This window comes from Exiguobacterium sp. s57 (assembly GCF_018617685.1).
In the GTDB taxonomy this organism is placed as follows: Bacteria; Bacillota; Bacilli; order Exiguobacteriales; family Exiguobacteriaceae; genus Exiguobacterium; species Exiguobacterium marinum.
The window spans coordinates 115,344-173,014 of sequence record NZ_JACSKR010000001.1 but is presented as its reverse complement, the minus strand read 5'-3'; the positions used below and the strand labels follow the sequence as shown (position 1 = coordinate 173,014).

Annotated in this window: 61 protein-coding genes (2 of these 61 cut by a window edge); all 61 read right to left on the bottom strand. The window is 46.6% G+C overall.

The window, feature by feature from the left end; genetic code table 11:
* Nucleotides 1-1,588 carry the 5' portion of a ribonuclease J gene (locus KNO98_RS00890; protein WP_026826200.1) on the bottom strand. The gene continues 80 nt to the left of window position 1, outside the view, so only the first 1,588 of its 1,668 coding nucleotides appear in the window; the start codon lies at nucleotides 1,586-1,588; the stop codon falls past the left edge of the window.
* 95 nt (nucleotides 1,589-1,683) lie between these two features.
* Nucleotides 1,684-2,337, bottom strand: a complete 654-nt coding sequence (locus KNO98_RS00885) for a M15 family metallopeptidase (protein ID WP_026826201.1) — start codon at nucleotides 2,335-2,337, stop codon at nucleotides 1,684-1,686.
* On the bottom strand, nucleotides 2,334-3,587 hold the full coding sequence (locus KNO98_RS00880; protein WP_214698245.1) for a lipid II:glycine glycyltransferase FemX: 1,254 nt from the start codon (nucleotides 3,585-3,587) through the stop codon (nucleotides 2,334-2,336). Before KNO98_RS00880 ends, KNO98_RS00885 begins: the two co-directional genes overlap by 4 nt.
* A gap of 3 nt (nucleotides 3,588-3,590) precedes the next feature.
* The gene (locus tag KNO98_RS00875; RefSeq protein ID WP_353047714.1) at nucleotides 3,591-5,084 is read right to left on the bottom strand and encodes a UDP-N-acetylmuramoyl-L-alanyl-D-glutamate--2,6-diaminopimelate ligase; all 1,494 of its coding nucleotides are present in this window, start codon (nucleotides 5,082-5,084) and stop codon (nucleotides 3,591-3,593) included.
* A 51-nt stretch (nucleotides 5,085-5,135) separates the two neighbouring features.
* Nucleotides 5,136-6,353 (bottom strand): M16 family metallopeptidase, encoded by a 1,218-nt coding sequence (locus KNO98_RS00870; protein WP_214698243.1) that lies wholly within the window; start codon nucleotides 6,351-6,353, stop codon nucleotides 5,136-5,138.
* A gap of 51 nt (nucleotides 6,354-6,404) precedes the next feature.
* On the bottom strand, nucleotides 6,405-8,621 hold the full coding sequence (gene pnp, locus KNO98_RS00865) for a polyribonucleotide nucleotidyltransferase (RefSeq protein WP_026826205.1): 2,217 nt from the start codon (nucleotides 8,619-8,621) through the stop codon (nucleotides 6,405-6,407).
* Between the two features lie 127 nt (nucleotides 8,622-8,748).
* On the bottom strand, nucleotides 8,749-9,018 hold the full coding sequence (rpsO, locus tag KNO98_RS00860; RefSeq protein ID WP_026826206.1) for a 30S ribosomal protein S15: 270 nt from the start codon (nucleotides 9,016-9,018) through the stop codon (nucleotides 8,749-8,751).
* 124 nt (nucleotides 9,019-9,142) lie between these two features.
* On the bottom strand, nucleotides 9,143-10,069 hold the full coding sequence (locus KNO98_RS00855; protein WP_214698241.1) for a bifunctional riboflavin kinase/FAD synthetase: 927 nt from the start codon (nucleotides 10,067-10,069) through the stop codon (nucleotides 9,143-9,145).
* A 17-nt stretch (nucleotides 10,070-10,086) separates the two neighbouring features.
* Nucleotides 10,087-11,001, bottom strand: coding sequence for a tRNA pseudouridine(55) synthase TruB (truB, locus tag KNO98_RS00850; RefSeq protein ID WP_251129442.1), 915 nt, complete (start codon nucleotides 10,999-11,001; stop codon nucleotides 10,087-10,089).
* Nucleotides 11,002-11,042: 41 nt separating this feature from the next.
* Nucleotides 11,043-11,390: a 30S ribosome-binding factor RbfA gene (gene rbfA, locus KNO98_RS00845; RefSeq protein WP_026826209.1), complete on the bottom strand. Its 348-nt coding sequence runs from the start codon at nucleotides 11,388-11,390 to the stop codon at nucleotides 11,043-11,045.
* An 18-nt stretch (nucleotides 11,391-11,408) separates the two neighbouring features.
* Complete coding sequence (infB, locus tag KNO98_RS00840; protein ID WP_026826210.1) at nucleotides 11,409-13,604, bottom strand: translation initiation factor IF-2; 2,196 nt, start codon at nucleotides 13,602-13,604, stop codon at nucleotides 11,409-11,411.
* A gap of 21 nt (nucleotides 13,605-13,625) precedes the next feature.
* Nucleotides 13,626-13,922: a YlxQ family RNA-binding protein gene (locus KNO98_RS00835; protein ID WP_026826211.1), complete on the bottom strand. Its 297-nt coding sequence runs from the start codon at nucleotides 13,920-13,922 to the stop codon at nucleotides 13,626-13,628.
* Nucleotides 13,919-14,194: an RNase P modulator RnpM gene (gene rnpM / locus KNO98_RS00830; RefSeq protein WP_200868282.1), complete on the bottom strand. Its 276-nt coding sequence runs from the start codon at nucleotides 14,192-14,194 to the stop codon at nucleotides 13,919-13,921. Before rnpM ends, KNO98_RS00835 begins: the two co-directional genes overlap by 4 nt.
* Nucleotides 14,191-15,354 carry a transcription termination factor NusA gene (gene nusA / locus KNO98_RS00825; RefSeq protein ID WP_214698237.1) on the bottom strand — a complete coding sequence of 388 codons (1,164 nt, stop codon included), beginning with the start codon at nucleotides 15,352-15,354 and terminating at the stop codon, nucleotides 14,191-14,193. The genes rnpM and nusA overlap by 4 nt, the downstream gene beginning before the upstream one ends.
* A gap of 14 nt (nucleotides 15,355-15,368) precedes the next feature.
* Nucleotides 15,369-15,845 (bottom strand): ribosome maturation factor RimP, encoded by a 477-nt coding sequence (rimP, locus tag KNO98_RS00820; protein ID WP_251125008.1) that lies wholly within the window; start codon nucleotides 15,843-15,845, stop codon nucleotides 15,369-15,371.
* Nucleotides 15,846-15,958: 113 nt separating this feature from the next.
* On the bottom strand, nucleotides 15,959-20,254 hold the full coding sequence (locus KNO98_RS00815; protein ID WP_214698235.1) for a PolC-type DNA polymerase III: 4,296 nt from the start codon (nucleotides 20,252-20,254) through the stop codon (nucleotides 15,959-15,961).
* Nucleotides 20,255-20,324: 70 nt separating this feature from the next.
* Entirely contained in the window at nucleotides 20,325-22,025 is a 1,701-nt protein-coding gene (locus KNO98_RS00810) for a proline--tRNA ligase (protein ID WP_026826216.1), read from the bottom strand.
* A gap of 32 nt (nucleotides 22,026-22,057) precedes the next feature.
* Nucleotides 22,058-23,308, bottom strand: coding sequence for an RIP metalloprotease RseP (rseP, locus tag KNO98_RS00805; protein WP_214698233.1), 1,251 nt, complete (start codon nucleotides 23,306-23,308; stop codon nucleotides 22,058-22,060).
* A gap of 3 nt (nucleotides 23,309-23,311) precedes the next feature.
* Nucleotides 23,312-24,469: a 1-deoxy-D-xylulose-5-phosphate reductoisomerase gene (dxr, locus tag KNO98_RS00800; RefSeq protein ID WP_026826218.1), complete on the bottom strand. Its 1,158-nt coding sequence runs from the start codon at nucleotides 24,467-24,469 to the stop codon at nucleotides 23,312-23,314.
* A 13-nt stretch (nucleotides 24,470-24,482) separates the two neighbouring features.
* A complete protein-coding gene (locus KNO98_RS00795; protein ID WP_026826219.1) occupies nucleotides 24,483-25,280 on the bottom strand; it encodes a phosphatidate cytidylyltransferase in 798 nt (265 codons plus the stop codon).
* 1 nt (nucleotide 25,281) lies between these two features.
* Nucleotides 25,282-26,019, bottom strand: a complete 738-nt coding sequence (locus KNO98_RS00790; RefSeq protein ID WP_026826220.1) for an undecaprenyl pyrophosphate synthase — start codon at nucleotides 26,017-26,019, stop codon at nucleotides 25,282-25,284.
* 84 nt (nucleotides 26,020-26,103) lie between these two features.
* A complete protein-coding gene (gene frr, locus KNO98_RS00785; protein ID WP_026826221.1) occupies nucleotides 26,104-26,664 on the bottom strand; it encodes a ribosome recycling factor in 561 nt (186 codons plus the stop codon).
* Nucleotides 26,661-27,386 (bottom strand): UMP kinase, encoded by a 726-nt coding sequence (gene pyrH, locus KNO98_RS00780; protein WP_026826222.1) that lies wholly within the window; start codon nucleotides 27,384-27,386, stop codon nucleotides 26,661-26,663. The genes frr and pyrH overlap by 4 nt, the downstream gene beginning before the upstream one ends.
* Before the next feature lie 110 nt (nucleotides 27,387-27,496).
* Nucleotides 27,497-28,378 (bottom strand): translation elongation factor Ts, encoded by an 882-nt coding sequence (tsf, locus tag KNO98_RS00775; protein ID WP_026826223.1) that lies wholly within the window; start codon nucleotides 28,376-28,378, stop codon nucleotides 27,497-27,499.
* 116 nt (nucleotides 28,379-28,494) lie between these two features.
* A complete protein-coding gene (gene rpsB, locus KNO98_RS00770) occupies nucleotides 28,495-29,235 on the bottom strand; it encodes a 30S ribosomal protein S2 (RefSeq protein ID WP_015881415.1) in 741 nt (246 codons plus the stop codon).
* A 152-nt stretch (nucleotides 29,236-29,387) separates the two neighbouring features.
* Entirely contained in the window at nucleotides 29,388-29,780 is a 393-nt protein-coding gene (locus KNO98_RS00765; protein ID WP_214698232.1) for a hypothetical protein, read from the bottom strand.
* A 12-nt stretch (nucleotides 29,781-29,792) separates the two neighbouring features.
* Nucleotides 29,793-30,563 (bottom strand): FliA/WhiG family RNA polymerase sigma factor, encoded by a 771-nt coding sequence (locus KNO98_RS00760; protein ID WP_026826225.1) that lies wholly within the window; start codon nucleotides 30,561-30,563, stop codon nucleotides 29,793-29,795.
* A 12-nt stretch (nucleotides 30,564-30,575) separates the two neighbouring features.
* A complete protein-coding gene (locus KNO98_RS00755; RefSeq protein WP_026826226.1) occupies nucleotides 30,576-31,061 on the bottom strand; it encodes a chemotaxis protein CheD in 486 nt (161 codons plus the stop codon).
* Entirely contained in the window at nucleotides 31,054-31,653 is a 600-nt protein-coding gene (locus KNO98_RS00750) for a chemotaxis protein CheC (RefSeq protein WP_026826227.1), read from the bottom strand. The genes KNO98_RS00755 and KNO98_RS00750 overlap by 8 nt, the downstream gene beginning before the upstream one ends.
* A complete protein-coding gene (locus KNO98_RS00745) occupies nucleotides 31,643-32,074 on the bottom strand; it encodes a chemotaxis protein CheW (RefSeq protein ID WP_026826228.1) in 432 nt (143 codons plus the stop codon). The genes KNO98_RS00750 and KNO98_RS00745 overlap by 11 nt, the downstream gene beginning before the upstream one ends.
* 12 nt (nucleotides 32,075-32,086) lie before the next feature.
* A complete protein-coding gene (locus KNO98_RS00740) occupies nucleotides 32,087-34,087 on the bottom strand; it encodes a chemotaxis protein CheA (protein WP_214698230.1) in 2,001 nt (666 codons plus the stop codon).
* A 19-nt stretch (nucleotides 34,088-34,106) separates the two neighbouring features.
* Entirely contained in the window at nucleotides 34,107-34,946 is an 840-nt protein-coding gene (locus KNO98_RS00735; protein WP_034771109.1) for a MinD/ParA family protein, read from the bottom strand.
* Nucleotides 34,925-35,983, bottom strand: a complete 1,059-nt coding sequence (locus KNO98_RS00730; protein WP_214698228.1) for a flagellar biosynthesis protein FlhF — start codon at nucleotides 35,981-35,983, stop codon at nucleotides 34,925-34,927. The genes KNO98_RS00735 and KNO98_RS00730 overlap by 22 nt, the downstream gene beginning before the upstream one ends.
* 1 nt (nucleotide 35,984) lies before the next feature.
* Nucleotides 35,985-38,006, bottom strand: a complete 2,022-nt coding sequence (gene flhA / locus KNO98_RS00725) for a flagellar biosynthesis protein FlhA (RefSeq protein ID WP_026826232.1) — start codon at nucleotides 38,004-38,006, stop codon at nucleotides 35,985-35,987.
* A gap of 13 nt (nucleotides 38,007-38,019) precedes the next feature.
* Entirely contained in the window at nucleotides 38,020-39,114 is a 1,095-nt protein-coding gene (gene flhB / locus KNO98_RS00720; protein ID WP_026826233.1) for a flagellar biosynthesis protein FlhB, read from the bottom strand.
* Nucleotides 39,111-39,881 (bottom strand): flagellar biosynthetic protein FliR, encoded by a 771-nt coding sequence (fliR, locus tag KNO98_RS00715; RefSeq protein WP_026826234.1) that lies wholly within the window; start codon nucleotides 39,879-39,881, stop codon nucleotides 39,111-39,113. Before fliR ends, flhB begins: the two co-directional genes overlap by 4 nt.
* Complete coding sequence (gene fliQ, locus KNO98_RS00710) at nucleotides 39,878-40,150, bottom strand: flagellar biosynthesis protein FliQ (RefSeq protein WP_026826235.1); 273 nt, start codon at nucleotides 40,148-40,150, stop codon at nucleotides 39,878-39,880. Before fliQ ends, fliR begins: the two co-directional genes overlap by 4 nt.
* 11 nt (nucleotides 40,151-40,161) lie before the next feature.
* The gene (fliP, locus tag KNO98_RS00705; RefSeq protein WP_026826236.1) at nucleotides 40,162-40,827 is read right to left on the bottom strand and encodes a flagellar type III secretion system pore protein FliP; all 666 of its coding nucleotides are present in this window, start codon (nucleotides 40,825-40,827) and stop codon (nucleotides 40,162-40,164) included.
* Nucleotides 40,824-41,318, bottom strand: a complete 495-nt coding sequence (locus tag KNO98_RS00700) for a flagellar biosynthetic protein FliO (protein ID WP_214698226.1) — start codon at nucleotides 41,316-41,318, stop codon at nucleotides 40,824-40,826. The genes fliP and KNO98_RS00700 overlap by 4 nt, the downstream gene beginning before the upstream one ends.
* On the bottom strand, nucleotides 41,315-41,680 hold the full coding sequence (locus KNO98_RS00695; RefSeq protein WP_214698225.1) for a response regulator: 366 nt from the start codon (nucleotides 41,678-41,680) through the stop codon (nucleotides 41,315-41,317). Before KNO98_RS00695 ends, KNO98_RS00700 begins: the two co-directional genes overlap by 4 nt.
* A 13-nt stretch (nucleotides 41,681-41,693) precedes the next feature.
* Entirely contained in the window at nucleotides 41,694-42,797 is a 1,104-nt protein-coding gene (fliY, locus tag KNO98_RS00690) for a flagellar motor switch phosphatase FliY (protein WP_214698223.1), read from the bottom strand.
* Complete coding sequence (gene fliM, locus KNO98_RS00685) at nucleotides 42,794-43,783, bottom strand: flagellar motor switch protein FliM (RefSeq protein ID WP_214698222.1); 990 nt, start codon at nucleotides 43,781-43,783, stop codon at nucleotides 42,794-42,796. The genes fliY and fliM overlap by 4 nt, the downstream gene beginning before the upstream one ends.
* A gap of 9 nt (nucleotides 43,784-43,792) precedes the next feature.
* Nucleotides 43,793-44,245: a flagellar basal body-associated FliL family protein gene (locus tag KNO98_RS00680; RefSeq protein ID WP_026826241.1), complete on the bottom strand. Its 453-nt coding sequence runs from the start codon at nucleotides 44,243-44,245 to the stop codon at nucleotides 43,793-43,795.
* Nucleotides 44,238-44,456, bottom strand: coding sequence for a flagellar FlbD family protein (locus tag KNO98_RS00675; protein WP_214698219.1), 219 nt, complete (start codon nucleotides 44,454-44,456; stop codon nucleotides 44,238-44,240). Before KNO98_RS00675 ends, KNO98_RS00680 begins: the two co-directional genes overlap by 8 nt.
* Nucleotides 44,456-45,346 (bottom strand): flagellar basal body rod protein FlgG, encoded by an 891-nt coding sequence (flgG, locus tag KNO98_RS00670; protein ID WP_026826243.1) that lies wholly within the window; start codon nucleotides 45,344-45,346, stop codon nucleotides 44,456-44,458. The genes KNO98_RS00675 and flgG overlap by 1 nt, the downstream gene beginning before the upstream one ends.
* A gap of 17 nt (nucleotides 45,347-45,363) precedes the next feature.
* Entirely contained in the window at nucleotides 45,364-45,792 is a 429-nt protein-coding gene (locus KNO98_RS00665; RefSeq protein ID WP_026826244.1) for a flagellar hook capping FlgD N-terminal domain-containing protein, read from the bottom strand.
* A complete protein-coding gene (locus KNO98_RS00660; protein WP_214698218.1) occupies nucleotides 45,764-46,849 on the bottom strand; it encodes a flagellar hook-length control protein FliK in 1,086 nt (361 codons plus the stop codon). Before KNO98_RS00660 ends, KNO98_RS00665 begins: the two co-directional genes overlap by 29 nt.
* A gap of 22 nt (nucleotides 46,850-46,871) precedes the next feature.
* The gene (locus tag KNO98_RS00655) at nucleotides 46,872-47,438 is read right to left on the bottom strand and encodes a MotE family protein (protein ID WP_214698217.1); all 567 of its coding nucleotides are present in this window, start codon (nucleotides 47,436-47,438) and stop codon (nucleotides 46,872-46,874) included.
* Between the two features lies 1 nt (nucleotide 47,439).
* Nucleotides 47,440-47,874: a flagellar FliJ family protein gene (locus tag KNO98_RS00650; protein WP_214698215.1), complete on the bottom strand. Its 435-nt coding sequence runs from the start codon at nucleotides 47,872-47,874 to the stop codon at nucleotides 47,440-47,442.
* The gene (fliI, locus tag KNO98_RS00645; protein ID WP_026826248.1) at nucleotides 47,871-49,190 is read right to left on the bottom strand and encodes a flagellar protein export ATPase FliI; all 1,320 of its coding nucleotides are present in this window, start codon (nucleotides 49,188-49,190) and stop codon (nucleotides 47,871-47,873) included. The genes KNO98_RS00650 and fliI overlap by 4 nt, the downstream gene beginning before the upstream one ends.
* Complete coding sequence (locus tag KNO98_RS00640) at nucleotides 49,177-49,902, bottom strand: FliH/SctL family protein (protein ID WP_214698213.1); 726 nt, start codon at nucleotides 49,900-49,902, stop codon at nucleotides 49,177-49,179. Before KNO98_RS00640 ends, fliI begins: the two co-directional genes overlap by 14 nt.
* Nucleotides 49,886-50,893, bottom strand: a complete 1,008-nt coding sequence (gene fliG, locus KNO98_RS00635) for a flagellar motor switch protein FliG (protein WP_026826250.1) — start codon at nucleotides 50,891-50,893, stop codon at nucleotides 49,886-49,888. The genes KNO98_RS00640 and fliG overlap by 17 nt, the downstream gene beginning before the upstream one ends.
* Before the next feature lie 5 nt (nucleotides 50,894-50,898).
* Nucleotides 50,899-52,470, bottom strand: a complete 1,572-nt coding sequence (fliF, locus tag KNO98_RS00630) for a flagellar basal-body MS-ring/collar protein FliF (RefSeq protein ID WP_214698211.1) — start codon at nucleotides 52,468-52,470, stop codon at nucleotides 50,899-50,901.
* Between the two features lie 22 nt (nucleotides 52,471-52,492).
* A complete protein-coding gene (gene fliE, locus KNO98_RS00625; RefSeq protein ID WP_214698209.1) occupies nucleotides 52,493-52,774 on the bottom strand; it encodes a flagellar hook-basal body complex protein FliE in 282 nt (93 codons plus the stop codon).
* A 13-nt stretch (nucleotides 52,775-52,787) separates the two neighbouring features.
* Entirely contained in the window at nucleotides 52,788-53,216 is a 429-nt protein-coding gene (gene flgC / locus KNO98_RS00620; RefSeq protein ID WP_026826253.1) for a flagellar basal body rod protein FlgC, read from the bottom strand.
* 3 nt (nucleotides 53,217-53,219) lie between these two features.
* Nucleotides 53,220-53,588, bottom strand: coding sequence for a flagellar basal body rod protein FlgB (gene flgB / locus KNO98_RS00615; protein WP_026826254.1), 369 nt, complete (start codon nucleotides 53,586-53,588; stop codon nucleotides 53,220-53,222).
* Nucleotides 53,589-53,861: 273 nt separating this feature from the next.
* The gene (codY, locus tag KNO98_RS00610) at nucleotides 53,862-54,641 is read right to left on the bottom strand and encodes a GTP-sensing pleiotropic transcriptional regulator CodY (protein WP_026826255.1); all 780 of its coding nucleotides are present in this window, start codon (nucleotides 54,639-54,641) and stop codon (nucleotides 53,862-53,864) included.
* Between the two features lie 36 nt (nucleotides 54,642-54,677).
* On the bottom strand, nucleotides 54,678-56,048 hold the full coding sequence (gene hslU / locus KNO98_RS00605) for an ATP-dependent protease ATPase subunit HslU (RefSeq protein ID WP_026826256.1): 1,371 nt from the start codon (nucleotides 56,046-56,048) through the stop codon (nucleotides 54,678-54,680).
* On the bottom strand, nucleotides 56,045-56,593 hold the full coding sequence (gene hslV / locus KNO98_RS00600) for an ATP-dependent protease subunit HslV (RefSeq protein ID WP_026826257.1): 549 nt from the start codon (nucleotides 56,591-56,593) through the stop codon (nucleotides 56,045-56,047). The genes hslU and hslV overlap by 4 nt, the downstream gene beginning before the upstream one ends.
* An 11-nt stretch (nucleotides 56,594-56,604) precedes the next feature.
* Nucleotides 56,605-57,486, bottom strand: a complete 882-nt coding sequence (locus KNO98_RS00595; RefSeq protein WP_026826258.1) for a tyrosine recombinase XerC — start codon at nucleotides 57,484-57,486, stop codon at nucleotides 56,605-56,607.
* A 184-nt stretch (nucleotides 57,487-57,670) separates the two neighbouring features.
* On the bottom strand, nucleotide 57,671 holds a 1-nt sliver of the coding sequence (trmFO, locus tag KNO98_RS00590; RefSeq protein ID WP_214698208.1) for an FADH(2)-oxidizing methylenetetrahydrofolate--tRNA-(uracil(54)-C(5))-methyltransferase TrmFO. Its footprint extends 1,310 nt past the window's final position; only 1 of the gene's 1,311 nt is visible here; its start codon lies beyond the right edge, outside the window; its stop codon straddles the right edge of the window (only 1 of its three bases is visible, at nucleotide 57,671).

Sequence of the window (57,671 nt, the reverse complement as noted above, 5' to 3'; positions counted from 1 at the left end):
TATTTGATTTCAATTCGGTCCAGTCACTGCCAGCTTGCAGACTCTTTTCAATCTGTTTCGTGACAATACGGTTTGCCTCTGAAATCATCTCTTCCGACTCTCGCATATACACGAATCCACGTGAGATGAGTTCAGGTCCTGAAATCAATTTCTTCTGTTTTCGATTCAATGTGACGACACAAAGGACAACTCCATCTTGTGACAATAATCGACGATCACGAAGAACGATGTTTCCGACATCGCCGACGCCGATTCCGTCAATCAAGACATTACCAGCAGGAACTTTTCGGCTCATCCGGGCTTTTCGACCTGTAAACTCAACGACATCACCTTTTTCAACGATGAAGATATTGTTTGATTTTACGCCTACTTGTTCAGCAAGTTTTGAGTGCGCCATTTGCATACGATATTCACCGTGAATCGGTAAGAAGTATTTCGGTTTGACGAGGTTGAGCATCAACTTCAACTCTTCTGCCGAACCGTGCCCTGATACGTGAACTTTACGTTGGTTATAAATGACGTTCGCACCAGAGCGGAATAATAAATCAATCGTCTTCGAAACTGACTTCTCATTCCCGGGAATCGGAGTAGCGGCAATGACAACCGTATCGTTCAAACGAATGTTGACTTGTTTGTGCGCATTACGTGCCATACGAGTCAATGCTGCCATTGGCTCTCCTTGAGATCCCGTTGTTAAAATGACGACTTTATTATCCGGCAGTCGATTCACTTGCGACAATTCGACGAGTGTCTTCGCCTTGAAACGAAGGTAGTTTAATTTTTGAGCAACTTCGACGATATTGACCATACTACGACCTACAACCGCCACTTTACGGTCATTTGCTTCCGCTGCCGCGAATACTTGTTGCAAGCGATGGACGTTCGATGCGAACGATGCCACGATGACACGCCCTTCGGCTTGATAGATGACGTCGTTCAATTCAGCACCGACGAGCGATTCAGAACCAGTTTGTCCCGGTCGCTCTGCATTTGTCGAATCTGAAAGTAGAGCGAGAACCCCACGTTGTCCAATCGCCGCTAACTTGTTAAAGTCGGATTGCTTACCGTCGACCGGTGTATAATCAAACTTAAAATCTCCGGTATGGACGATTGCACCTTGAGATGTTTGAATACAAACACCGACACAGTCGGGAATCGAGTGATTGACGCGGAAGAATGTGATGAAATGATCAGCGATAGTCAATTTCGTTTTGGCGTCAATCATGCGAAGGTCGACTTCTTTTAACAAACCAGCCTCTTTTAATTTCAATTCAATCAACCCAAGAGTTAACTTCGTTCCGTATACCGGAACGTGCTTCAAATCGCGTAGCACGTAGCTGAGTCCACCGATATGGTCTTCGTGACCGTGTGTGATGAAAATTGCTCGTACGCGATCTTTGTTTTCTTTTAAATAGGTGATGTCTGGGATGACAATGTCAATCCCAAGCATCTCATCGCCTGGAAACATGAGACCGGCATCGATGACGAAGATGTCGTCGTCTAGCTCCACGACGTACATGTTCTTCCCGATTTCGCCTACGCCTCCAAGCGCAAAGACGCTAATATTCTCTGTCTTCTTTTTAGACACTAACAAAAACCTCCTAATTGATTCATATTCTGTTTCGTCCCCTTATCGCTACTGAATATTGTAGCGGAAAACGGCTTCATTGCCAACATTTCCGTTCAATCTAATAGAGGCTTTAGTGCATCGGCAATCGGTACAACCGCTTCTTTGTCAGGTCGTTTCCCTGCGATAAGTTGTCGGATTGACAAGCCAAAGTCCATTTGGAGGTGAGGATAGTCCGGAAATGAGTTCCAGTCACCGCCCCATTCGAAGCCAAGCGCCTTCCCTAATTCCCCGAGTTCTTGCCAATCCGGTACATCATTTCGATTGCGGTCAGTGTTCAAATCATAGTCCACCTTGTTGTTATGGATAATGACGAAATCAATCGCAAGTCCATAGTTGTGATAACTTTGACCCGCTTTGGCATTCGTCACAACTTGTCCTGGTTCAGACCGACCTTGTGCATACAAAGCATTTTGTTCCTTCGCCGAGCGATATCCTGATGTGAGTCGTACTTCAAGGTCTAGACAAGATTGCGCTAATCGTATGAACGAGACTCCTCGATTCACGACTTGTGGATGTAAACGGTCAAATTCAATCTTTGTCCTCGCTAACACGGCGTCCTCCGCCTCTTTGTTCCGCACACACATATCCGCCTCAAACGTAGGTTCGTCCACCCATGGTACCGGTTCAGGTTGCATATAAAAATAAGCTAGCGTAATTCCAATCAAGAAGGCGACCATCGCAAGTGATAACACACCTGTCCATCTCATCTTCTTAACCGTTTACGTAATCCTTTAAGGATTGGCAAACCTTTTTCGAGTGCCATATAGAAAGGACGATTTAAGACGAGATCAAATTCCCCGACCTTCTCAATCATGTCACTTCCCCATCCAGACTTGAAGGCATATAGACCTGCATATTCATCATTTGGGTCAGTACTTCCCGATACTCCACCGAAGTCATATCGCTCTGCACCGCTCTCCTTAGCTGCCTTCATCATTGTCCACTGCATCAAGTGGTTTGGCATGAATTCACGGAATTCATTGGATGAGGCACCGTATAAGTAATACGAGCGACGTCCTGCAAGTGTCAATAACCCACCCGACAAGACGATTCCATTCGGATATGTCTGGTCTAGTTCAACGAGCTCAGGTAACGCTTGTTCGGCTTTTTGAATTTGCGCTTCTGTCTGCTCTTTGCGGTTAAGAAGGCTCGTTCGTTTCTTTTCGAGCGTCTCCTTCTCTAACCCCCGTTCGATTTTACTCAACTCTTTTTTCGCTTTTTCGAGTGTTGCTTGTTGCTGTTCAAGCGCAATTTTCGGCTCAAGTTTGGTCAAAAATAGACGAGCATCATTCGGTTGTAGACAATCGTATAGGTTTTCAAAATAATCGAGACCTCGAGTGGCGAAACCATCACGCTCTCCTGTCACTTTCATCAGATTAGCGAACGTCTTGAGTCCATCACGATCGACTTCTGTACAGACAATGCCTTTCTTTTCAGCTAACCGAACATTATATCTGAACTTGTGATGGAATTTCGCAAAAATATCTTTCTCGCTTGGACGTAAATCTGTTTCCATCGTGAAACGGGGCTGTGCATAGTCAAATCCGCCACCATAGCCTTTATGTTTAAATCCAATCGCATCCATTTCCGTCAATAGACCAGGCATCTCGTCACGATCAATATTTGGGTCAATTTTAATCACGATGGCTTTATGTGCCGTCGCAACACGTTTTGCTTCATTCACAAGTGCTTGAAGAGATGCCAAGTCGTCATAGTCCACGACAAAACCACGAGGTGCATAACATAAAGTAAATGGTAATTTTGGAACACGTTTAAATAAAAGCAGAGCGGCACCGGTCGTCGCTCCATCACGCGCTACAGCGATGCGCTCTGATGTCCATCCATTTTGGCGCTTCACATCTCCCCAACTCGACAGTTGCAATAAATCACCACGGTTATGCGTTTTGACGAAGTCGTCATGTTCTTTTTCTGTCAACGTAATTGATTGTACTGCCATAAATCACGATTCCTCCGTATTCAAAATGGTTGCTCGGACAATCGCCTCTTCATCGAGCGGCAACTTTTCATTTCCGATAATCTGATACTTTTCATGCCCTTTTCCTGCTAATACGATGATATTATCCGCTTTGGCTAAACTTGCCGCATAACGAACTGCCTCTTCACGATCACCAATCTCGACATAACTGTCATGAGTCATTCCAGCCGCGATGCCGTTCGTGATGGATTCGTACGCTTCGAAGCGTGGATCATCTGTCGTGATGATGACGGTTCCAGCGTAGGTCGATGCCATCTCACCCATCGCCGGGCGTTTCGTGACATCACGGTTTCCACCGGTCCCAATTAAAAAGACAATCTTCTCTTTTGGTACGCCAACGAGGGACTTCAAACACTGTTCGATTCCATCTGGTGTATGCGCATAGTCTGCGTATACATTATAACCCGGGACGTCTAGGCGTTGCATTCGTCCTTTGGCAGGATGAATCGTTTCAAGTGCTTCAGCGATTCTCTCAAGCGAATATCCGGCAGCGAGAAGACAACCTGTCGCAAGCAACAGATTGTATACGTTGAACCGACCGATAAACTGTACGGTCACCGGGAGACGTATGCCTTGGTAGTTCAACACAAAACTCGTCTGAGAGAGTGTCTGTTCAATGTCCGATGCCATCAAGTCCGCTAGTGTATCGATTCCATATGTCAATACTTTAGCACCGGTCATCGTTTCGTAGAGCGCACTTTGGGCATCGTCTGCGTTCAAGACGGCTACTTTTCCCCGTGAAGCCATTTGACCGAGTTGTGCAAAAAGCAATCCTTTCGCACGCGCGTAATTTTCGAACGTACCATGAAAATCCAAGTGGTCATGCGTCAAATTTGTGAATCCTACGATGTCAAAATCCGTTCCGATGACACGACCGAGCTCAAGACCGTGTGATGATACTTCCATCATGACATCAGTCACGCCTTCGTCACGCATTTGTGCAAGCAACTGTTGAAGCTCTGAGCTTTGAGGTGTTGTATTTTTACTTGGAACAATGTTGTCATTAATACGTACTTCGACAGTTCCAATCAATCCGGTCGAATGCCCAAGGACGTCAAGAACATCACGTAAGATCGTCGTCGTCGTTGTTTTCCCATTAGTTCCCGTAATCCCGAACAGTCGCATCTGTTCAGAGGGATACTGATAAAAAGCTGAAGCCAGTAGTCCGACTGAACGTGAGCTATCACGTACAATTAAGTTTGGAACCGTTAGCTCGAGTGGGCGTTCACTGACAACCGCTACCGCTCCTTGTTTCACCGCTTGCGCCGCGTATTCATGGCCATCAACCGTATAACCTTTGATGGCGACAAACAACGTTCCCGGAACCACTTCTCGCGAATCGGTCGTCACATGCGTCACTATGATGCCTTCAAGATTTGGTTGATTAATTAGTTGTATCGTCTTCACTAAATCCGTTAAGTTCAAGTCTTTCCCTTCTTTCACCTGTATCCTATCCACACTAAAGAATACCTCTTAATCAGTGTAGAGAACTTACAATTCGGTTTCAAGTCACCCTTCGTTCGGGAGGACATATGATTTCGCTGGTTGCTGTTGAAGCACTTCACGAATCAATGCATTGACCTCTTCGCCTTCGATGCGTTCCACTTTTTGAATCACGTGTTCAATCGGTTCAACTTCGTCAAGTAAGAGCAAGTTTCGTCCATTGCGATTCATACGTGCGCTCGAGCTTTCGTTTCCAAGCACGAGAGAACCTTTCAATTGCCGCTTGCCTTTATCCACCTCTTCATCCGTCAATCCTTCTTCGACGAGTCGGGTTAACTCTCTTTCGAGAATGACTTCGACTTGCTTTAACGTATCGGATGATGTTCCGACATAGATGGTAAAGGTGCCATGATCAGCGAATGTCGTGTAGTAAGAGTAGATTGAATAGGCCAAGCCTTCCTCTTCACGAATCGACTGAAACAGTCTCGAGGACATCGTCGCGCCGATTGCGTTATTCATCAGTGCCAAGTGTGGTAACCGTTCATCCGTCGCTGAAATTGCTCCATAGTTCCAACATAGGTGCGCCTGTTCTGTTTCCTTCTGTTTTGTCACGGTATCATGGAATAGCTCCGGTTGATTGAGTTGTTTCGAAGATTCCCTAGAAGGGATGTTGGCAAACCTACCCTTCACGGCATCAATCAACTCGTTGGATATATTCCCTGCAATCGAGACGACAATTTCTTCTGCTGTATAGCGTTCTTGCAAATAGTCAACGAGTTGGTCTCGTGTCAATCGATTGACACTCTCCTCCGTTCCAAGAATTGGTTGGGCGAGTAGGTCATCCCGATATGCCGCGATAGCCAGTAATTCGTGCACGAGATCTTCTGGCGTGTCTTCGTACATTTTAATTTCTTCCACGACGACACGTTTTTCTTTTTCGAGTTCGTTTTCGTCAAGCAGCGACTCGAACAACATATCCGTCAACACATCAAGCGCCATGACCGCATGTTCATCGAGCGTCTTCACATAGAAACACGTATGGTCTTTCGAGGTGAAGGCGTTGACACTTCCACCAAGTTCATCGAAAAAAGAAGCAATCTCTTTTGCGTTTTTCGTTTTCGTTCCTTTGAACAACATATGCTCAATCAAATGGCTGATGCCGATATTTTCAAACGATTCCGTGCGTGTCCCGGCTTTAATAAACACACCGGTTGAAGTGCTGTGCGAACCCTCGATTGGTTCGATGATGATGCGTACACCGTTCTCTAGTGTCATCCATTCCATGTTCTCACTCCTATGAAAAAGGCCATCGCACCAAGACGATGGCCAGAATAATTAATTTGTCGAGCGCGGTGGACGACGGTCCCCGTCACGACGTGGCGGACGGCCTTCGCGAGGTGGACGGCTTTCACGTGCAGCCTTCCGTTTCGCTTCGTAAGCCTCACGCTCTTCAGGAGACAATCCTTCTAAGATGAGCGCTTTATGTGATGCGTTGACACGACCTTTATCATCGATTTCTGTGACTTTGACTTGAATCGTATCACCGAGTTTCACCACATCCTCGACGTTCGCAACACGCTCAAGGCTGAACTCTGAAACGTGTACGAGTGCATCTTTTCCTTTGAAGAGCTCGACGAATGCGCCAAACTTCTCGATGCGGCGAACCGTTGCGTCGAATACTTCCCCAACGACGACTTCGCGAACGATATCCCCAATCAATGACATGGCAAGATCGATCCCTTCCTGGTCGGTCGAGGCGATGAATACTGTACCATCTTGTTCAATGTCAATTTTGACACCAGTTTGATCGATGATGCTGTTGATCATTTTACCACCCGGTCCAATGACATCGCGGATTTTATCCGGATTGATTGTCATCGTCACAATCTTCGGTGCATATTTCGATAGTTGCGTACGTGGTGCCTCTAACGTTTCAAGCATATGATCAAGAATGTGTAGACGACCAGCACGTGCCTGCTCAAGGGCTTCCTCTAAGATTTCGCGCGTGATTCCCGCAATCTTAATGTCCATTTGAAGAGCCGTGATTCCGTCTTTCGTTCCAGCAACTTTGAAGTCCATATCGCCGAGGTGATCTTCAAGTCCTTGAATATCTGTCAAGACCGTGTAGTGTTCACCTTCCATGATGAGACCCATGGCGATTCCAGCGACCGGCGCTTTGATCGGCACACCTGCATCCATCAAAGCGAGCGTCGATCCACAGATTGACGCCTGTGAACTCGAGCCATTTGATTCGAGTACTTCCGAAACGAGACGAATCGTGTACGGGAAGTCTGCTTCTTTCGGAATAATCGGCAGAAGTGCTCGTTCACCGAGTGCCCCGTGACCAATTTCACGACGACCTGGTGCGCGGACCGGACGTGCTTCTCCGACTGAGAACGGCGGGAAGTTATAGTGGTGCATAAAGCGCTTATTCTCTTCCAAACCGATTCCGTCGATGATTTGTGCGTCACCAATCACGCCAAGCGTTGCCACCGACATGACTTGCGTTTGACCGCGTGTGAAGAGACCAACACCATGTGCACGTGGCAATAAGCCAGTTTCTGATGCGAGCGGGCGGATGACTTCCGGGCGACGACCGTCCGGACGAACTTTGTCGACCGTAATCAAACGGCGGACTTCGTCTTTAACGAATTTGTTCAAAATGCCAGACACTTCTTTCAACTTGGCTGGTTCATCGGCGAGCGTCTCTTCATAGGCAGCTACGTATTTAGCGATCACTTCATTGATTGCTTCGTCACGTGCATGTTTTTCTTCGACTTGGACCGCGGCGTTGATTTCTGGACGAGCCGCCTCGAGTTCTTCTGTTAAGGCGTCATCAAATTTCGATACCGTGTATTCGAACTTCGGTTTCCCAACAGCCTCTACGATCTCTGATTGGAACGCAACTAGTTTCTTGATTTCTTCATGACCGAACAGAATTGACTCGAGCATGACGTCTTCTGGTACTTCGTTCGCGCCTGCTTCAACCATGTTGATCGCATCTGCCGTTCCGGCGACTTGGAGTTCGAGGTCCGTCTGTTCGAGCTGAGCTGTCGTCGGGTTAACGACGAACTCACCGTCAACACGTCCGACCGTCGCTCCAGCAATCGGGCCATCGAACGGGATGTCTGAAATCGAGAGTGCGATCGACGTACCGAGCATTCCCGCCATTTCAGCTGAACAATCCGGGTCGTTCGACATGACATAAATCATGACTTGAATATCATGACGGAATCCATCTGGGAAGAGTGGACGAATTGGACGATCGATGAGACGCGATGTCAAAATCGCGTTTTCACCTGGACGACCTTCACGGCGGAGGAATCCACCTGGAATTTTACCGACCGAGTAAAGTTTCTCCTCATAGTTGACCGTCAATGGGAAAAAGTCTAAATCTTTTGGTGCTTTTGAAGCTGTTACAGTCGCAAGGACGACCGTGTCACCATAGCGAACGAGCGCTGAGCCGTTTGCTTGCTTCGCAAGTTGACCGACCTCTACAGACAATGGGCGTCCGCCCCATTCTGTAGAGAATACTTGTTTCGTACCTAACATGTACATTCTCCTCTCAAACCTTATCTAGTTTATTATGTAACTCATTCCTACGAATGTCTAATCATTTTCTTTAAAAAGAAGAAACGGACTAGGACGTTGTCCCAGCCCGTTGAACAGTCTCGATCGATTAACGACGGAGACCGAGGCGTTGAATCAATTCACGGTAGCGTGTAACGTCCTTGTTACGAAGGTACGTAAGCAAGTTACGACGACGTCCAACCATTTTCAAGAGACCGCGACGTGAGTGGTGGTCTTTCTTGTGTGTACGAAGGTGGTCGTTCAATGTGTTGATTTGTTCAGTCAACACTGCCACTTGTACTTCCGGTGAACCAGTGTCACCTTGTTTTGTCGCGAAATCCGCGATAATTTCGTTTTTACGTTCTTTTGAGAGTGCCATTGCCTCTCCACCTCCATTTAATAAAAAATTGCCGCGTTGCCGAGCCGGCGTTGGTGAATCGTCCAGCCAAGCGAAACGGTGTACTTTGCGTACTTGACAAGGATAGCGTACCCGCCATATAAAGTCAAGATAGGATTGAACGGGCCGACACCTCATCTTGTTTGAGCTGTGCGACCAGTGCATCCAAGCCATCAAATGCGCGTTCGTTACGGATAAATTGAATCCATTCGATTTCAATGACTTGCCCATATAAATCCTCTGAAAAATCAAACAGATGACTTTCGACGGAGACCGCTCCCGTCTCGTAAAACGTCGGGCGACGTCCAACATTTGTCATAGCATAGAACGTCCGACCATCTTGAAGCTTGACTCGTGTCGCATAAACACCTAGACGTGGCATGACATAAGAAGCATCCATCAAGACGTTCGCTGTTGGAAATCCAATTGTACGTCCTCTAGCATCTCCATGTATAACTTCACCGCAGATGACATAGGGAGCACCGAGTAGTTCGTGGGCCGCTTCGACTTGCCCCTCTGCCAATAACTTACGGATTCGGGTTGAAGACACTTTTTCTCCACGCCTCGTCTGTTCTGTGACGACAGACGTTGTGAATTGATCACGCGCATGATAAGGCAGCGTCTCCATCGTCCCTTCTCCGAATTTGCCATACGAATAGTCAAATCCTGCCGTCACATGTACAGCCCCCGCGCCGATTAAATAGTCATCAACAAACTGTTGCGGAGAAAGTCCAGCCAATTCTTTTGTAAACGTTAAGACGAGACAACGTTCCACCCCGAGCGCTTCAATGCGTTTCAATTTTCGGGATAACGGCGTGATATAGCGCACTGCATCCGGTTTATTTGAGAGCACTTGCTTCGGATGTGGGTCGAACGTGACGACCGTCACCGGAAGGTTATGTTCAGCTGCCACACGTTTGGCATGTGAAATCACAGCTTGATGCCCTTTATGGACACCATCAAAAAAGCCGAGTACCATGACGGATGGATACGCGTCTGGTGTATCTGGATAAGTGAGATATCTTGTTTCCATACTGTCAAAATTCCCCCTTAGTCGATGGCCAGCATGACCTCGACTGTAGCGTCTGTCGTTCCATCTTGTCTTCGATATAAAGCAAGAGGGATTCCTTCTTCATTATAGACAGTAAATAAATCAAATTCGAGCGAAATGCCGTTCAGTTTCCCACCGTTCCGAATATAATGTTCTCTATTCTTTGGAATTGTAATGGCCGGCCAACGCTTGATCACGTCCTCAAGCGGCACGACATGTGCCATTCGCTCCTCGACTGTGTCGAATGCTTGTAAGGCATCGAGCGATACCGCACCGCTTTCCTCGAACGACCCAGAGCTCGTGCGACGAAGTTCACTCATGTGGGCAGGGTAACCGAGCTTCTCCCCGATTTGTACAGCGAGCGTTCGAATATACGTCCCTTTCCCACAATCGATTTCCATTCGGAATCGGCACACACCGTCTTCAAACGCCAACGCACTTGTGCGTTCCAAACGATGTATCTCGACCATGCGACGGGGACGTTCGACCGTTTGTCCTTTTCGCGCGTACTCATACAGTTTCTTCCCATTCACTTTGACCGCCGAGTAGTACGGTGGAACCTGTTCAATGGTCCCGATCAATCGACTCATCACTTCATCGATTTGGTCTTCATCCAATTCGTTTTCTGCAATCAACTTCTGTTCAACGACCTCACCATGAGCGTCCTCAGTCATCGTCGCGGTCCCAATCGTCACTTCGGCCACATAACGTTTTCCTTCATCCGTCAAAAAGCGGGAGAGTTTTGTCGCTCGTCCTAAACAGATGGGTAATACGCCCGTCACTTCCGGGTCAAGCGTACCCGTATGACCCACTTTTTTCGTATGAAACAATTTTCGTAATTTAAACACGCAGTCATGACTTGTCATGCCACGATCCTTATCGAGTACGAGCACTCCGTTCGGTTCCAATTTCATCCCTCCATATAAAAAAGGGAGAACGACGTCTCCCCTTCTACTTATTGATCTTTGTTCAAATCACGAATCAATGAATCGATATGCGTACCATATGCGACTGATGAGTCGTATTCAAACGAGATTTCTGGTGTTTTCCGAAGACGGATGCGGTTCCCGATTTCGCGACGGATAAATCCTTTCGCTTTGTCGAGACCTGCTTGCGTTTCTGCTTTCACATCTTCCTCATCACCGAGCACCGTATAATAGACCGTTGCTTGCTGTAAGTCCCCCGTCACGTCAACGCTCGTGATTGTAGCGTTTTTAGTGCGCGGGTCACTGACTTCCCGTAACAAGACGTCTGTAATTTCTTTACGCATTTGCTCGGCGACACGTTGGGCACGAATATTCATACGTGATCCCTCCTCACATTATTTACGTTCGATTTCTTTCATGACGAACGCTTCGATGACATCCTCTACTTTGATGTCATCAAACTTCTCTACTTTAATCCCACACTCATACCCTGTCGCAACTTCTTTCACGTCATCTTTGTAGCGGCGAAGTGTATCGAGTTTACCTTCGTACACGACGATTCCGTTACGAATGACACGGACACCTGCGTCACGTGTGATTTTACCTTCTGTCACATAACAACCTGCAATCGTACCGACTTTCGATACTTTGAAAACATCACGGACTTCAACTTGACCAGTGATTTCTTCGACGAATTCTGGATCAAGCATACCTTTCATCGCGCTCTCAATTTCTTCGATCGCGTTGTAAATGATGCGGTGAAGACGCATTTCAACATTTTCCTGTTCAGCCATTGAACGGGCGTTTCCGTCAGGACGAACGTTGAATCCGATAATCACGGCGTTTGCCGCTGATGCGAGGATCACGTCACCTTCTGTGATTGCACCGACACCTTGGTGGACGATATTGACTTTGACGCCTTCTACATCAATTTTGCGGAGTGACCCAGCCAATGCTTCTGCTGAACCTTGAACGTCCGCTTTGATGATCACGTTCAAATCTTTCACTTCACCTTCTTGAATGCGGCTGAACAAGTCATCAAGACTTACTTTCGCTGATTCACGGCGCTGTGACTCGAGGTAACGTTGGTAACGTTTCTCTCCGATTGCACGTGCTTTTTTCTCATCTTCAAAGACGATGAACTGGTCACCGGCTTGTGGAACATCGTTCAAACCTGTGATTTCAATCGGCGTTGATGGACCGACTTGTTTCACACGGCGGCCAATATCGTTGACCATTGCCCGTACTCGACCGAACGTGCTACCGACGACGATTGGATCTCCGATGCGAAGCGTACCGTGTTGAACGAGCAGTGTAGCGACCGGTCCGCGTCCTTTATCGAGTTTTGCTTCGATGACTGAACCACGAGCTGGCATTTCAGGTGTTGACTTGTACTCTTCAACTTCAGATACGAGGAGAATCATCTCGAGCAACTCGTCAATTCCTTCGCCTTTAATCGCAGAAATTGGAACGAAGATTGTTTCGCCACCCCACTCTTCAGGAATGAGACCGAACTCTGTCAATTCTTGTTTGACACGGTCAGGGTTTGCGCCTTCTTTATCCATTTTGTTCACCGCAACGATGATTGGAACGTTCGCCGCTTTCGCGTGTGAGATTGCTTCTTCTGTCTGTGGCATGACGCCATCGTCAGCAGCTACGACGATGATGGCGATATCTGTCACTTCCGCACCGCGGGCACGCATCGTTGTGAACGCCGCGTGACCTGGTGTATCAAGGAATGTGATTTTCTTATCGTTAACAGAAACCTGATACGCCCCGATATGTTGCGTGATTCCACCAGCTTCTCCTGCTACGACTTTCGTGTTGCGAATCGAGTCAAGAAGCGTTGTTTTCCCGTGGTCAACGTGACCCATGATTGTAACGACAGCCGGGCGCTCTTCAAGATCATATTGCGAGAAGTCAACCTCAACTGTTTCAAAGTCTGTCTCATCTACGACAACTTCTTTTTCGACTTCATAACCGAACTCGGTTGCGAGTAACTCAATTGTCTCGTCATCGAGCGTTTGGTTAATCGTAGCCATCACACCAAGCCCCATCAATTTCATGATGATTTCGTTCGGCTTTTTGTTCATTTTTTCTGCAAGATCTGAAACGCTGAGTACATCTTCATATTTGATGACGTTACCCATCTCGGCCTCTTGCGCGAGTCGAGCCGCTTTCCGTTGGCTCGTCTTCGAGTTTGGATCGGCTTCTTGTGGGATGGCAGCTTTTACTGGCTTGCCTTTGCCTTTCCCTTTTCCACGTTTTTTATTGCGTGGGTCGTTGTAACGGTTTTGACCACCGCGATTGTTTTGACCGCCACGGTTTTGTTGCCCCGCTTGCGGACGTGCTTTTGGAGCTTCTTTTTTCTCTTGCTTCGGTTCGTTCGAAGTTGAAGCCGGTTTTGATTCAGCTTGTTTCTCGGCACGATATTTCTCAGGATTGAACACTCGGTCTAACTGTTTTACCGTTTCCTCGTCGAGGACGGCCATGTGATTTTTCACCGATTTGTTCAATTTTTCTAATTGAGTAATGACTTGTTTACTCGTTACATTCTGTTCTTTTGCAAATTCATAGACGCGTTTTCCCAAAGCATCCACCTCCATTAATAGTTAAGAGAGAAGTTGCTTAAGCTTGTTCGCAAATCCGGATTCCGTGACCGATACGACGACACGCATATCTTTACCAAGTGCAGCGCCGATTGTGTAGCGATCGCTCACTTCAATCAATGGCACTTGATAAGACGCACACTTGTCAGAGACTCGTTTTTTCGTCGAGGCCCCTGCATCTCCGGCTAGAATGACGAGCTTGGCACGGCCCGCTCGGACATCCTTCAATACAAACTCTTCTCCCATCGTTACTTTCCTCGCTCGAGCAGCAAGGCCTAACAATGATTCCCACTGACTCATGATTCGTCACCTGCGACAGTTTTCAACTGTTCATACAAGTCATCGTTCGTCTTTACTTTCAAGTGATGGTCGAGCGTCCGTTTTTTCTCTGCTTGACGAACAACATCGATATCTTTTGATAAGTAAGCCCCACGACCGTTCACTTTGCCCGTCTGATCGATGACTACGTCACCTTCAGGCGTTCGAACGACACGAATCAATTCTTTTTTCGGGAGCATTTCTTGTGTGACCACACACTTACGCAAAGGAAGTTTCTTTTGCTTCATGGTCATTCCTCTTCTTTCACCGCAGTCGTTTCAACTGTAGCATTTGATAAGTCTTGTTCAACTTCATTTTGAACAATTTCTGATTCGGATTCAACTTTTTCAGCGAACGTATCGAACAAGTCGAGTGCTTCCGCATCCGTTTCACTCTTAATGTCGATTTTCCATCCTGTCAATTTCGCAGCAAGGCGTGCGTTCTGCCCACGTTTCCCGATTGCGAGAGACAATTGATAATCTGGTACGACGACCGTTGTTGATTTCGCCGGTTCATTGACATATACGGCAACGACTTGAGCCGGGCTAAGTGCATTACGGACAAACTCTTTTGGGTCTTCAGACCAGCGAACGATATCAATTTTCTCACCGTTCAACTCATCGACAATCGTTTGGACACGCTGTCCTTTCGGTCCAACACACGCCCCGACCGGATCGACGATATCCGAATGAACAGCGATTTTCGAACGGTCACCTGCTTCACGCGATACAGACATGACGTCGACTGTCCCGTTTGAAATCTCAGGCACTTCAAGTTCAAATAGACGGCGCAAAAGTCCAGGATGCGTACGTGATACTTGAATCGCTGCACCAGATCCTTTTGTCGTCGAATCAACTTTTGTAACGTATACTTTAATTCGGTCATGAATCTGGTATGACTCATTTGGCATCTGTTCATTCGGTGTAAGGACCGCTTCAATGTTGTTTTCTAAACCGATATACAAGTTGCGCGGGTCAAAACGTTCCACGATTCCAGTCATGATTTCGTCTTCTTTGTCCGCGAAGTGGTTGTAGATGCGTTCGCGTTCGGCTTCACGCATTTTTTGTGTAACCACTTGTTTTGCCGTCATCGCTGCGACACGTCCGAAATCACTTGGTGTGACTTCTTCTTTATGAAAATCACCAAGCTCATAGTTCGGATCGATTTCGTGTGCCTCTTCGAGTGAGAGCTGTTGATCTGGTTGTGTGAGTCGCTCTACGACTTCTAGTAGTGCGTAGACACGGATATCTCCCGTCACCTGGTCGAACTCGACTTTCACGTGCTCATTCGGATTCGCCACGTTGCGACGATATGCAGAAATGAGCGCTTGTTCGAGTGCTTCGATAATAATATTATTGTCGATTCCTTTTTCTTTGGCAATCTGATCGATTGTAGTGAGTAATTGTGGACCCATCTTCTTCCCTCTCCTTAACTAAACGTGACCGCTAAGCGGGCTTGTGCAATTTTGTCTACCGGTAGCGATACCGCTTTTTTTCTTGTCTTGATGCGCGTCTCGATCACGACCGTTTCCCCATCATATGCCGTCAAAATTCCTTCAAACTCTTTGGCACCATCGATCGGAGCGAACGTTTTCATGTAGACGTTTTTGCCTACCGCACGTTCAAAATCGCTCGGCTTTTTCAGCGGACGCTCCGCACCAGGACTCGAGACATCAAGATAATAAGCCTGTTCAATCGGATCGGATTCGTTCAGTTTTTCCGAGAGTTGTTCATTGATATTGACGCAATCGTCTAAATCGACGCCCCCTGGTTTATCGATATAGACACGCAAGAACCAGTCAGGACCCTCTTTTACGAATTCCACATCGACCAATTCCATGTTTTCTCGTTCGACGATTGGCGACGCAATCGATTCAACGACTTCTGTTATTTTGGACACTCTCATCCCTCCTTCTGGCTTTTACATACAAGAAAGGAGTAGGGTTCCCTACTCCTTTCCGTCGTAGTATCCAACTTTGTTCGATACTAATATATCATATTTTCCCGATAATTCGCAACTTACACCCCAAAATCAAAGAATGAGAGTTGGTTCTCATCAGGCAAGCCTTCGAGACATTTCATCGTATCGAGTGTCTCAATGACCGTTTTTGACAGTTTCGCTCGTTTCCGTAAATCTTCTTTTGACAGGAACTGCCCTTCTTCCCTCACCTCGACAATCGCTTTCGCAGCATTCGTGCCAAGTCCGTCGACTGCATTAAACGGTGGAATCAGCGTATTGTCTTCAATCAAAAACTCGGTTGCACTCGATCGGTACAAGTCGATGTTTTGAAATTTCATTCCTCGCTCTAGCATCTCTAACGCGAGTTCGAGAACGGTATGAAGTCCTTTATCTTTCGCGGTCGCATCAAACCCTTTTTCACGAATATCCGACATCGCTTTCTTTACAGCTTGGGGACCTTTGATCATGGCGGACAAGTCAAAGTCTCCTGCTCGAACGGTAAAATATGTCGCATAGTAAAGGATCGGGTGATGCACTTTGAAGTAGGCGATTCGGACCGCCATCAACACGTACGCCGTCGCGTGCGCTTTAGGGAACATGTACTTGATTTTCTTACAAGACGAGATATACCATTCCGGCACATCATTCGCCCGCATCTCGGACTCCATCTCGTCCGTGAGTCCTTTCCCTTTACGGACAGACTCCATGATTTTAAAGGCGAATGATGGTTCAAGACCCGCATAAATCAAGTAAACCATGATGTCGTCACGACATCCAATCACGTCTTTCAGTTCGCACGTGCCGTTGTAGATTAGCTCGTTTGCATTACCTATCCAAACGTCGGTTCCGTGGGACAGTCCCGAAATTTGAACGAGTTCTGAGAACGTTGACGGTTTCGTCTCTTCGAGCATTTGGCGCACGAACTTCGTCCCGAACTCTGGAATCCCGAGTGTTCCTGTTTTCGATTCGATTTGCTCCGGTGTAACACCGAGCACGTCCGGGGACGAGAAAATTTTCATGACGGTCGGGTCATCTGTCGGGATTGTCTTCGGATCGATGCCGGACAAATCTTGCAACATCCGGATGGCGGTCGGGTCATCGTGCCCGAGAATATCTAATTTGAGCAAGTTGTCGTGAATCGAATGGAAGTCGAAGTGGGTTGTCTTCCATTCGGACGACTTATCATCGGCCGGATATTGAATCGGTGAAATTTCGGCGATGTCCATATAATCAGGTACGACGATAATCCCCCCCGGGTGCTGACCCGTCGTCCGTTTCACACCGGTGACACCGGACACAAGACGATCGACTTCGGCGTTACGGTAGATTTTATCGTTCTCAGTCGCATATCCTTTTACATACCCATAAGCCGTCTTATCCGCAATCGTTCCAATCGTTCCTGCACGATATACATATTCTTCTCCGAACAATACTTTCGTATAGGCGTGGGCATGCGGCTGATACTCACCTGAGAAATTCAAGTCAATATCCGGTACTTTGTCCCCTTTGAAACCAAGGAACGTCTCGAACGGGATGTCGTGCCCATCTTTTTTATACCATGTCCCACATTCCGGACATTCTTTGTCCGGTAAATCGTATCCTGAACCGACAGAACCGTCATTGAAGAAGTGAGAATGTTGACAGTTAGGACAGACGTAGTGTGGCGGTAACGGGTTGACTTCGGTGATTTCCGTCATCGTGGCGACGAGACTTGATCCGACCGACCCACGTGAACCGACCAAATATCCATCATCCAACGATTTTTTAACGAGTTTATGTGAAATCAAATAAATGACTGCAAATCCGTGTCCGATAATCGACTTCAATTCTTTCTCGAGACGTGCCTCAACGATTTCCGGTAGCTCATCACCATAAATCGATCGAGCCATGTCATAACTCATGTTTCGAACCTCATCGTCCGCCCCTTCAATTTTTGGCGTGTACAGATCATCCGGAATAATCTGAATTGATTCGATTTGGTCGGCAATCACGTTCGGGTTTGTGATGATAATCTCACGCGCCAACTCATCTCCCAAAAATTTGAACTCTTCCATCATTTCTTTTGTCGTCCGGAAGTGGGCGTGCGGTAATTCTTTTCGTGTGTTAATGAAGTTTGCCCCACCTTGGGTACGAATTAAAATTTCCCGATACGATCGATCCTGGCGATCCAAATAATGCACATTCCCTGTCGCACAAACCGGTAATCCAGCCTTATCAGCGACACGGATGATTCGTTTGATAATCTCACGGAGCTCCAATTCGTTTGCAACGATTTCTTTATCAATCAAGTGATGATAGAGCGCCGGCGGATGAATTTCGATAAAGTCATAAAACGACATCATCTTCTCGAGTTCATCGTCTGATTTGTTCAATGCGGCATCAAAGATCTCACCGTTGTCACAAGCTGAGCCAATCAGTAACCCTTCTCGGCGTTTCACGAGTTCTGACCGCGGCATCCGTGCCATCCGATGTAAATAATCAATATGGGATAACGAAATGAGTTCATATAGATGACGGAGTCCAGGTTTTTTATTCTTCGCATAGATGGTCGCATGGAATGGACGGATTTTTGACACGTCACTCCCGACTTTCGCATTTAATGAACGATGCGTCGTCATTTCGAACATCTGTTTGGCAAGGTCTAGTAACTTCAGCAATAAATATGCCGTCGCCTCCGCGTCATAGATGGCACGGTGATGCTGAGTCAATTCGATATCGAATCGTTTCGCAAGAGTGTTCAGCCGATGGTTCTTTAATGTCGGCATCAACGTACGGGCTAGTTCAAGTGTATCGATGACCGGATAGTCGTCCGGCTCATGACCACCACTTCGAAGTGTCGCCTCAAGGAAACCCATATCGAATGAAGCATTGTGGGCAACGAGAATACTATCTCTAGACCAGTCGACGAACTGCTTTGTGATGACTTCCGGGTCAGGCTGTCCTTGAACCATATCATCGGTGATTCCAGTCAACTCAATTGTTGTCGCTGATAAGGGATGTTTCGGGTCAGCGAACGCCTCAAACCGGTCGATAATCTCTCCATCTTTGATTTTGACACCAGCGAGTTCGATGATTTTGTTATAGACAGCAGAAAGACCTGTCGTCTCGACGTCGAATACGACGTAAGTCGCATCGTCTAACGCTACATCGGTCGCATGATAAGCGACAGGGACACCATCGTTGACGACATTCGCCTCGACCCCGTATAACACTTTGATATCATTCTTTTTTCCAGCATAATACGCTTCTGGGAACGCCTGGACACCAGCATGATCCGTGATCGCGATTGCTCGATGACCCCATTGCGCTGCACGCGCGACAAGAGCAGACACATTTGTGACAGCATCCATTTGACTCATTTGTGTATGCGCATGAAGTTCTACACGTTTCTCGCCTTCCCACTCATCACGCGGCGGTTCGACTTTCACTTCCTGGAGTTGCGATGCCATCATACACAATTCACGCATGAAGGAGTCATCTTCGACCCGACCAGCCGTTTGAATCCACATCCCTTTTTTGACAGCACTGAGCATCCGGTCATCATCGTCATCGCGCGCAAATACTTTCACAATCAACGAATCGGTGTAGTCGGTCATTTTGAAAGTGAACAATTTCTTGCCACTCTTCAGCTCTTTCCGCTCCGCAGAGAAGACGAGACCACGAATCGCGACACGTCGTTCTTCTTCGATAATCGTCTTGATTGGTACAATCTCATCTTTGATGAGCGCACCCATCCGAATTTCCGTAATCGGTTCGTCGTTTATTTCCGTCGCTTTGGCGAATTGGGCAGCAAGCGCCATTTTCGCTTGTTCGATATCTTCTTGAACGACCTGTTCGCGAAGGGCCTGACTTGCCTCGGCATCTTCTGAGAAATGGGCCTGACACGGTTTTTTCGTGAACCCATAGGCACTATAAAGCGCTTGGATTTCTTGGCAGAGTTCTTTGTCCACGTAACTGGCTTCAGGTGCGGAACGCACGGGAATCAATAGTTTATTCTGCTCAAAACGAGGAGATACAGAACCGAAATAACCGCGCATCGCACCAGACACTTGACTCAATTCACTGACGATTCTAGGCCAATAATCGATATAGTCTTGCTCGCTCCCACCTTTTGTCGTTGAGAATCGGGCGTACACTTCGTCCGCGAACGTCGCATACCGGTTTTCTAATCGACTCATAAACAACTGGTGCACCTCGTACGGTAAAACTGCCGGAAATGAAAAATAAAAAGTCCACGTACGTCGTTTTTTATTGACGACGAGTCGTGAGAGTTCTGCCTCGTCGAACAAGTCGTTTGACTCTGTTGTAATCCCAAGGTCACCTAACAATAATTGCATTTTTTGATTCGCTTCCACGGGTTCATCTTTCCCCCTTCATGCCAATTCGACAAATGAAGGTGACCGCTTCCGCTGTCACCTTCATCCATTAATGAGCCTCGCTAAACTTTGTAGCGATGACTTGTTCCAACTCATCGATTGATGTTTCAACCACTTCACCAGTCGCACGTACTTTCACTTCGACGATGCCTTCGGCCGCCTTTTTACCGACGTTTACACGAATTGGAAGTCCAATCAAGTCCGCATCCGCAAACTTGACGCCAGCTCGCTCTTTGCGATCATCAAACAAAACATCATACGTTTGACCAAGTTCATCATGTAGACGGTTTGCAAGTTCAAGTTGCGTCTCGTCTTTCGCGTTGATTGCAATTAAATGAAGATCAAACGGTGCAACGTTACGTGGCCAAACGATTCCACGGTCATCATGATGTTGTTCCACGATAGCTGAAAGTGTGCGTGACACCCCGATGCCGTAACAACCCATGATGAGTGGTTCGGCACGACCCTCTTCATTGAGGAATGTCGCACCCATCGCTTCTGAATATCGTGTTCCGAGTTTAAATACTTGGCCCACTTCAATTCCGCGTGCAAAACGAACCGGACCTGACTCGTCAGGCGCTAAGTCGCCCTCGACCACAAAACGTAAATCGTGATACGTCAACTCTGAGAGATCACGCTCTGCATTCACGCCTGTGAAGTGCGTATTCGCTTCGTTCGCTCCACATACAGCATTTACTAAATATTTAACCGCATAATCAGCGACCACTTTGACCGGAGCGTTAATCGGTCCGAGTGTACCTGGCGCACAGTTGAACAACTCAACGATTTTTGCTTCTTCTTCAAGTTGAATGTCGAGTCCACCGAGTGCGTTCTTCACTTTGACTTCGTTCGCTTCGTGGTCTCCACGAACGATCGCCATGACTGTCTCTCCGTCGACATTGAACAAGACGGACTTGATTGTCGTCTTCGAATCAATATTCAAGAATTTTGCCACGTCTTCAATCGTACGATTTTCTTCAGTATCCACCTTCTCAAGCGGACGAACTTCCGCCTGTTGCATCTCATAGCGGTCTAACGTTTCTGCCATCTCAATGTTCGCCGCATAGTTCGACGTGTCTGTATAGACGATTGTATCTTCACCGATAGCTGCAAGTGCTTGAAATTCATGCGTGTCTTTCCCACCGATTGCCCCAGAGTCCGCAACGACTGGACGGTATTTGAGGCCAGTGCGGTCGAAGATTCGTGAATACGCGTTATACATATTTGTATATTCTTCATTTAAACCTTCTTGTGTCGCGTGGAATGAATACGCGTCTTTCATCAAGAACTCGCGTCCGCGAAGCAAACCGAAGCGTGGCCGACGCTCATCACGATATTTTGTTTGAATTTGGTATAGGTTCATCGGAAGTTTCTTATAAGAATTGAGTTCATCGCGAACGATGGACGTAATCAATTCTTCATGTGTCGCGCCGAGTGCGAAGCGACGGTCATGACGGTCTGTCAATCGCATCAATTCAGGGCCATAAATGTCCCAGCGTCCCGTCTCCTCCCAAAGTTCTGCTGGTTGAATGGCAGGCATCAATAGTTCTTGTGCACCTGCCCGGTTCATCTCTTCACGAATAATCGTTTGAATGTTGTGTAACACGCGATGTCCGAGTGGAAGATAAGAATAGATTCCAGCCGCATTTTGGCGAATGAAGCCTCCACGGACGAGAAGTTGATGGCTGACCGCTTCCGCGTCAGCCGGTACTTCTCTTAATGTAGGCATGAGCAATCTAGATTGTTTCATACAGTTCAACGTTTCCCTTCTCTACAAAAAAATTATTTAAAGAATGATTGAATGTCGTTCCAAGTGACAATTAACATTAGGAGCATCAATAGTGCGAACCCGATAAAGTGGACGAACCCTTCTTTTTTCGGATCAATCGGACGTCCTCTTACCGCTTCGAACAGGAGGAAAATCAATCGTCCCCCGTCTAACGCAGGAAGGGGAAGCAAGTTGAAGATGGCGAGGTTGACCGAAAGAAGCCCAGTCCAGTTCAACAACATAATCAAACCGCTCGCTGCTACTTCATCTGTCATGCGTACGATTCCAACCGGACCTGCGAGTTGATCGACCCCAACTTGACCCGTCACTAAATCTCCGACCGCAGAAAAGATAAGGGTAGACATCGTCCACGTCGTCTCAGCACCTGTCGTCACGGCTTTAACTGGTGAACGTTCAAGCGCGTTCGTGACACCGAGAATGCCGACAGTTTCTCCATTTTGTTCGACCGCTTGAGGGGTGAGTGTGACTGTCGCTTCCTCACCATCACGAACATACGTGACTTCCGTAGGGGTGTCAGCCCGGTCAGAAAGAGCCGAACGTAAATCGAGCCAATCTGAAATCGATTCGCCTTCAATCGATACGATTTCATCCCCGCTCATCAAACCTGCCTCATCAGCGGCTGAATCGGGTTGAACCGTACCGATTTGCCCATCGTTCGTCGGAGTCCCTTGAACAAGGCCGACAATAATGAGCAAGATGAACGCCAACACGAAATTCATCGCCGGACCGGCTGCGATTGCCAAAACACGTTTCCAAACCGACTGAGCTCCAAACGTTCGATCGTACGGTGCGATTTGAATTTCCATCCCTTGATCGACAAGGAGTGTGTCTCGTTCTAGTGAATAGACGCGTACTTCCTCATCGATGAGGAGTTGTACTTTCAATTCATGTGTCGAGTCAAACTTATCGACAGTTCCAACGACTTGAACATCTGTTGCCGTGTCCGGTTGGAAGTAGACGCGATCTACCGTCCCTTGCTCGGTTAAACGGAGTCCGACATGCTGACCCGCGCGTACTTCAACCGGTTCAAAGTCTTCTCCGGCCATTTTGACATAGCCACCGATTGGTAAAAGACGAATGGTATAGAGCGTTTCATTTTTACGGAACGAAACAATTTTTGGACCGAATCCGATTGCAAACTCGTGACAGAGAATGCCTGCCCGTTTCGCCATGACGAGGTGTCCCCATTCGTGTACCGAAATGAGAACGCCAAACATCAAAACGATGGCGATAAAAGTCGTCATGATTTATTCCCCACCTTCAATTCCTTGCTGAATCTGTTGACGTACTACTCGGTCAACTTCTAGAATTTGCGCGAGCGTCGGTTCGGCGATCACCTCATGTTGAGCCATCGCCTCTTCAACGAGTCGTTCAATTTCTAAGAAAGTGATGTGACCGTTCAAGAATAGGTCCACTGCCATTTCATTGGCTGCATTCAAAACAGTCGGCATTGATCCTCCGATTATTCCTGCTTCGAACGCTAACCGGAGTGCCGGATAACGCTCGAAATCAGCCTCTTCAAAATGAAGCTTTCCGATTTCATTCAAGTTTAACCGCTTATTCCCCTCAATTTCAAGCCGCTTCGGTTCCGAAAGCGCATAGAGAATCGGTCCCCGCATATCCGGGTTTCCGAGCTGAGCCATTACGGCTGCATCTTTAAATTCGACCATCGAATGAATGATTGATTCTCGATGCAAGATGACTTCAATATCATTATAGTCGATATCGAACAACCAGTGTGCCTCGATGACTTCTAGTCCTTTGTTGAACATTGTCGCCGAGTCGATGGTTATTTTCGCTCCCATCGACCAGTTCGGATGATTCAACGCATCTTCAACCGTCACATCGACTAATTCTTCCCGTGAACGGTCACGGAAACTTCCACCCGATGCCGTTAAAATGATTTTCGAGACATCTTCTCTACGTTCCCCGTTTAAACATTGAAAGATTGCAGAGTGTTCGCTATCGACAGGTAACAAATTGACCCCATATTCTTTCACGGCAGCTTTGACGAGATGTCCTGCGGTGACGAGTGTTTCTTTGTTGGCGAGCGCGATATCTTTTCCTGCTTGAATCGCTGCAAGTGTCGGTTCAAGACCAACCGCTCCTACCACCGCTGTCACGACGATATCGGCTCTTTCTGCCGTCGCGCATTCTTTCAGGCCTTCTGGACCAATAAAATACAGTGGTTCATATGTAAGGCGCGGTTTTAATTGTTCGAGTACCTCGATACTTGTCGCTGACACATATTTTGGTCTAAGTCGATTGATCCATTCTGTGGCGACATCGACGTTCGTTCCGAATGCATACGCCTCAAGTTCAAACAGGTCGGGGTGCTGTTCAATGACGTCACACGTTTGCACACCAATCGAACCAGTCGCTCCAATTAAGCTAATTCGCTTCATCTCGACACTCCTTTTATAGCAGATTAAACACCCAAATGACTGTGAAGACCGCAATCATACTATCGAATCGGTCTAAGATTCCTCCATGACCAGGTAAGAGATGACCCGAGTCTTTTACTCCGAACTGACGTTTATAAGCGGATTGTACCAAATCACCGAGCTGTCCGACGACGGCTACGACGATAGCTAAAATGATCACTTCGAATACTGGTAAGATCGGATCGATCCAGACGAAGATGACGCCGAGTACAACGGAAGATACAATACCGCCGATTGCTCCTTCAATCGTCTTGTTCGGACTGATTGATGGCCATAGTTTTGCTTTTCCGAACGCCTTCCCACTGAAATAGGCTCCAGAATCCGTCGCCCAAATCATGAACAAGATGAGCAACACTTTCGACAAACCATCGTCAGACAGACGTACTAGAGCGAAACTAGAGAACCCGACGACCAAGTAGACAGCCGAGACGAAATAGAATCCGACATCTTCATAGGTGAATCGATTTTTAGTGACGACCGTCCAAAATAGTAATAACACAAGTCCTAACACGAGCCATTGTTCGATCGTGAACGGCATCTCGTCCGTAACGATTTGCGTTTCAAGCAACAACAAAATGAACGGGAACGCCACGAGGAGTGACGTCACTAAAAATGGGAATGCCAATAGTTTATGCTGTCGCATCAATGTGAATTCACTTAATCCAATGAGCGCAAGAATGCCCATCAATGAAACAAATGCGTTGCCTCCAAGCGCAATCACCGTAATAAAGATGGCTCCGGCCCAAAGCCCTGTAATGATTCTTGTCTTCATGTTACACCCCACCAAAACGACGCGTGCGCGCGTTATAAGATTCAATCGCTTCTACAAAATGCTCACGCTTAAATTCCGGCCACAATACTTCTGTGAAATGAAGTTCCGCATATGCGCTTTGCCATAATAAAAAGTTAGAGAGTCGTTGTTCACCGCTCGTTCGAATAACGAGATCCACATCTTGGACGTGGGTCATGAGTCGTTCACCGATTAAGTGATCGTCGATGGCATTCGATTGAATTAATCCCGACTGTACATCTTCGGCGATACTGCGCATCGCTTGAACGAGCTCATCGCGCCCACCATAGTTAAGCGCAAACACAAGCTTCAATCCGGTATTCATAACGGTCCGCTCTCTCGCCTCGTCGACGGCCTCACGCGTCTCTCGAGGAAGTTTGGTTGTATCTCCTGCGACGAGCACCCGCACATTCTGTTCATGGAGTTCTTTTAAATCCGTCTCTAAGAACTGTTTTGGCAGTTTCATTAAAAACGAGACTTCCTCTTCCGGACGAGTCCAGTTCTCCGTAGAGAAGGCGTAAAGTGTCAGAGATTGAATCCCGAGTTCCTGTGCTGTTCGAACCGCCTCACGGATTGACTTCATCCCTTCTCGGTGACCCATGATGCGAGGGAGACCACGTTTTTTGGCCCAGCGTCCATTTCCATCCATGATGATGGCCACGTGCTCAGGAACACTCAACTCTGCCTCGATTTTCGTTTTAGGATTCACCCATTTAAACATTCTGTTATCCTCCTGATTGTATGAAAGAAGGACCCTCTCAGAAAAAGGGTCCCCACACAGCTTTTTGGTATACCACTTCCGTGATTACACTTCCATGATTTCTTTTTCTTTCGTTGCTGCAGATTCATCAATCTTTTTAATATACGAATCCGTCAACGTTTGAACGTCATCTGCATATCCGCGGAGATCGTCTTCAGTTAATTCGCCATCTTTTTCGAGTTTCTTTAAGTTTTCGTTTGCGTCACGACGAACGTTACGGACAGCGACTTTCGCTTCTTCCGCATATTTTTTCGTGATTTTAACTAATTCTTTACGACGCTCTTCTGTCAAGGCAGGGATTGCCAAACGGATGACTGTTCCGTCAGAAGATGGAGACAAGCCGAGGTCTGCCTTTTGAATCGCTTTCTCAACATCCGAAACCATTGATTTATCCCATGGTTGAATCAAAAGCAAGCGCGCTTCCGGTGTATTGATGTTCGCCACTTGATTGAGTGGTGTCGGGACACCATAATAATCAACTTGGACAGGGTCCAAAATCGATGCGCTGGCACGGCCAGTGCGAAGCGTTCCGAAATCACGTTTTAGTGAAGAATGTGCTTTTTCCATCTTTTCTTCAGCTGTTTTCAATACTTCTTTGACACTCATGAATTGACTCCTCCTACTACCGTCCCGATATGTTCTCCGAGTACGACACGTTTAATATTACCTTCTTCAAGCAATGAGAATACAATCAATGGAATGTGGTTGTCCATACAAAGCGATGTTGCTGTCGAATCCATGACTTGAAGTCCGTCTTTTAAGACATCAAGATAAGACAACGTGTCATACTTCACTGCAGTCGTATCCAATTTCGGGTCGGCAGAATAGACGCCATCCACGTTATTTTTACCCATTAAAATGACGTCAGCTTCGATTTCAGCAGCACGTAGAGCGGCTGTCGTGTCCGTTGAGAAATATGGGTTCCCTGTGCCGGCTGCAAAGATGACGACGCGTCCTTTTTCAAGATGACGCATAGCACGTCGACGAATGTATGGTTCAGCAACTTGTCGCATTTCAATTGATGTTTGGACGCGCGTTTGGACACCGTACGTTTCAAGGCTATCTTGAAGAGCGAGCGAGTTCAAGACAGTCGCGAGCATACCCATATAGTCTGCATTTGCCCGGTCCATCCCCAGTTCACTGCCTGTCTTTCCACGCCAAATGTTTCCGGCACCTACAACAACGGCGACTTCTACACCCATCTCAATCAATTCTTTAATTTGACTTGAGATTGAGTTTACAATGTTAGGATTGATTCCATAACCTTGATCTCCAGCGAGCGCTTCTCCACTCAATTTTAACACAATTCGTTTATATTTCGGTTCCATAACTTTGCCTCCTCTTGCTTGAAAAAAGGGAACACGCTCCCTTAACGAACTAACTCAAGGTTATAAAGACGTGTTCCCAATTTTAGTTGCATCACATGTCATGACGCAGATTATTTTTTAATTTGGTTCATAACTTCTTCAGCAAAGTTCTCTTCACGTTTCTCCATACCTTCTCCTACTTCGAAGCGTACGAACGAGTTGATTTTTCCGCCTTTTGATTCTACGTATTTACCAACTTTGAAGTCGCTGTCTTTTACGAACGTTTGGTCTACGAGGCAAATCTCCTCGAAGTACTTGTTCATACGACCAGCAATCATCTTCTCAACGATGTTAGCAGGCTTCCCTTCGTTAAGCGCTTGCTCAGTCAAGACCTTCTTCTCGCGGTCGATTTCTTCAGCTGATACTTCATCGCGTGTAGCGTAAAGTGGACGTGCTGCAGCAACGTGCATCGCTACGTCTTTTGCAACTGTTTCGTCAGATGTTCCGTCGATCACAACGACTGAACCGATGCGACCACCCATGTGGAGGTACGTGCCAAATACTGCATCGTCAGCTTTTTCAAGAACTGCTACACGGCGGAGTGAAATTTTCTCTCCGATTGTAGACGCCTCTTCTTGGATATACGTTTCAAGCGTTTTATCTGCTTCGTACTCAGCTGCAAGTGCAGCTTCTGCAGTTGTTGCGCCTGATGCGAGAACTGCTTTCGCTACGTTGTTAACGAGTGTTTGGAACTTCTCGTTTTTCGCAACGAAGTCTGTTTCTGAGTTGATTTCGACGAGCACAGCTTTGTTGCCTTCAACTGCTACTGCTGTCAAACCTTCAGCGGCGATACGATCACCTTTTGCTGCTGCTTTTGCAATCCCTTTTTCACGAAGGAAGTCGATTGCTGCTTGCATGTCACCGTCTGTTTCGACGAGTGCTTTTTTGCAATCGAGCATTCCTGCTCCTGTTTTTTCACGAAGTTCTTTTACCATTGCTGCTGTAACTGCCATCGGAAATTCCTCCTTGTAAAACTACAAATTTTAAGAAAAAGCACGGGGCTTCTTGTATACATGTCCTAAAAAAAGGTGATAAAAGGCTTTCCCTTTATCACCTATTGTCTCACTGATTACTCAGCTTCTGTAGCTTCAGCTTCTGTCGCTACAGCTTCTTCAGCAACTTCTTCTTCACCTTGCTTCGCTTCGATGATTGCATCAGCCATCTTCGAAGTGAGCAATTTAACAGCACGAATTGCATCGTCGTTCGCTGGGATTACGTAGTCGATTTCATCTGGGTCACAGTTTGTGTCGACAATCGCAACGATTGGGATGTTCAATTTGTGAGCTTCCGCGATTGCGATACGCTCTTTACGTGGGTCAACGATGAAGAGAGCGTCAGGCACACCAGGCATGTCCTTGATTCCGCCGAGGAACTTCTCAAGACGAGTCATTTCTTTTTTCAAGATGATGACTTCTTTCTTAGGAAGTACTTCGAACGTGCCGTCTTCTTCCATTTTTTCGAGTTGCTTCAAGCGGTTGATACGCTTTTTGATTGTTGAGAAGTTAGTGAGTGTTCCACCCAACCAACGCTCGTTAATGAAGAACATTCCTGAACGGATTGCTTCTTCTTTGATTGTATCTTGAGCTTGTTTCTTCGTACCAACGAAGAGGACGTTTCCGCCTTCTGCCGCGAGTTCACGAACAAAGTTGTAAGCTTCGTCTACTTTTTTGACCGTTTTTTGAAGGTCGATGATGTAGATCCCGTTACGCTCTGTAAAGATGTATTTCGCCATTTTTGGGTTCCAACGGCGTGTTTGGTGACCGAAGTGTACACCAGCTTCAAGCAATTGTTTCATTGAAATTACTGCCATGATAAATTTCCTCCTTGTGGTTTAAAAAAGTCCTCCGCCTCGTTCATTGTTATATTCCGACCTTTCGGCACCGAGGAATATGATCCCGAGACGTGTGTGATGTGTTTAACACCGAGAACTACTATAGCATATGTCTTGAGTTCCGGCAACTCTCACTTTTTACGAAGTTTCGCATATAGAGCCAGTTCTCCTTCGCCTTTTCCGAGGATTCTGGCAGCATCTCTGACCGAATGCCGTAACAAGACATCGTCTACGTCAACCGACGCAGACGATTTTGTTTCATCTGTCGTTGTTTTCAATGACTCATTGGACTCTTCAACAGATGTTAAAGGTAAACTTTCTTCTTGAATCTTTAGTTCGCGTTCAGGTGGCTCCGAAGCGACGAGATCGTTCATCGACTCCATGAAAGAAAGAAGTAATGTTTCTGTCTCCTGCTTCTCTCTTTCGAGCCGTTCTACCCGCTCTTGTAATATTTGAACTTGGCGGTAACCGAACAAAAAACCGTAAGCAACCAAACAAGCAGTCATCACATATACAATATACACTTGTTCATCTCCTCACGATGTTTTTTCTTCAAGATAGGACCGCCCAAGCGCATTTTTTAACGTCTTCAGAGCTTTCGAGTGAATTTGCGAGATACGGGATGTCGAAAGTTCTAGCACCTCACCAATCTCGGTCAATGTCAATTCATCAAAATAAAATAATGAAACAACAAGTCGTTCTTTTTCAGACAAATGATCAATTTCTGCCGCAAGCACGTCAATCAACTCTCGCTGCAACAGCGTATCTTCCGGTTTTTCGGAATCAGGGTCAAAGTATGTGACAGACATGACTTTCCCTTCTTCCTGCAATGTCACAGCTTCGTCAATCGATAACATATTCGCAAAATACCCTTCTGCCATCGTCCGTTCAATCTCTGAAACCGAAAGGCCACAAGCACTCGCTAATTCACTTTTTGTAGGAGCACGATGCAACGATTGTTCAAGCTGTTCTGCCACGTGGTCGATTTTTTTTACTTTTTCCCGGACTGAACGAGGCAACCAATCAATTTTTCGTAACCCGTCGATAATGGCTCCCCGAATCCGAAAAGCGGCATACGTATCAAATTTATTATTATGCTCTGGATCATATTTCATAAGGGCATCGTACAATCCCATGTAACCCAAACTTTTCAATTCGTCGCGTTCGACGCTCTTTGGAAGCGTCACGATCATCCGTTGTACGTGGTAGTGGATTAGAAACTCGTAATGTGCTAGTAGTTCGTTTGCTGTATCCATATCACGGTCCGTATTCCAGCGATCCCACAACTGTGTAAGATGAGTCGTCATGTCGATCCCCCCTTATAGTTCTTTCGTACCCACGCTCACCGTCCGAATCGATAAAATTGATGTGGCAACGTCAAATTCAATCGTTCGTCCGTTATGTCCACCACAATCTTCCGCCACGAGCGGGATGCGATGAACTTTTAATGCTTGGCGAATCGCTTCGGCGTTTCGCTCACCGATTCGCATCGCTTCGTTCTCATATTTAAATTGAAACATCTGTGCGCCGCCTGCCATTTTGGCTTGAAGTCTTGTCGCACCTTCTCGTTTTAAAGACTGTACGAGCGTATCAATGGCGGTGTCCGCATATTTTCCTACTTCAATCGTTTGATTCTTTCGAGCAATCGCCGAGTCCGGTAACATCACATGGGCCATTGCCGCCAATTGGAGGCGGGTATCATACAAGATGATACCCACACACGATCCGAGACCGGCTGTACGTAACCGATTCGGCGCAGTTGTCTGTTTCCATTCGGCAATGCCAATTTTTAATACATCAGCCATTTCTAAGCAACCGTTCTTGAATCCGTTTGAGCGACCCATGTGTCGGTAGGAACAACACATGTCCTGCACTTACTTTTTGATCGATCATAAATGTCGTATCAATATAGAGCGCTGCATCCTCTTCGGGTTGGACCGATGTGACGACAAATTCGACGATGGACCCTGCCATATCGATTGCCGTTGCCGGTACTTGAATCATAATCGGTGTCTGTAACCAATCGCCAAGTGCCCGGGCGTATGCACCGCTCATGATATTCCCAACTTCTTCCCATGCCGATTGACCGAGTACATCACCAGAGTCAAATGAGTAGGGCATTCCGATTAACGTGGATACCATCTGTTCAGCGTCTTCAACTGCGAACAAGATGAGGATCATTCCGCGAATCTCACCATCTAATTCCAATAATACGGAGGCGACATGCCGCTCCGGACCACCCACTCGATCAGGTAAATACATAATCGGTTCCATCTCAGCAGAGGACACGGTAATGTTCACCGGCTTCGCTAACATGGCGGACAAGGCAGTGGCCGCATGTCCAGACCCTATATTTCCCAGTTCCTTTAACAGATCTTGTTCAAACTCACTCAGCATACTGTTCCTCGAACAATGCATTCGCATCGATCAGAGAGAAGAGTTTGTCTTCTCCTTTGGCAATCGCTGTCAAATGTGCTGAAATCATATCGCGGCTCGATTCTGGAATCGGCTCAATCCGTACTTCATCGCTTTCGACAACTTCGTTCGCACGGTCGACGATGAACCCTGCGTCTCCCTGATTCAAAGAGGCGATTAAGATTCTTGTTTCGTCTGTTGGCTCAATTTCTTCATAACCTAAGCGTAAACGAAGGTCGATGACCGGTGTGACGACACCTCGAAGGTTGATGACCCCTTTGACATGTGATGGTGCGTTCGGGACCCGTGTGATTGGCTGAAGACGCTCAATTGAACGTACCGATTGCACGTCGATCCCATACGTATTTTCTTCAAGTGAAAAGACTACCCATTTCTGTTCCATCAATATTCCTCCTTAAAAGAGATCATTACTATCTACGATAAGGGCGACTCGACCGTCACCGAGAATGGTCGCCCCAGAGATAGCCGGAATCCCTTCAAGATACGTACCGAGCGGTTTCATGACAATTTCTTGTTGGCCAATCAAATCATTGACGACGACTCCGACGAGTTTATTGCCTTTACGAACAACGACAACCGGGAATTGCGATTTTGTTTCCGATTCAATCTCAAACATTTCTTTCAAGTAAACGAGTGGGACCAATTGACCTCGGAAGTCAAAGACCCGCTCACGATGTGCTGTTAAAATATCTGCTTCATCGAGTAATGTCGTCTCAAGAATTGATGTCAACGGAATTGCGTAAGACTCCTCGCCAACTTGTACGAGCATCGCCGAGATGATCGAGAGAGTGAGCGGTAAACTAACTTGGAATTTCGTACCTTGCCCTGTGACCGTCTCTAAGGAAACGACACCACCGAGTGACTCAATTTTATTTTTGACAACATCGAGTCCAACCCCACGTCCTGACAGGTCAGTCACCACGTCTGCCGTCGAGAAACCTGGAGCAAAGATGAGCATCGCCAATTCGTTCTCAGACATCGCCGTCGCTTCATCATCCGTGATGACACCACGTTCCAACGCTTTCGAACGAACCTTGTCGACGTTAATACCTGCGCCGTCATCCTCAATCTCTATAAAGACGCGGTTTCCGCCATGATAAGCGCGTAAAGATAGCATACCTTGCTCTGGTTTCCCGGCTTGAAGACGCGCTTCTGGACGTTCGATTCCATGGTCAATCGCATTCCGAATCAAGTGAACGAGTGGGTCGCCAATCTCATCGATGACCGTGCGATCAAGTTCTGTTTCTGCACCAGAGATATCCAGCTGTACTTTCTTGTGGATTTCTTTTGCGACCGAGCGAACCATACGTGGAAAGCGATTGAACACTTGCTCAATCGGCATCATACGGAGAGTCAAGACGAGTGATTGCAATTCGTTCGTTCCACGTTTGATTTTTTCGACCGTTTCATTTAATTCAGGTTGACCAACTTCATCAGCTAAGCGCTCTAATCGTCCGCGATCGATGATGAATTCTTCGAACAAGTTCATGAGTCGGTCGATGCGTTCTAAGTTGACGCGAATCGTTTTTGCTTGAGCCTGTGCTGCCGCTTGCTCTTTTCCGTCCTTCGCGTCTTTCGATTCTTCCTTATCCGGAACACTTTGTACGATTGGTTCGGGGGCAATCGTCTCAGCCGTCACAGCGACTTCTGGTTCACTGTCGGACTTTTCTGTGAACGTACTAACTTCAACGCGTTCTACTTCTGATACTTGGGCGATGGCGTGTTCAATCATTTCTGTCGTCTCCTGCGATAGGAATAAGACGTCAAACGACAAATCGAATTGTTCTTGTTCAATCTCTTCTGTCTCAGGGTACGTACGTACGACTTCACCCAACTCTTGGAGGCGATCAAATACCATATACGCCCGTGCCGCTTTCAACACAACAGCTTCTGATAATTTGACAGTGATTTGATATGCTTCAAATCCAGATTGTTTCGCTTGATCGATGACCGAATTCGTATACAGATCGACTTCGAACGTATTTGTCTCTGACGTTTGTTCGACTACAGCCTCTTTACCACCGATGAATGATTGGAATCCGGCGACCGTTTCAGAAACATCCACGTTCGCTCCCTTTCCTCCGCTTTCGATGTCTGCAATCATGTCCTCCATCTGTTCCATAGCGATGAACATCGTATCCAACAATAATTGGTTACTTTCTTTTTTACCGCCCCGCACGAGGTCGAGCGCACTTTCCATCTCGTGTGTCAAATTTGCGACTCGTTCATATCCCATCGTCGAAGACATACCTTTCAAGGTATGTGCAGACCGGAAAATCTCTTGTACGACATCTGCGCCGCCTGTTTGCTCCAATTTAAGTAATTGCGTGTTGATTGATTGGATATGTTCTTGGGACTCATCTAAAAACAACCCTAAGTATTCGTTCACGTCCATCTCTATTACCTCCCTGTCGTTATACTCGGTTCCACTGTTTCCTTAAATTCCCCATCAAACGATTCATCAAGTGACGTGGTTTCGGCGGCGTCCCCGTAAGCGTTGTCAAAATTCGTTCGAGCCGCCAGCTAATATCACTTTTTCGATTGTATTGATAAAACGGGACTTGTGCGATGACTGCCTTTCTGACAGATGCGTCATCTGGTAGAAAGCCGAGGAATCGAATCGTTTTATTTAAAAACTGTTTGCATGCGACTTCCATCCGTTCGAAACATTGAAGTGCTTCCTCACCAGACTGAGCTCGGTTGACGATGACGCCTAGCGGTAAGTCAGGATACTGATGATGCACCAGTTTCGTATATGCATAACCATCCATTAACGAGGTAGGCTCAGGAGTCAAGATTAAAAACATCTCATCACACCCGGCAATAAATTGGAGCGAAGTGTCCGTCGCTCCAGCCCCCATATCGAAAAGGACGTAATCATATTCGGTCAGTACTTCGAGTTCTCGCATGAGAAATTGCATGTCATCATCTGAGAGATGGACGAGTTGGTCCTGCCCACTCCCTCCATGTAATATATCGACACCATACACATTTTTCTGAACAGCTGAAGCCAACGGAATACGAGCTTTGACAGACTCAATCATCGTTCTGGACTTCATTGCATTCATAAGAATATGAACGTTGGCCATACCAATGTCAAAGTCGACAATCAACACCCGTTTCCCGAGCTCGGCTAAGGCGATTGCTGTGTTGACGCATACGTTCGTTTTTCCGACTCCGCCTTTTCCACTCGCAAAGGCAATCGTCGTCGGATGGGCACCATTAATTGCTCTTAAACGCCTTGCTTGGTCCATCTTGCCCACCCTTCTTTCTCGAACAGTCGTTTCGTCAATGCGTCCGCATGTCCTCGAATCAAATCATCCGGCACTTCTTGACCATCCGTCATCCATGCGACCGGCAGACCACTCTTTTTCACCATGCGGTACATCGCATGGATATCACTCGTTTCGTCCGCTTTCGTAAAGATGAGCGAGCTGAGGGGCAACGATTCAAACTGGGAATAGATCATGTCCATGTCTTTCATTTTTGAAGTCAAACTCAACACGAGTGAAAGACTCGTTTCTGTAAAGTCATGATGCTCATGAAATTGTTCCACATATGCAGGATCACGGAAATTCCGTCCCGCCGTGTCAATCAATACGATATCTTTACGGGCAAATAATTGCTTCGCCCGTTTAAAATCATGAAAGTCATACGCCACCTCGACCGGAATACTCATGATTTCAGCATACGTTTTCAACTGTTCAATCGCTGCGATTCGATACGTATCGGTCGTGATCAAGCCGACCGTCTTGCCTTCCTTCAACTTGAAGTGCGCTGCAAGTTTAGCAAGCGTCGTTGTCTTCCCAACCCCCGTCGGTCCAACGACCATTACATATCGTTTGGCATCCGGTGGTTCAATGAAGGACGATTTGACTCGTTCGTACACATATCGTTCGACCTCTTCTATGGATTTTGTCGTATAGTACAACTCGTTCAGTGTCTCTTCCCATGATTCATCTTCAAATGACCCTGTCGAGAGTAACGATTCAACGTGTCGCAGTGAAGAGTGAAGCCTCGGTGCCGGTGCACCAACTACGCGAGGAGGTGGCGTTTGAGGTGTTACAGGTTTCGTAGATTCCGTCCGTACCGGGACAGACTGCCGCGGCTGTATGGTCGTTTGTTCTTTTTCAAGCGCTGCAATGACTTCCACTTGCTTTGAGGCGAAGAGCCCGAACCATCCGGTCTTCACTTGTCGTGAATTGAGGATGACCGCTTCATCACCGAGCTCTTGTTTTACTTTCGCCATCGCTTCTGCCATCGTCTTAGCCGTAAACTTTTTAATCTGCATCTTAAATCACCCCAATACTTTTCACTTCGACGGAACTGAGTAATTCGTTATATGCCAACACTGGAACATCGGGATAATACCGTTCGAGCAATTGTCGAACGAATAGACGAATTGTCGGTGAACATAAAATCACAGCCGATGCCCCATACCGTTCAAACATGGACAGTTGCTCGCCCGTACGTTCGATAATTTCCCGAGCTTGCTCCGGGTCGAGGGCTAAATAGTTCCCAAACTCCGTTTTCTGAACCGCTTCTTGAACGGTTTGTTCTGTCTGACCGCCGAGCGTGACCACGTAAAGCGGCCCCTCAGGAGGCTTCACTTGATCGGTCAACTGACGTGACAAGCCTTGACGGCAATACTCTCCAAGAATCTCTGCATCTTTCGTCACTTTTCCGTAGTCTGCCATCGTCTCGAACAAAAGAGGCAAGTTTCGAATCGATACATTTTCCTGTAACAAGTGGCGTAACACCTTTTGAATCTCGCCGATTGAGAGAACCGATGGCGTGACATCTTCTACTAGAACCGGATGAGTTTCCTTCAAATGTTCGACGAGTTGCTTCGTTTCTTCTCGTCCGAGTAAGTCAGCGGCATGTTTCTTCAGCGTCTCTGTTAAATGTGTCGCGACAACGGATGGGGGGTCGACAACGGTATACCCGCTCATCTCTGCCCTCGTCCGAGTCTCCTCATCAATCCAAAGAGCAGGAAGCCCGAATGCCGGTTCTGTCGTTTCAATCCCATATACTTCAGGGTCTTCAATCCCCGGACTCATCGCCAAGTAATGGTCAAGCAGCAACTCACCTTCCGCGACGACATTCCCTTTCACTTTAATTCGGTAGGCGTTCGGTGAAAGTTGCAAGTGGTCACGAATCCGGACAGTCGGTAAAATAAACCCGAGTTCGAGTGCGAGTTGACGACGAATCATGACGACCCGATCTAACAGGTCACCACCTTGCGACTCGTCCGCAAGTGGAATCAAGCCATATCCGAATTCAAATTCAATCGAGTCAATTTGTAACAACGAGACAACCGACTCAGTCGGTGCTGTTGAAGGTTCTTCCTCGATCATCGGTTCTTCCGTTGCCTGACGGATGTTACGTCGCATCGTATAGGCACCGAAGAACGCGGTACCAGCGATAATCATCGTTACCGGAAGAAGTGGTGGTGACACGAATCCAAGCATGAAGACGATCGAGCCTGCGATATAGAGCAGCGCCGGGTTTTGACCGAGCTGGTCAATCACATCTTCTCCTAAGTTCCCGTCCGAGACGGCACGGGTCACGATAATCCCAGTCGCTGTTGAAATTAAGAGAGCCGGGATTTGACTGACTAGCCCGTCCCCAATCGTCATGAGTGAGAACGTTTGAAACGCTTGTCCAACCGGTAAACCCATTTGAGCGACACCGATGATAATTCCAAAAATCAAGTTGATTGTTACAATAATAATCCCAGCGATGGCATCCCCTTTAACGAACTTCGAGGCACCATCCATCGACCCATAAAAGTCGGCTTCACTTTGAATTTTACGGCGACGAATCTGAGCCTCTTTGTCATCAATCAACCCAGAGTTCAAGTCGGCATCGATGGCCATCTGTTTCCCTGGCATCGCATCGAGCGTAAAACGTGCAGATACTTCAGACACACGTTCCGCACCCTTCGTGATGACGACGAATTGAATGATGACGAGAATCAGGAAGACGACGAACCCGACAAGGACGTTCCCGCCGATTACAAAGTCACCGAATGTCGCGATGACTTCCCCACCGTACCCGTTCGAAAGAATCGAACGAGTCGTCGATACGTTCAACCCGAGACGAAACAACGTCACAATCAATAAGAGAGAAGGGAATACGGAGAAGTCGAGTGCTTCCCTGGCATTCATCGCTACAAGTAAAATCATGATCGCGATTAATATATTTACGATGATTAAAAAATCTAATAAAAAGCCCGGTAACGGGATGATTAGCATAATGACAATCATCAAGACGCCAATCAAAATTGCAAAGTCTTTCGCTTTTACTGCCAACACATACTCCTCCTCAAGACGGTTGCTTCATTTGGTAGACGAATGCGAGAACTTCCGCAATCGCTTGATAAAACGACTCATCTACCACCTCACCGATGTCGATTTGCGCATAGAGTGCTCGTGCGAGCGGCTTATTCTCTACAATCGCCACGTCATGTTCTTTTGCTACATCTCGAATATGAAAGGCGACTCGGTCGACACCTTTTGCGACAACGAGTGGTGCAAAGTCTTTCGTATCGTCATATCGAATGACGACCGCGTAATGGGTCGGGTTCGTGATGACGACGTCTGCATTTGGAATTTCTTGCATCATACGTCGCATCGCCATTTCTCGTTGCTGCTGTTTGATCTTTGATTTAATGAGTGGATCACCTTCGGAATTTTTGTATTCATCTTTAATATCTTGCTTTGACATTCGAATCGATTTTTCGAAATCAAAACGTTGATAGAAAAAGTCAAGTAACGCAAGTGCGAGTAAAGCGACACTCACCCAAAGTCCAAGCTGAATCGTAATACTCGCGAGTGCGATAATCGATTCTCGAATCTGTTCGACGGCCATGCGAGACAATTCTTTTTGATTTTGCCAAAGGACAGCAACTGCGGTTGTCAGGATGATTAAAAATTTGAATAAGGACTTTAAAAATTCGACGACCGCTTTCATACTGACGATGCGTTTCACCCCTTTAATCGGGTCAATCCGCTCGAGCTTCGGCTGAATGGCCTCTAACGAAAATAGCGCTCCAATTTGGAGGTAGTTGATCAAAATCCCAAACACGACGGCAACGATAAAGAATGGTGCTAAAATCAATCCAACGCGCAGCATCAAATCGACCACCATATCCGACATGCCTCCAGTCACATTGAACAATAAATATTCCGGACTGAGTAAATCTCCAATCAACGAAAGTAATTGTTGACCGATAAATGGCCCAAAAAACGATAACATGAGGAACATTACAAAGAGCGCAAACGCTCCAGTCAAATCCGCAGACTTAGCGACTTGCCCTTTCTTGCGAGAATCCTCTCGTTTACGCGGTGTCGCTTTTTCTGTTTTTTCACCTGCAAAAAACTGTAGATTGACCGATAAAGGGTATAGAGGCTTCTTCATGACGCGTCTCCTAGTATAAGCATAAAATCGTGCATCACTTCTTGAAGCAGCGGAATGAACTGGCTAATTGATGTCAGTGTCAGCCCTAACAACAAGACCATGACGGAGAACCCGGCAATGAGTTTGAATGAAAAACCAATAGCAAAGATATTGAACTGCGGTGCCGACTTCGCCAAAAAACCAAGTGCTAAATCAACAAGTAATAAAGACGCCATCATCGGTAACGCTAACTGTAATGCGACCATCATCGTCATCGTGACGACTTTTACGGCCATCATGAGCGAGGCTTCGGTAAAGTTGATCATCGGTTGACCGGGTGGGTAGATTTGAAAACTATAGTAAATACCATCAATCAGCAGAAGATGCAAGTTACTCGTCAATAAAATGAATAGCGTAAAAATATAATAAAATCGTCCGATCAATGGCGATTGCCCTCCAAACATCGGATCATACGCGGAAGCCATTGCCAAACCGAGTTGTAAATCGATCACCCCACCGGCAATTTGCGGAGCAAAGAAGAGAATATTGATCAATAATCCGAGCAATAGTCCGATTACGACCTCATATACCACTTGCAACACAAACCCATTGGTCATTTGTATCGGCTCGGTCAATGTGAACATCGCGTAATACGCTAAAAACGCACTGAACCCCACGCGATGCATGACCGGTAACTGCTTCGTCGAGAACAACGGGACACTGACAAAAAAGCCAGACAGTCGCGCGAACGTTAACCCATACATACTGATGAAATCGACTGCATTCATTTCGACGCAACCTCAACCATTAGCTCGAAGATCAATCGGGTGAACCCTTCAATCTGTTGAAGCATCCATGGTCCGAATATAACCAGTCCAATAAAGACTGAGATGATTTTTGGGACGAACGATAATGTCTGTTCTTGAATTTGAGTCGTGGCCTGTAAAATCGAGATCACGAGACCGACAATCAGTGAGATGAGTAAAAGTGGCATTGCAATTTTTAATAATGTCCACACACTCTCTGTTGCCAAATAGATGACCATTTCTTGTGTCATGTCCGTTCCCCCTACATACTTCTAAGCAATGATTCCACAATCAAGTGCCAACCATCGACCAATACAAACAGTAATAATTTAAACGGTAGTGCGATCATAACCGGTGGAAGCATCATCATCCCCATCGACATGAGGACACTTGCGACGACCATATCAATGATTAAAAACGGTAAGAAGATCATGAAGCCGATTTGGAATGCGGTCTTCAACTCACTGATCGCGTAAGCAGGTACCAAAGCGAGAAGCGGTACATCATCAAGTGTTTCAGGCTGGTCGTAATTCCCATACTTCAAAAACAATTGCAAATCCTCTTGTCTCGTATATTTCGACATGAATGCCTTCATCGTCCCACTCGCCTCATCGAACGCCTCATCTTGTGAGATCTTGTCATCGAGGTAAGGCTTCAAAGCGTTCTCGTTTAAGTCAGAGAGAACCGGCGACATGACGAACAGTGTGATAAACAATGCCAATCCGACAATCAATTGGTTTGGCGGGGTTTGCTGTGTACCGAGCGCTGGTCGAATGAATGACAGGACGACCACGACCCGGGTGAAACAGGTCATCAAGATTAAAAAGGATGGTGCAAGCGTCAGTAACGTTAACAAAATCAATAACTTGATGGATGTCGACGTACTGTCCGGTGTTTCTAAATTGATTAATTGCTCAAACGTTGTCATGATTTCTTCCTCACTTCTTCTAGCTGAGCAAGTTGTTTCTTAAAGGTGTCTAAAAATGCATTCGAATTTGACGTTCGGAGTGACAAGGACTCTGTTTGCTCGTCATCCACCGCTTCCGCATCGAGTCGATCAATCAGTTGAATCGAGTCACCTACACCAAGGACGTACACTTGGTCTCCGAGCTTCACGAGCTGGACAGAGCGATCTTTTCCGAGAGGGACACCTCCGAGATGTTTCATATGTTGAGTCGCTTTCACGCCTTGTGTTTTTGAACTGAGCCAACGCATCAAGACGATGAAACCGCCGACCACGACAACGAGACTTAACACGACTTTCACGCCATTGCCAATCGTTGACGCTGTCGTTGGAACTTTACTTTCCACTTCATCTGTCTGTTGTTGCTCGAATTGTTGGTCTACGGTGGCGGCCTCAACCGTGGTCGGAACAAAGAGACCGACCACGAGAAGAATAATCAACCACCATTGCTTCATTGTGCGACCGTTTTAGAAACTGCTTCGATGACGCGTTCTGCGTTGAACGGCTTGACGATGAAATCTTTCGCACCGGCTTGAATCGCATCAATGACCATCGCTTGTTGCCCCATCGCCGAACACATAATAATTTTAGCGTTTGAGTCAAAACTGCGAATTTCTTTCAAAGCCGCCAAACCGTCCATCTCAGGCATCGTAATATCGAGTGTGACGAGATCCGGTGTGAGTTCACGGTATCTCGCAATTGCGTCCGCCCCGTTCTCCGCCTCACCTACTACGTCATATCCGTTCTTTGTCAAAATATCTTTAATCATCATGCGCATGAACGCTGCGTCATCCACTACTAATACTGTTGCACTCATTCTAATTTCCTCCTTAGACGATTCCGATCCGCTCATGCGGTTGAATAATTTCTGTTACACGTACCCCAAAGTTTTCTTCAATGACAACAACTTCTCCTCTAGCGATTCGTTGTTGATTGACATAAATATCGACCGGTTCACCTGCTAGCTTGTCGAGTTCGATGATGGAACCTTGTGATAACTCAAGCACTTCCCGAACGGATTTTTTCGTTCTTCCTAACTCTACTGTCACGTTCAACGGAACGTCATACAATAGACCAAGGTTCGCCGGGACTGCATCTTGTGAGGCCGACGATTGGAGCGGCATAAATTCCGCCTGACTCACTGCCACTTCAGGCATGGGCTTTTGCTTATCCGGTTGCGGGGCAACAGATTGTGCTTGAGGTTTTGGTGCTTCCACTTTCGGTTGCTCTTTTACCGGTTCTTTTACTTCCCCGGTTGCTTTCATCAACTCATCGACCAATTGCTTTCCAAACTGAATTGGTGCAATCTGGACGATTTTAGAGTCAATCAATGTGCCCACTTTGAGATTGAATTCAATGAGTACCATTGTTTCCCAAAGTTCAAGCCGATCGATAATGGTCTGATTCTTCGTTGCATCAAATATTTCGACAAGTGGTGGGGAAATGTCGATTTTTTTCGAAAGTACCGTCGACAATGACGTTGCTGCCGCACCCATCATCTGGTTCATCGCTTCTTGAACAGCCGATAAACGAATCTCATCGAGACTATCAGGGTCTACATTCTCACCCGTTCCACCTAGCATAAGATCAGAAATGATGGCCGCATCTTCGCGAGTCAACACGAGGACGTTCTCCCCTTTAATTCCTTCTGTGTAACCAACACGTAAGGCCACGTGAGGAGTTGGGTAACGCTCACGCAAGGCGTCAATTGTCACTTCACTGACAACCGGTGTCGTGATTTCAACTTTTTGTTGTAGTAATGTCGACAAGGCCGTTGCCGAGTTGCCGAACGAAATGTTACCAATTTCCCCAAGTGCGTCGCTCTCCATCGAATCTAAATGTTCTTCTTTCACTTCGACTTCCGACGTCGGCGTATTGTCGCTTGTTCCACGTAATAACGCGTCAATTTCATCTTGTGACAGCATCTCACTCATTGCTCTTCCTCCTTCACACGGTGAAGCACTTGCACAGCCATTCGCTTCCCGCTCACACCGACTTGCCCTTTAAATACTCTATTTTCTCCCACCATGACGGATAGAGGTTCTTTTGCTAATTGATCAAGTGCCAAACAATCTCCAACTTCTAGATGCAGTAAATCTCCAAACGTAATTGTCGTCTCACCGAGTAAAGAGACAACCTCGACCGCCGAGCTCATCAACTGGGCTTTGAGCGGTTCTTTACTCGATTCGCTCGCATTCCGACGATTCGCTTCCTGCATCCAATAATGACTCGAAAGTTTGGATAAAACAGGTTCGATTGTCACGAATGGGAGACAGACGTTGATTGTCCCACTCACTTCCCCAATCGTCACTCCAATCGAGATCAACACGACCGTCTCGTTTGGTGAAACGAGTTGCAAGAACTGCGGATTCACTTCAACAGCAGACATTTCTGCTTTAATCTCTGCAATCGATTCCCATGCATCCCCATAACTTGAAAAGGCACGCTTGTACAATTGCGTCAAAATCCGCATCTCGATTTCAGTGAACGATTCGATTTTATCCACCTCGACACCCGGACCACCAAGTAAGCGGTCTAACATCGCATACGAAATGTTCGGGTTGACCTCGATGATGAACCGACCGTTGAGCGGTGGCGCTTCAATCAAATTGATCATCGTCATACTCGGAATAGAATGAATGAATTCATCGTACGGTAATTGTTCGACCGAGTTGACCGAAAATTGAACATATGTGCGAAGCTGGGCCGAGAAAAATGTCGTTAACATGCGAGTGAAGTGCTCGTGAATCCGAGTTAAACTACGAATTTGATCTTTAGAAAATCGAACGGCTCGCTTGAAGTCGTATTGTCGAACTTTTTTCTCTTCCTCTTGTGCGAGAAAGGAATCCGCTTCGACATCCCCACTGCTTAGAGCAGATAGTAAGGCATCAATTTCTTGTTGAGACAGTACTTCTCCCATGATGCCACCTCACTGAATAATTTTCTTCGTCATATAGACGCGCTGGACTTCACCTTCTTCAAGCAGTCCGTTAAGTTGTTCTCGTAATGTTTGTTCGAACTTTTGCATATCTTCTTTCGTCGTCAACTGTGCTTTGGTCATGCCAGCCAAATCGCCAAGAATAACGTTATGCACTTGGAACTTGCGCAGTTCTAAATTCTCTTTTGTTTCAGCTGCATCAGTGACAATCGTAAATTGAACGTTGATGAAACGCTCGTCTTGAATGTTTGTCGTCATATCATCTGTCATGAAACTACGTTCTGCCAACTCTTCAGCCGTGACCGGTTTCGTTTTAGCAGTGACGTTATCACCGAAGACGTATTTGTAGGTCATGAACCCGGCCCCGCCCATGACGAGCAGGACGACTAGCAAGATAATCACGACCTTCAGGCCGCCACCTTTTTTCTTTTCTTCTTCACTCATCTTCTTCACCTCTTGTGAACATCGTTCCGACTAAACCAATTGAACGGTAAAAAAATTCGGTTCGTTCAATGATTTGATTTTTCGTTTCTTTCACGAGATACGTTTTGCCATTAAACAATTGGATAATCGTGTCGGGCTCTGCTTTCACCGTTTCGATGAGCAGGGCGTTGAGCACGAACTCCTCACCTTGAAATGCCGTGACGCGAATCATCAGCGTTTCAAGTTAACGAGCTCTTGAAGAATCTCGTCTGAAGTTGTAATAATACGTGTATTCGCCTGGAAACCACGTTGTGCCACAATCATTTCTGTGAACTCTTCAGAGAGGTCAACGTTTGACATTTCAAGCGCACCTGAGACGAGTGTTCCTCTACCTTCTGCTCCTGGGACTCCAATCTGCGGTACACCTGAGTTTTGTGATTCAGAAAAGTTGTTTGCCCCAGTCTTTGAAAGACCCGCATTGTTCGCGAAGTTTGCTGTGACAATATAACCCGCAACTTGTAATTTACCTGCATCATCTACAAAGCTGACTTTACCGTCTTTTGCAACCGAAATCGCTTTGGCAGTTGGAGGAATCTGAATACGGCCATATCCATCTGCTGGACCAGGAGTTACCGTAGGATCGTATGGTGCAATTGCGGTTTCAACAGAATTAAGTGGTGGAGTTCCAGCTGGTGGTGTCGCTGTACGAGAAGCTAGTAAGAACGTCCCGTCCCCAGTGACAAGGTTTCCATCATTGTCAGTATAAAAGTTACCTGCACGAGTATATTGGAATCCATTTTCAGTTCGTGTTACATAAAAACCTTCACCTGAAATTCCAACATCAAGGGCACGCCCTGTATTTTGCATGGCCCCTTGGTTGTACACGTTATCGACCGTTGCCATCGTACCACCTAGTCCGATTTCTTTCGGGTTAATCCCCCCTGCAGTCGTTCCGTTACCACCCGATGCACTACCGACTTGTTGACTGACAAGGTCTTTGAATGTGACGCGACCTTTTTTATATCCGAACGTGTTGACGTTGGCGATGTTGTTCCCGACGACGTCTAGCTTTGATTGGAAGTTCTTCAATCCACTGATTCCTGAGTACATTGCTCTTAACATTATATTTCCCCCTACGCTTATTTGATGGAAGTGATATCGTATACGCTGACTGACGTGCCGTCTTCAAGATCGGCCATATACCCTGTTAAATCATTTCGAGAGATTGAGACAACGCGACCTGACCCTTTTGTCGTCTCTTCGCTCGTTTCTGATGTGAAGTCAATTGTTTTACCAATCATGCTACTGTATTCAGAAATCGATGACATATGGCGGTCAACGAGGACAGAGTCAAGTTGTTTCGAAATCGTTTGCATCTGTTCGAGTGAAGAAAATTGCGCCATCTGTGCGATGAATTCACGGTCTTCCATCGGCGACATCGGGTCCTGGTTCGCGATTTGAGCGAGTAACAATTTCATGAACATGTCTTTGTCGTATTGGTTCGTCGCTTTTGGAAGCGACTGGTCTGGCAATGTATAATCATTCGTCTTCGGTTGGATGCTCGTCATCTTCAGATCCTCCTTTCGGCTGTTCGTTAGGTTGTTCTTGGTCCGGCTGCTCAGAACCTTCTGACGTGCCCGACTTCGAATCAAGAGCTTGTTGTGTCAAGTTGACCTCAACCCGAACGTTTTGAGAATGAGGTGCCAATGTTTGCTGCAACTGTTGGACTTGCGACTGAATCAGTTGCTTCGCCTCTTGGCTACTGGCAAACATTTTGACGACAAGCTCACCGTTCTTCCGTTCCAACTTGACGACAAGTTCTCCAAGTTGCTCCGGATATAGCCTCACGGTGAACACTTTTGAACCATCCGCCCCACTTTTGAACGGTGCCTTTTGAAGAGCCGCTTCAATCCGAGCTTGTAAGTTTTCAGGAAGTGACCCTTTTGAAGCATACATGACGGTATCCACATCAATTTGTGGTCTCGACCAGTTCATTCCTTTCGGCATCCAGTCGACATTACTTGATTGAAGTGCAGGTTTTGCTATTTTTACGGTTTCAACATTCGTCATTACGGGAACTTCTTTCATTGTGCCCTCGCCTGGACCTTTATGTTGCGTGATGATCCGCTGAATCGTTTGAACATGCTTTGCAAGTTCTTGATTCGGAACAGGTTGAGTGACTGGAACATGTGGCGTTTGACCAGCTGCTTCTTTTTGGTTCATTACATTGATTGATGAGCTAGCCTGCGTAATCACCGGTAAAACCGAAGACGAGAGCGTCTCAGCTTCTTGTGAAGAATTGGACAATTGCCCGAGTAATCCTACATACGCATCCATAAACGTACGATACGCATCTTGCGGTAATGACTTAAGCCAATTCAACGTGTCAGGTTTTTGAAACCATGACTCGAGTTCCTTAGCCATCTTTTCAAGGTCGACCGCTGTTTCAGGAAGCACGCCTTCTTCAAGATGAGGAAGTGCTGTTTGCTCTCCAGAGCCTTGCGTCGAACCGAGCATCGCCGACAGGAGGTCTAGAAAGCCGCCTGCACTCTGCGACTCACCTTCCGCAACTCCGGCTCGAGCCGTTGATCCTTGAATGGCTTGTGTCAATAAAGCGATATTCAATGTTGGCCCTCCCTTTTCATGTTCATTGGAGAAGCTGCGTCACAACCGCAGCTTGCTGTGCGTTCATACGCCCTAAAATATCCGCCTGCTGTTTAGGAGATAATTCCTTTAACAGGTCAGCTACCTGTGGGCTCTCTAGCTCGCCCATGATTGCTGCAGCCTGTTTGGCAGACATTTCTTCATAGACACTGGCAACATCGGATGAGGTTTCATCTTCTTTAGTCGCTGCTTCAAGCTCAGAGGTGAGACGATCTCGTTCGCGAATCAAATTGGTAATTTCTTCTTGTCTCGCTTTTACTTCGTTCGTCAATTCAACATTCTCATTCCGCAATTTTTCAATCTCACTGTTCGCCGCTTTCAAGCGATTCGTTGTTTCTGAATCGATTCCCGTCACATTGACTTGAGTCTCAGACGTTTTAGTTTCCCCCGTCTTTTCGTCATTCTTTACTTCTAGTAAGGGAACAGATAACAGTGGACGGTCCATCGCATAGTTCATGACGACGATTCCGCCAACTAAAATGAAAATCGCTGGGATGAGGACCAACGCCACAATCATTTGCTTGCCTCGTTTATTGTTCTCTTTTGCCATGCTACTTCCCTTTCCCATGATGAATCACAGCAAGTTCGTCCATCATTTGTTGCTCTGTAAGTTTTGCCACTGTCATCTCATGCAGGCTGGCTTTTTCATGCAGTGTCACATATTTCTTTTCTTCCACCACTTTGCCGAGCAATCGCTCTTGCGATACATGATAGCGATTGCGCGCTTGTTGAACGACGAGCTGTTGCGTCTCGATTTGACGTTTCACTTGTTCTCGTGTTTTTTCACGATATTGCGACATGAGGAGATCGATTCTTCCAGATTGTTCATCTTGATGTTTAATCAATGTTTCATACATTAAGAGGAGATCATATAACTTCTCCATCTCCGTTTCGAGTTTCGATTTCAACCCCCTTACTTCTAAGGCAGCATCTTCTTTCTCATGTTCAGCTATAGGCATGATTCGTTCTAATATGAGTCTATTCATGATTCACCTCGCGCGATATGTGACAAGTGGCCCATCGTCTGTTCGAATGCGGCGTCTTCCTCAATCGATTGCTTCAAGAACGTCAATAAGAATGGATACTTCTCAATTGCCGTATCGATTGCCGGATTGGTCCCTTTTTTATATGCACCGATATTAATCAAATCTTCTGCATCGATATAAGTTGCTAACCAGCTACGGAATGTTTGAGCCGCTTCCCGATGTACAGGAGACGCGATTTGATTCATGACCCGGCTAATCGACTTTAAGACATGGATCGCAGGAAACTGCCCACGGTTCGCAAGCGAACGGTCCATGACAAAGTGTCCATCTAATATCCCTCGCACCGCATCAGCGATCGGTTCGTTCATATCATCCCCATCGACAAGCACCGTATAAAACGCCGTGATTGATCCGCTGGCTGCGGTACCACTCCGTTCTAGCAGTTGTGGCAACATGGCGAATACAGACGGTGTATACCCTTTAGATGTCGGTGGTTCACCCGTTGCGAGTCCAATTTCACGCTGCGCCATCGCAAAACGTGTCACCGAGTCCATCATGAGAACCACTTCTTTTCCTTGGTCGCGGAAATACTCTGCAATCGCGGTAGCCGTGTATGCACCCTTCAAGCGGACAAGCGGTGGCTGATCACTCGTCGCTACAATCACGACGGATCGAGCCATTCCTTCCGGTCCAAGCTCTTTTTCGATGAACTCTTTCACTTCTCGCCCACGTTCTCCAATGAGTGCAATGACATTAATGTCAGCAGAAGAACGTTTGGCGATCATCCCGAGCAACGTCGACTTTCCTACGCCAGACCCGGCAAATAATCCGACACGTTGACCTTTCCCGACGGTCAAAAGACCATCAATCATGCGGACACCGGTCGATAGAGCTTCTAAAATCCTCGGTCGATTCAATGGGTTCGGCGGTTTGCGTTGAACGTCGTAACGTTTTCCGGTCACGAGTTGCTCACCGGATAAGGGACGTCCTAAACCGTCGAGTACCTGTCCAATCAGTTCTGCGCCTACAGGAACTTGAAGCATCTTCCCTGTCCCTTTTACAAGACAACCTGGTGCGATTTGGATAGTTTCACCGTATGGCATGAGAAGAACACGCTCTTCATTGAAGCCAACCACTTCTGCTTCAACCGTTTCATTTGAAGGAAGGACAATCAAACATCGTTCCCCGACAAACGCGCTCGGTCCATTTGATTCAATCATCAATCCGACGACCCGACAGACTCTGCCGATTTTACGCGTATACTCACCATCTGCGGACTGCTTGATTGATTCGATGACCTGTTCAATAAGCGCCATCCGCTAAAACCTCCTCGATTTTGGCTTGGATGCGTTCGAAGCTGTACGATAAATCGACTTCATTTCCACGATGTGGCGATTCAATTCGAATAGCGGTTTCGTCAAGCGATCCATCTCCACGATACTTAAGAGGCGGTGTCTCGTCTGTCCGCCATATCGATTCGAATTGCTGAATCGATGCGAGTCGGGTCGGATGTACAAAGATTGTGAGTGCTTCGGCGTCAATTAGGTGTGACATCTGTTCACGAATCATCGTCGCAAACAACTCTTCATCTTTTCGAACAAGATCCGTTGTCACATGAGCACTGACTGAAACGGCCAATTCAATCAGCTGTTCTTCCGCTTGCCTCCATTTTTCTTCAAACAAGAGTTCGAGCTCGGTCGAAACGGAATTTAAACGCGTCGTGATGTCTTCAAACTCCGCCAGTCCATCCTGTCTCCCTTGAAGAAGGCCAGCTTGATACCCTTCTGAACGGGCTTCTTCAATCGTTTGTTGTTTCAAACGTTCTAATTGCTCTACTTCTGTCAGTTGAAACTGTTGAAATGCTTCTTCATCCTGTTTCAGCTTCTCGTAGCGCGACTCGATGACTTGATGATGGTCGATGAGATCGGTCGGTTCAATAACGGGTGTTTCTAATCGTTTGGATTCAATCCGTTGCGGAATGTTCGACATTGCACGTTGACGTTTGATTACATTAGACAACGATGTCATCTCCTCCACCTCGGCTGATTACAATCTCGCCGACATCCTCTAGGCGGCGAATGATTCCGACGATGCGGCTCTGCGCCTCTTCCACGTCACGCAATCGCACTGGCCCCATGAATTCCATGTCTTCTTTGAACGTTTCGACCATCCGTTGTGACATGTTTTTGAAGATGATTTGTTTTACTTCTTCTGAAGACACTTTGAGTGCTAACAACAAATCATCGTTTGCCACTTCACGGATGATTCGTTGAATCGCACGAGAGTCGAGTGTGACGATATCTTCGAATACGAACATGCGTTTCTTGATTTCTTCTGCGAGCTCTGGGTCTTCGATTTCGAGCGCATCGAGAATTGTGCGTTCCGTCGTCCGGTCGACACCATTCAACACTTCGACAACCGCCTCAATACCACCCGACTGGGCATAATCTTGCATATCCGTTTGCGAGAGGTTCTTTTCAAGAATTTGTTCCACTTCATGAATAACGTCAGGATTGAGTCGATCCATCGTCGCAATCCGTTTTGCTACTTCCGATTGAATCTCAGGAGGTAGCTCCGATAATATCTGGCCTGACTTGACTGGTTCTAAATGGGCTAATATCAATGCAATCGTCTGTGGATGTTCATTTTGTATAAAGTTCAGTAACTGTTTCGGGTCTGCTTTTCGTGCAAACTCGAACGGTCGTACTTGTAAGGTCGATGTTAGACGATGAATCAATGCCATCGCTTTATCTTCACCAACGGCCTTCTCAAGGACCGTTTTCGCAAATCCGATTCCACCTTGAGTGATGTAGCTTTGTGCCATAGCGAGCTCATGGAACTCACCGAGAATGCTATCTTTTTCTTCCGGGGACACTTTTTTTAACGCTGAAATTTGAAGCGTCAGTTGTTCCATCTCTTCTTCAGAAAGATGCTTATAGACGTTCGCCGCCACTTCCGGTCCCAGGGAAATCATGAGCATCGCTGCTTTTTCGCGATTCGATTGTTTTGCATAATTCACGTTACTCACTCCTCAGACATCCAAGTACGAAGCAGTTTAGCAAACTCTTCTGGATTACTTTCAGCTAATTTTTCTAACTGTTTCTTCTTCACTGCCCCTTCACCTCGCTCCTCGAGGTCCAGGTCTGGAACTTCATCTTCATATGGGACTTCCCATTCGTTCGTCTCTTCCACGACTTCTTGCTTGCGTCTACGCATCGCGAAGAAGATGAGCGCAAGAAGAACGACCGCTCCGGCTGCTGTCGCATACATCCACCATGGTGTAGGTAGTTCCGTTGCCGCGATTTCTTCTACTTCGGCGAACGGTCTCGACACAACGACGACCTTCTGTTCGAGTTCGGCATCTGTGATGGCCACATCCGTCTTCGCTAATGAAGTTCGAATGATGGAATACATCATCGTTTCGAGATCACCTTCGAGTTGTGGATCGATACTCGTTGCACCATCTGGCGGCTCAACAATGAGTTGCACACCTAGGTCGCGAATCGAATACGGTGCATTTTGAATCTGTTTGGTGATGCGATTCACTTCATAATTGATGATTTCATGATTCTTTTCACTTTCTTCCGTTCCGTCCCCAGTAGCTGCCGGGAAGTTGATTGTGTCATTTTCGCCGGTCCCTGTTGCTTCTGTCGCCGTCCCAGTTGCGCCTGTGTAAGCTTCTGCGATTCGTTCAGCTGAAGTCACAATACCTTCCATATTTTCTTCATCAACCGGCGTCACTAAATTCTGTTCTTCGGCTGTCTGTGTCGTATCGATATCAGCTGTGACAGAAACGAGTACGCTCCGTTCACCTAGTAAGACAGATAACATCTGTTGAATTTGTTGACGGACGTCTTTTTCGACTTGACGTTTTAGTGCCAATGGGTCAGATGAAGAGCCCCCTGCAACTACCGTTTGATCAAGATCATAATACGTAAAGTATTGATCCATAATTGAAATATTTTCAGGTTTTAAGTTAGGAACACTCTTACTGATTAAATGATAGAGGCCTTTCACTGTATTCGGTTCCAAGCTCGTTCCTGCACCGACGTTTAATACAATTGAAGCTGTCGGTTCGCCTTGATCTTCTGCTAAAAAGACAGACTTTTCAGGAAGGGAGATGATGACTTTCGCTTGATTGATACCTTCAATTTGAGTGATAAGACGCTCTAACTCCGTCTGCATTGCACTTCGTTCGATGACAGCCATTTCACGGTCTGTCGTTCCAAAACCTGCGTTTTCACTGAAGAAGCTATAGTCAATCGATCCGGATTTTGGAATCCCGGCCGCGGCAAGGCTCACTTTTAACTGATCGACCATTTCATTTGGTACATATACGCTCACACCGTTCGAAGTCGCCTTGATTTCTGACTTCACTCCGTCCGCCGTCAACTTCTCCGTCACTTCACCTGCTTCTTGAGCAGACAAGTTCGTATAGAGAGGTGACATGTTTGGTCTCGAAAGGAAGAATGTGAGTACGAAGGCCGCGATTAGAATGACCGCAATCGAGATGCCCCATACGAGTTTTTGCTTCGTTGAAATCGCCTTCAATGAGTCGGTCATGGATTTGAATCGTTCTTTTAATTGTTCATTCATCGCAACTTGTCATCCTCTACAATTAAACTTGCATTCGCATCATTTCTTGATAGGCTTCAACAGCCTTGTTCCTCACCTCGATGGCAAGTTGCATCGCAATCGACGACTCTTCGCTTTGGATCATCACTTGATGAAGGTCAGCTTTTCCGACGGCCAAATCTTTACGGGCCTCACTTGTCGCTTGTTGTGTCTCATTCAGCGCGTTCATCGCTTCATTCAAATACGACCCAAACTGAGATGGGTTCGTTTTGTTCATTGATGGCACGACTTCCGGGCTCATCAATTGAATCGGATTAATTTGCATCCCTGATCACTCCTTATCCTTTTCCAATCTCCATCGCTTTGACGAGCATCGCCTTCGATGCGTTCATTGCAGCAATGTTCGCTTCGTAAGAGCGAGTTGCACCCATTAGGTCGACCATCTCTTTTAGCAAATCAACGTTTGGCATTTGTACGTACCCACGCTCGTCCGCATCGGGATGGCTCGGATTGTAGGCCAACTTGAAAGGTGCATCGTCTTCGATGATTTGAGACACTTGCACCCCACCATTAACAGCATCCATTTGTTTTCGGAAAGGTGCTTCCTGCAACACAGTCATCTTTCTCGTATAAGGTTGCCACTCGCCATCTACGAGTTTCCCTCGTGTCGTTTGGGCATTGGCAATGTTGGCCGAGACGGTATCCATTCGTAAACGTTGAGACGTTAACGCTGATGCTGAAATATGAAAACTATCAAACATTCCCATCGATTAACGCCCTCCCCGAATAACTGATTTCAATCCTCCGAGCCTACGATTTAATTGCTCCATCGTTGCCTCGTACTGGAGTTGGTTTCGTGCCAGTTCACTCATTTCATAATCTAAGTCGACATTGTTGCCATCACTTCTCATCGCTCCACCTGCTCGATCGACTACTTTTGATTGAGTCGAGTCACTCGGTCGACCATCTTGTAGTTTGAGACGCATCTCACTTTGAAGTGTCTGCTCAAATATCGCTTGTTTCGCTTTAAAATTTGGTGTGTCAATGTTTGAAAGGTTATGACTGATAACCTTCTGATTGAGAACTGCATGATTGACGGCTTGCTTGAGTAATTGATAGTCACTACCAATCCAATTCACGGCGTTCACTCGCTTTCGTGTGATAACTACTGAATATACCTGATTTGGAAATTCCACTATTTCATTGAAACAAATCTGTAACAGTTCTGAAAGATACTTTTTAAAACATAGGTAAATGGCTTAATATATTTTTGTCGAATTGCCGACAAATTCTGAAAAAAATTACTTTTGCACTAAAAAAAACCGCCCTCTGCCAAGAGAAAGCGGTTTTTTAGGAATAAAGTCCCTTTTTTAAGGGTTTTCAATGTTAATTATACATTAAAAAGTTGCGTTCTAGTTTGATTTTAATTTTTGTAATTCAAACAAGAAGTTGTCATTTAATATTTTAATATACGTTCCTTTCATTCCTAAAGAACGTGACTCAATAACCCCCGCACTTTCCAATTTTCGAAGTGCGTTTACGATTACTGAGCGTGTGATTCCCACTCGGTCGGCAATTTTGGAAGCAACTAGCAGTCCTTCGTTACCACCGAGCTCCTCAAAAATATGCTCGATTGCTTCAAGTTCTGAATACGATAATGAATTGATCGCCATTTGAACGACAGCCTTCTTACGGGCTGATGTCTCTGCTTCCGCAGCTTTTTCCCGAAGGATTTCCATCCCAACAACCGTCGCGCTATATTCAGCGAGGACGAGGTCGTCTTCTGTGAATTCATTCGCCAAGCGTCCTAAGACGAGTGTACCTAGACGCTCACCACCGCCGATGATTGGAACAATCGTCGTCATCGAGTTTAGGAAGAGATCATGGTTCTCGACAGGGAATGCCGTATATTCGCTGTCGATATCGATGTTCGCTGTCGTTTCCTTGACATTGAACAAGTTTGAGGCATAAGGTTCTGGGAACTGTCGGTCCACCAAGAATGCCTTCATGCGTTCATTTTCAATTTGTTGTTTGATTGCAAAGCCGAGTAAACGTCCACGACGGCTCACGATAAACGTGTTTGATTCAAGTACTTCACGCATTTTGTCCGCCATTTCTTTAAAATCAACGTGCGCACTTGCTTCTTGTTGAAGCATCGTGTTTAATTGGCGAGTTTTGTCTAGTAAATTCATAATGTCTATTTCCTCCCTGTATGTGCATACAGAATCTTATAAAATATATTGACTCAAGTCTCGATCATCTGCGATCGAGCCCACTTTTTCTTGTACGTAAGCTGGTGTGATTTCCACGCTCGTTTGTGGCATATCCGCAGCTTCAAATGATAAATCTTCCAAGACACGCTCCATGATTGTATATAGACGGCGTGCTCCGATATCATCGGTCTCGCGGTTGACATGTGTCGCAATTTTTGCGATTTCTTCAATCGCTTCATGTGTAAACTCGACCGTGATTTCTTCAGATTCTAGCAATGCTGTATATTGTTTAATCAGCGCTTGTGATGGCTCAGTCAAAATTTTGACGAAGTCTTCCTCTGTCAAACTGTTCAATTCGACGCGAATCGGGAAACGACCTTGTAATTCTGGAATCAAGTCAGATGGCTTCGCCATATGGAAAGCACCGGCTGCGATGAAGAGCACATGGTCCGTTTTGACCGGTCCGTACTTCGTGACGACCGTAGATCCTTCGACGATCGGAAGAATATCTCGCTGTACACCTTCTCGAGAAACACCGGCGTGATCTTGTGACTTTGTTGCGATTTTATCGATTTCATCAACGAAGATGATCCCCATTTGCTCGCTTCGCTGTACCGCTTCATCGTGGACTTCGTTCAAATCAAGAAGGTTTTCTGCTTCTTCTGCTACGACAAGGGGGCGTGCCTCGCGAACTGTCAGCTTACGTTGCTTCCGTTTCTTCGGAACGATTTGTCCAAGCATATCCTGTAGATTAGACAAGCCTTCCATTCCTTGCCCTTGGAACAAGTCGACAGTCTGTTTTTCTTCAAGTTCGACTTCAATGACTCGATCTTCAAGTTCACCGAGCTCGAGCAGACGACGGAGTTGGGCCCGGTCTGTTTTAGTCGTGTCATTCGATGACTCAGGTTGTTGTGTCTGACCGCCGAACAATGCTTCAAACGGGTTTGATGCGCTCGGTGCAGCTTTCGCTTTCCCTTGAAGGGCATCTAACAATCGTTCAGTCGCCGCACGTTCAGCAGGTTCTTTAACATCTTCTTTCTTCTCTTCTTTGACGAGACGTACAGATGCCTCCACAAGGTCACGCACCATCGATTCGACATCCCGGCCGACGTAGCCGACTTCTGTAAATTTTGTCGCTTCTACTTTGACGAACGGAGCTCCGACTAGTTTAGCTAAACGGCGGGCAATCTCAGTTTTCCCGACCCCTGTCGGTCCGATCATCAAGATATTTTTAGGGGTGACTTCATCTCGAAGGTCTGAACTTAACTTTTGACGGCGATAACGATTGCGTAATGCAATCGCTACGGCCCGTTTGGCATTCTTTTGACCGATTACGAAGCGGTCTAATTCCGATACGATTTGTCTAGGTGTCAACTCTCGATTCATTCAGCAGCGCCTCCGATCGTTTCTACAATGACTTGATCATTTGTATACACACAAAGCTCACCAGCAATTTCAAGAGCGGCTCGCGCAATTTCTTCTGCGGATTTGTCAGGAGAATGACGGACGAGCGCGCGACCTGCCGCGAGCGCATAATTTCCGCCTGACCCGATCGCGAGGATCCCATCATCCGGCTCGATGACTTCTCCATTCCCAGAGACTAATAATAGATGTTCGGCGTCCATGACAATCAATAACGCTTCAAGCTGACGTAACATTTTATCTCCGCGCCATTCTTTCGCAAGTTCGACCGCGGCACGCGGCAAGTTACCGTTATACATTTCAAGTTTCGATTCAAACTTCTCAAACAATGTGAAAGCATCGGCTACGCTACCTGCAAAACCGGCAACGACTTTCCCGCCGTACAGGCGTCTCACTTTCTTCGCCTTGGTTTTCATGATGACGGCATTCCCAAACGTAACTTGGCCATCTCCACTCATCGCACATTGGCCATTGTGTCGAACTGCAAAAATCGTCGTTGCATGAAACATATCGTAACCTCCTACTTTCTTGGATGTGTCGCTTGATAAATCGAACGTAGACGTTCAGTCGATACGTGGGTATAGCGCCCGGTCGTTGACAGTGACTCATGTCCGAGCAACTCTTGCACAGCGCGCAAGTCCGCTCCACGCTCTAACAAGTCCGTTGCGAAACTATGACGCAACGAATGCGGGGTGAGCGGCTTATGTACCCCACTCTCTTTTCTCAAACGCTTCATAACATACCGAATTTGGTCTGTTGTCATTCGATTCCCTCTTTGACTCAAAAATAATGCATTTTCCGAAGGAGGAACGACTTCTACGCGTATTTCGATGTAATGTCGTAACGCTTCTACAGCATATTGTCCGACCGGGACATACCGTTCTTTTTTCCCTTTTCCTAACACATGTACGAATGACAATACTTCATCAAAGGACGAGAGGTTCATCCCACAAAGCTCAGCAACACGAATCCCCGTCCCATATAGAACTTCGAGAATGGCTACGTCTCTCGCTTTTAAAAACGGATCGTCCTGCTTTAACGCAGCCTCTAGCAGTAGCTCGACTTCAGTCGGGACAGCGAAGGTCGGTAATGACTGTCTTTTTTTCGGTGAAGTGAGATCGTGAAACAGCGGTTCTCCCCCATACTCCCTTGCCATATACTTCCCGAATTGTTTGAGGCAAGACACTTTTTGGGACACCGTGGACGCGGCCAACTGTTTCTCGTAAAGGACATATAAATAACGCCGCGCCGTCTGTGCATCATAAGGGTCTTGATGCGCTGATTGGCAATATGCGGCGTACTGTTCGAGCGTTTGCTCGTAAGAGCGTTTCGTATGAGGAGACAGTCGACGTTCAATTTGGCAATAGCGTAAAAATGATTGTCGATCCTCTAAGAATCCCATTTTATCGCCTCCTCGATGACACGTAAAAACGCATGTTCTCGTCAAATCGAAATTAGCATAGCATACAGAATGTACGGTGACAATAGATAGTCGTTCAATAATCTGAAAATTTTCAAAGTATGAAACAAAATACACAATTGAAATTTTACTTCAAAACAAAAGAGCCAAAAATCGGCTCTCTTTTT

Bases quoted from the DNA above. Each gene is read 5' to 3' on its own strand.
- fliI (WP_026826248.1), bottom strand. From the start codon at position 49,190: ATGGCGCTTATTGAACAGGTCATCGAATCAATCAAGCAGTCCGCAGAT.
- KNO98_RS00675 (WP_214698219.1), bottom strand. From the start codon at position 44,456: ATGATTCGCGTCACGGCATTTCAAGGTGAGGAGTTCGTGCTCAACGCC.
- KNO98_RS00640 (WP_214698213.1), bottom strand. From the start codon at position 49,902: ATGACATCGTTGTCTAATGTAATCAAACGTCAACGTGCAATGTCGAAC.
- KNO98_RS00680 (WP_026826241.1), bottom strand. From the start codon at position 44,245: ATGAGTGAAGAAGAAAAGAAAAAAGGTGGCGGCCTGAAGGTCGTGATT.
- fliQ (WP_026826235.1), bottom strand. From the start codon at position 40,150: ATGACACAAGAAATGGTCATCTATTTGGCAACAGAGAGTGTGTGGACA.
- KNO98_RS00655 (WP_214698217.1), bottom strand. From the start codon at position 47,438: ATGGCAAAAGAGAACAATAAACGAGGCAAGCAAATGATTGTGGCGTTG.
- flgC (WP_026826253.1), bottom strand. From the start codon at position 53,216: ATGGGAATGTTTGATAGTTTTCATATTTCAGCATCAGCGTTAACGTCT.
- KNO98_RS00880 (WP_214698245.1), bottom strand. From the start codon at position 3,587: ATGGCAGTACAATCAATTACGTTGACAGAAAAAGAACATGACGACTTC.
- tsf (WP_026826223.1), bottom strand. From the start codon at position 28,378: ATGGCAGTTACAGCAGCAATGGTAAAAGAACTTCGTGAAAAAACAGGA.
- KNO98_RS00730 (WP_214698228.1), bottom strand. From the start codon at position 35,983: ATGCAGATTAAAAAGTTTACGGCTAAGACGATGGCAGAAGCGATGGCG.
- KNO98_RS00740 (WP_214698230.1), bottom strand. From the start codon at position 34,087: ATGGACGTGAACGAATACTTAGGGTTGTTTTTAGATGAGTCCCAAGAA.
- rpsB (WP_015881415.1), bottom strand. From the start codon at position 29,235: ATGGCAGTAATTTCAATGAAACAATTGCTTGAAGCTGGTGTACACTTC.
- KNO98_RS00855 (WP_214698241.1), bottom strand. From the start codon at position 10,069: ATGGAAACAAGATATCTCACTTATCCAGATACACCAGACGCGTATCCA.
- KNO98_RS00835 (WP_026826211.1), bottom strand. From the start codon at position 13,922: ATGAGTCAGTGGGAATCATTGTTAGGCCTTGCTGCTCGAGCGAGGAAA.
- dxr (WP_026826218.1), bottom strand. From the start codon at position 24,469: ATGAAGCGAATTAGCTTAATTGGAGCGACTGGTTCGATTGGTGTGCAA.
- rnpM (WP_200868282.1), bottom strand. From the start codon at position 14,194: ATGACCATGAAGCAAAAGAAACTTCCTTTGCGTAAGTGTGTGGTCACA.
- codY (WP_026826255.1), bottom strand. From the start codon at position 54,641: ATGAATTTACTAGACAAAACTCGCCAATTAAACACGATGCTTCAACAA.
- rseP (WP_214698233.1), bottom strand. From the start codon at position 23,308: ATGACGACTTTTATCGCCATCGTTTTGATGTTTGGCGTTCTCATTTCG.
- KNO98_RS00790 (WP_026826220.1), bottom strand. From the start codon at position 26,019: ATGTTTAAATGGGTGAATCCTAAAACGAAAATCGAGGCAGAGTTGAGT.
- flgG (WP_026826243.1), bottom strand. From the start codon at position 45,346: ATGTTAAGAGCAATGTACTCAGGAATCAGTGGATTGAAGAACTTCCAA.
- rbfA (WP_026826209.1), bottom strand. From the start codon at position 11,390: ATGAATATTCGTGCCCAACGTGTCGCCGAGCAAATGCGTAAAGAAATT.
- fliM (WP_214698222.1), bottom strand. From the start codon at position 43,783: ATGGGAGAAGTACTGTCTCAACAAGAAATTGATGCCTTACTATCTGCT.
- KNO98_RS00735 (WP_034771109.1), bottom strand. From the start codon at position 34,946: ATGGACCAAGCAAGGCGTTTAAGAGCAATTAATGGTGCCCATCCGACG.
- KNO98_RS00760 (WP_026826225.1), bottom strand. From the start codon at position 30,563: ATGACGACTCATCTTACACAGTTGTGGGATCGCTGGAATACGGACCGT.
- fliE (WP_214698209.1), bottom strand. From the start codon at position 52,774: ATGCAAATTAATCCGATTCAATTGATGAGCCCGGAAGTCGTGCCATCA.
- nusA (WP_214698237.1), bottom strand. From the start codon at position 15,354: ATGGGTCCACAATTACTCACTACAATCGATCAGATTGCCAAAGAAAAA.
- KNO98_RS00650 (WP_214698215.1), bottom strand. From the start codon at position 47,874: ATGAATAGACTCATATTAGAACGAATCATGCCTATAGCTGAACATGAG.
- truB (WP_251129442.1), bottom strand. From the start codon at position 11,001: ATGAAATTGGAACCGAACGGAGTGCTCGTACTCGATAAGGATCGTGGC.
- flhB (WP_026826233.1), bottom strand. From the start codon at position 39,114: ATGAAGAAGCCTCTATACCCTTTATCGGTCAATCTACAGTTTTTTGCA.
- KNO98_RS00695 (WP_214698225.1), bottom strand. From the start codon at position 41,680: ATGAGTGCAACAGTATTAGTAGTGGATGACGCAGCGTTCATGCGCATG.
- fliF (WP_214698211.1), bottom strand. From the start codon at position 52,470: ATGAATGAACAATTAAAAGAACGATTCAAATCCATGACCGACTCATTG.
- pyrH (WP_026826222.1), bottom strand. From the start codon at position 27,386: ATGGAACCGAAATATAAACGAATTGTGTTAAAATTGAGTGGAGAAGCG.
- KNO98_RS00750 (WP_026826227.1), bottom strand. From the start codon at position 31,653: ATGCTGAGTGAGTTTGAACAAGATCTGTTAAAGGAACTGGGAAATATA.
- KNO98_RS00745 (WP_026826228.1), bottom strand. From the start codon at position 32,074: ATGGAACAGAAATGGGTAGTCTTTTCACTTGAAGAAAATACGTATGGG.
- pnp (WP_026826205.1), bottom strand. From the start codon at position 8,621: ATGTTAGGTACGAAACAAGTATTCTCTACAGAATGGGGCGGACGCCCA.
- KNO98_RS00795 (WP_026826219.1), bottom strand. From the start codon at position 25,280: ATGAAGACAAGAATCATTACAGGGCTTTGGGCCGGAGCCATCTTTATT.
- fliY (WP_214698223.1), bottom strand. From the start codon at position 42,797: ATGAGTGAGATGCTGTCACAAGATGAAATTGACGCGTTATTACGTGGA.
- KNO98_RS00885 (WP_026826201.1), bottom strand. From the start codon at position 2,337: ATGAGATGGACAGGTGTGTTATCACTTGCGATGGTCGCCTTCTTGATT.
- rpsO (WP_026826206.1), bottom strand. From the start codon at position 9,018: ATGGCACTCTCAAAAGAACGTAAAAACGAAATTATCGCGGATTTCGCG.
- KNO98_RS00700 (WP_214698226.1), bottom strand. From the start codon at position 41,318: ATGAAGCAATGGTGGTTGATTATTCTTCTCGTGGTCGGTCTCTTTGTT.
- rimP (WP_251125008.1), bottom strand. From the start codon at position 15,845: ATGAGAGTGTCCAAAATAACAGAAGTCGTTGAATCGATTGCGTCGCCA.
- hslV (WP_026826257.1), bottom strand. From the start codon at position 56,593: ATGTTTCATGCAACGACGATTTTTGCAGTTCGACACAATGGCCAATGT.
- frr (WP_026826221.1), bottom strand. From the start codon at position 26,664: ATGAGTGTCAAAGAAGTATTGAAAACAGCTGAAGAAAAGATGGAAAAA.
- fliR (WP_026826234.1), bottom strand. From the start codon at position 39,881: ATGAATGCAGTCGATTTCATCAGTATGTATGGGTTAACGTTCGCGCGA.
- KNO98_RS00810 (WP_026826216.1), bottom strand. From the start codon at position 22,025: ATGAAACAATCTAGATTGCTCATGCCTACATTAAGAGAAGTACCGGCT.
- fliP (WP_026826236.1), bottom strand. From the start codon at position 40,827: ATGACAACGTTTGAGCAATTAATCAATTTAGAAACACCGGACAGTACG.
- KNO98_RS00595 (WP_026826258.1), bottom strand. From the start codon at position 57,486: ATGGGATTCTTAGAGGATCGACAATCATTTTTACGCTATTGCCAAATT.
- hslU (WP_026826256.1), bottom strand. From the start codon at position 56,048: ATGAATCGAGAGTTGACACCTAGACAAATCGTATCGGAATTAGACCGC.
- KNO98_RS00870 (WP_214698243.1), bottom strand. From the start codon at position 6,353: ATGGAATGGATGACACTAGAGAACGGTGTACGCATCATCATCGAACCA.
- KNO98_RS00665 (WP_026826244.1), bottom strand. From the start codon at position 45,792: ATGACGAGCATCCAACCGAAGACGAATGATTATACATTGCCAGACCAG.
- KNO98_RS00755 (WP_026826226.1), bottom strand. From the start codon at position 31,061: ATGGCTGATGTATTAAAAATTGGCATTGCCGAATGGAAACAGACAACT.